This is a genomic window from Promicromonospora sp. NPDC110617 (assembly GCF_055598465.1).
In genome coordinates, this window is sequence record NZ_JBVKBM010000003.1 from 506626 (window position 1) to 562630 (window position 56005).

At 73.3% G+C, this 56005-nt stretch carries 56 protein-coding genes and 1 riboswitch (2 of these 57 running past the window's edge); of the genes, 45 read left to right on the forward strand and 11 right to left on the reverse strand.

Going from position 1 to position 56005, the window contains the following annotated elements; all coding sequences use genetic code 11:
• The 21 genes from ACZ7LE_RS19990 to ACZ7LE_RS20090 form a co-directional block, all read left to right on the forward strand.
• Positions 1 to 455 carry the 3' portion of a hypothetical protein gene (locus ACZ7LE_RS19990; protein ID WP_470404997.1) on the forward strand. It extends 298 nt beyond the left edge of the window, so the window shows 455 of its 753 coding nt (coding positions 299-753); its start codon lies off the left edge, out of view; it ends in the stop codon at positions 453 to 455.
• A 103-nt stretch (positions 456 to 558) separates the two neighbouring features.
• Entirely contained in the window at positions 559 to 1173 is a 615-nt protein-coding gene (locus ACZ7LE_RS19995) for a hypothetical protein (protein ID WP_470404998.1), read from the forward strand.
• 114 nt (positions 1174 to 1287) lie between these two features.
• Entirely contained in the window at positions 1288 to 1851 is a 564-nt protein-coding gene (gene efp / locus ACZ7LE_RS20000) for an elongation factor P (RefSeq protein ID WP_285104671.1), read from the forward strand.
• Between the two features lie 140 nt (positions 1852 to 1991).
• Positions 1992 to 2408: a transcription antitermination factor NusB gene (nusB, locus tag ACZ7LE_RS20005; RefSeq protein ID WP_285104672.1), complete on the forward strand. Its 417-nt coding sequence runs from the start codon at positions 1992 to 1994 to the stop codon at positions 2406 to 2408.
• A gap of 61 nt (positions 2409 to 2469) precedes the next feature.
• Positions 2470 to 3786, forward strand: coding sequence for an MFS transporter (locus tag ACZ7LE_RS20010; protein WP_470404999.1), 1317 nt, complete (start codon positions 2470 to 2472; stop codon positions 3784 to 3786).
• 120 nt (positions 3787 to 3906) lie between these two features.
• Positions 3907 to 4380 (forward strand): SRPBCC domain-containing protein, encoded by a 474-nt coding sequence (locus ACZ7LE_RS20015; RefSeq protein WP_470405000.1) that lies wholly within the window; start codon positions 3907 to 3909, stop codon positions 4378 to 4380.
• Positions 4374 to 4868: an ArsR/SmtB family transcription factor gene (locus ACZ7LE_RS20020; RefSeq protein ID WP_470405001.1), complete on the forward strand. Its 495-nt coding sequence runs from the start codon at positions 4374 to 4376 to the stop codon at positions 4866 to 4868. The genes ACZ7LE_RS20015 and ACZ7LE_RS20020 overlap by 7 nt, the downstream gene beginning before the upstream one ends.
• A gap of 150 nt (positions 4869 to 5018) precedes the next feature.
• Complete coding sequence (gene pyrR, locus ACZ7LE_RS20025) at positions 5019 to 5699, forward strand: bifunctional pyr operon transcriptional regulator/uracil phosphoribosyltransferase PyrR (protein ID WP_470405002.1); 681 nt, start codon at positions 5019 to 5021, stop codon at positions 5697 to 5699.
• Positions 5696 to 6763, forward strand: a complete 1068-nt coding sequence (locus ACZ7LE_RS20030; RefSeq protein WP_470405003.1) for an aspartate carbamoyltransferase catalytic subunit — start codon at positions 5696 to 5698, stop codon at positions 6761 to 6763. The genes pyrR and ACZ7LE_RS20030 overlap by 4 nt, the downstream gene beginning before the upstream one ends.
• Entirely contained in the window at positions 6760 to 8115 is a 1356-nt protein-coding gene (locus tag ACZ7LE_RS20035) for a dihydroorotase (protein WP_470405004.1), read from the forward strand. The genes ACZ7LE_RS20030 and ACZ7LE_RS20035 overlap by 4 nt, the downstream gene beginning before the upstream one ends.
• Positions 8112 to 8795, forward strand: a complete 684-nt coding sequence (locus ACZ7LE_RS20040; protein WP_470405005.1) for a PH-like domain-containing protein — start codon at positions 8112 to 8114, stop codon at positions 8793 to 8795. The genes ACZ7LE_RS20035 and ACZ7LE_RS20040 overlap by 4 nt, the downstream gene beginning before the upstream one ends.
• Positions 8796 to 8818: 23 nt before the next feature.
• Positions 8819 to 10171: a glutamine-hydrolyzing carbamoyl-phosphate synthase small subunit gene (carA, locus tag ACZ7LE_RS20045; protein ID WP_470405321.1), complete on the forward strand. Its 1353-nt coding sequence runs from the start codon at positions 8819 to 8821 to the stop codon at positions 10169 to 10171.
• Positions 10171 to 13569, forward strand: coding sequence for a carbamoyl-phosphate synthase large subunit (gene carB, locus ACZ7LE_RS20050; protein WP_470405006.1), 3399 nt, complete (start codon positions 10171 to 10173; stop codon positions 13567 to 13569). Before carA ends, carB begins: the two co-directional genes overlap by 1 nt.
• Positions 13566 to 14501: an orotidine-5'-phosphate decarboxylase gene (gene pyrF, locus ACZ7LE_RS20055; RefSeq protein WP_470405007.1), complete on the forward strand. Its 936-nt coding sequence runs from the start codon at positions 13566 to 13568 to the stop codon at positions 14499 to 14501. Before carB ends, pyrF begins: the two co-directional genes overlap by 4 nt.
• Before the next feature lie 277 nt (positions 14502 to 14778).
• Entirely contained in the window at positions 14779 to 15090 is a 312-nt protein-coding gene (gene mihF / locus ACZ7LE_RS20060) for an integration host factor, actinobacterial type (RefSeq protein WP_020015403.1), read from the forward strand.
• A 31-nt stretch (positions 15091 to 15121) separates the two neighbouring features.
• Complete coding sequence (gene gmk, locus ACZ7LE_RS20065; RefSeq protein WP_470405008.1) at positions 15122 to 15688, forward strand: guanylate kinase; 567 nt, start codon at positions 15122 to 15124, stop codon at positions 15686 to 15688.
• Positions 15689 to 15780: 92 nt separating this feature from the next.
• Complete coding sequence (gene rpoZ, locus ACZ7LE_RS20070; RefSeq protein WP_020015401.1) at positions 15781 to 16116, forward strand: DNA-directed RNA polymerase subunit omega; 336 nt, start codon at positions 15781 to 15783, stop codon at positions 16114 to 16116.
• An 88-nt stretch (positions 16117 to 16204) separates the two neighbouring features.
• Positions 16205 to 17485: a bifunctional phosphopantothenoylcysteine decarboxylase/phosphopantothenate synthase gene (locus ACZ7LE_RS20075; RefSeq protein WP_470405009.1), complete on the forward strand. Its 1281-nt coding sequence runs from the start codon at positions 16205 to 16207 to the stop codon at positions 17483 to 17485.
• A 58-nt stretch (positions 17486 to 17543) separates the two neighbouring features.
• Positions 17544 to 18734 carry a methionine adenosyltransferase gene (gene metK, locus ACZ7LE_RS20080; RefSeq protein WP_397395147.1) on the forward strand — a complete coding sequence of 397 codons (1191 nt, stop codon included), beginning with the start codon at positions 17544 to 17546 and terminating at the stop codon, positions 18732 to 18734.
• A 215-nt stretch (positions 18735 to 18949) separates the two neighbouring features.
• Entirely contained in the window at positions 18950 to 21268 is a 2319-nt protein-coding gene (locus tag ACZ7LE_RS20085) for a primosomal protein N' (RefSeq protein WP_470405010.1), read from the forward strand.
• Positions 21265 to 21948 carry an HAD family hydrolase gene (locus ACZ7LE_RS20090; protein ID WP_470405011.1) on the forward strand — a complete coding sequence of 228 codons (684 nt, stop codon included), beginning with the start codon at positions 21265 to 21267 and terminating at the stop codon, positions 21946 to 21948. The genes ACZ7LE_RS20085 and ACZ7LE_RS20090 overlap by 4 nt, the downstream gene beginning before the upstream one ends.
• A 26-nt stretch (positions 21949 to 21974) precedes the next feature.
• Here ACZ7LE_RS20090 and ACZ7LE_RS20095 read toward each other — a convergent pair whose 3' ends face one another.
• Positions 21975 to 22709, reverse strand: a complete 735-nt coding sequence (locus ACZ7LE_RS20095) for a hypothetical protein (protein WP_470405012.1) — start codon at positions 22707 to 22709, stop codon at positions 21975 to 21977.
• 158 nt (positions 22710 to 22867) lie between these two features.
• On the opposite strand from ACZ7LE_RS20095, the gene ACZ7LE_RS20100 reads away from it, so the two are divergent.
• From ACZ7LE_RS20100 to ACZ7LE_RS20110, 3 genes are read left to right on the forward strand one after another with little or no spacing between them, the layout of a single operon-like run.
• Positions 22868 to 23899: a hypothetical protein gene (locus ACZ7LE_RS20100; protein WP_470405013.1), complete on the forward strand. Its 1032-nt coding sequence runs from the start codon at positions 22868 to 22870 to the stop codon at positions 23897 to 23899.
• A gap of 4 nt (positions 23900 to 23903) precedes the next feature.
• On the forward strand, positions 23904 to 24908 hold the full coding sequence (fmt, locus tag ACZ7LE_RS20105; RefSeq protein WP_470405014.1) for a methionyl-tRNA formyltransferase: 1005 nt from the start codon (positions 23904 to 23906) through the stop codon (positions 24906 to 24908).
• On the forward strand, positions 24905 to 26449 hold the full coding sequence (locus ACZ7LE_RS20110) for an RsmB/NOP family class I SAM-dependent RNA methyltransferase (protein ID WP_470405015.1): 1545 nt from the start codon (positions 24905 to 24907) through the stop codon (positions 26447 to 26449). The genes fmt and ACZ7LE_RS20110 overlap by 4 nt, the downstream gene beginning before the upstream one ends.
• 99 nt (positions 26450 to 26548) lie before the next feature.
• On the opposite strand, the gene ACZ7LE_RS20115 is transcribed toward ACZ7LE_RS20110, so the two are convergent.
• Both ACZ7LE_RS20115 and ACZ7LE_RS20120 read right to left on the reverse strand, forming a co-directional pair.
• Positions 26549 to 27556, reverse strand: coding sequence for a hypothetical protein (locus ACZ7LE_RS20115; RefSeq protein WP_470405016.1), 1008 nt, complete (start codon positions 27554 to 27556; stop codon positions 26549 to 26551).
• 118 nt (positions 27557 to 27674) lie between these two features.
• Positions 27675 to 28103, reverse strand: a complete 429-nt coding sequence (locus ACZ7LE_RS20120) for a DUF1761 domain-containing protein (RefSeq protein WP_470405017.1) — start codon at positions 28101 to 28103, stop codon at positions 27675 to 27677.
• A gap of 36 nt (positions 28104 to 28139) precedes the next feature.
• Here ACZ7LE_RS20120 and rpe point away from each other — a divergent pair, with 36 nt between their 5' ends.
• The 12 genes from rpe to ACZ7LE_RS20180 all read left to right on the forward strand — a co-directional run bounded on the left by rpe (position 28140) and on the right by ACZ7LE_RS20180 (position 38585).
• Positions 28140 to 28802 carry a ribulose-phosphate 3-epimerase gene (rpe, locus tag ACZ7LE_RS20125; RefSeq protein ID WP_470405018.1) on the forward strand — a complete coding sequence of 221 codons (663 nt, stop codon included), beginning with the start codon at positions 28140 to 28142 and terminating at the stop codon, positions 28800 to 28802.
• 231 nt (positions 28803 to 29033) lie between these two features.
• On the forward strand, positions 29034 to 30221 hold the full coding sequence (locus ACZ7LE_RS20130; RefSeq protein WP_470405019.1) for a sensor histidine kinase: 1188 nt from the start codon (positions 29034 to 29036) through the stop codon (positions 30219 to 30221).
• Entirely contained in the window at positions 30218 to 31015 is a 798-nt protein-coding gene (locus tag ACZ7LE_RS20135) for a response regulator (RefSeq protein ID WP_470405020.1), read from the forward strand. The genes ACZ7LE_RS20130 and ACZ7LE_RS20135 overlap by 4 nt, the downstream gene beginning before the upstream one ends.
• A gap of 85 nt (positions 31016 to 31100) precedes the next feature.
• Complete coding sequence (locus ACZ7LE_RS20140) at positions 31101 to 31793, forward strand: DUF2306 domain-containing protein (RefSeq protein WP_470405021.1); 693 nt, start codon at positions 31101 to 31103, stop codon at positions 31791 to 31793.
• A gap of 85 nt (positions 31794 to 31878) precedes the next feature.
• A riboswitch (FMN riboswitch) is annotated at positions 31879 to 32015 on the forward strand.
• A gap of 232 nt (positions 32016 to 32247) precedes the next feature.
• Complete coding sequence (gene ribD, locus ACZ7LE_RS20145; protein WP_470405322.1) at positions 32248 to 33360, forward strand: bifunctional diaminohydroxyphosphoribosylaminopyrimidine deaminase/5-amino-6-(5-phosphoribosylamino)uracil reductase RibD; 1113 nt, start codon at positions 32248 to 32250, stop codon at positions 33358 to 33360.
• Positions 33360 to 33977, forward strand: coding sequence for a riboflavin synthase (locus tag ACZ7LE_RS20150; protein ID WP_470405022.1), 618 nt, complete (start codon positions 33360 to 33362; stop codon positions 33975 to 33977). Before ribD ends, ACZ7LE_RS20150 begins: the two co-directional genes overlap by 1 nt.
• Positions 33974 to 35401, forward strand: coding sequence for a 3,4-dihydroxy-2-butanone-4-phosphate synthase (gene ribB / locus ACZ7LE_RS20155; RefSeq protein WP_470405023.1), 1428 nt, complete (start codon positions 33974 to 33976; stop codon positions 35399 to 35401). The genes ACZ7LE_RS20150 and ribB overlap by 4 nt, the downstream gene beginning before the upstream one ends.
• Complete coding sequence (gene ribH, locus ACZ7LE_RS20160; protein ID WP_470405024.1) at positions 35398 to 35901, forward strand: 6,7-dimethyl-8-ribityllumazine synthase; 504 nt, start codon at positions 35398 to 35400, stop codon at positions 35899 to 35901. Before ribB ends, ribH begins: the two co-directional genes overlap by 4 nt.
• 187 nt (positions 35902 to 36088) lie before the next feature.
• Entirely contained in the window at positions 36089 to 36766 is a 678-nt protein-coding gene (locus ACZ7LE_RS20165; protein WP_470405025.1) for a hypothetical protein, read from the forward strand.
• Between the two features lie 92 nt (positions 36767 to 36858).
• Positions 36859 to 37122: a phosphoribosyl-ATP diphosphatase gene (locus tag ACZ7LE_RS20170; RefSeq protein ID WP_108494143.1), complete on the forward strand. Its 264-nt coding sequence runs from the start codon at positions 36859 to 36861 to the stop codon at positions 37120 to 37122.
• A 105-nt stretch (positions 37123 to 37227) separates the two neighbouring features.
• The gene (gene hisG, locus ACZ7LE_RS20175; RefSeq protein WP_470405026.1) at positions 37228 to 38091 is read left to right on the forward strand and encodes an ATP phosphoribosyltransferase; all 864 of its coding nucleotides are present in this window, start codon (positions 37228 to 37230) and stop codon (positions 38089 to 38091) included.
• A 5-nt stretch (positions 38092 to 38096) separates the two neighbouring features.
• Positions 38097 to 38585, forward strand: a complete 489-nt coding sequence (locus ACZ7LE_RS20180) for a PH domain-containing protein (protein WP_470405027.1) — start codon at positions 38097 to 38099, stop codon at positions 38583 to 38585.
• 84 nt (positions 38586 to 38669) lie between these two features.
• Here the strand turns inward: ACZ7LE_RS20180 and ACZ7LE_RS20185 are convergent, their stop codons facing one another.
• Positions 38670 to 40631, reverse strand: a complete 1962-nt coding sequence (locus tag ACZ7LE_RS20185; protein WP_470405028.1) for a DEAD/DEAH box helicase — start codon at positions 40629 to 40631, stop codon at positions 38670 to 38672.
• A 457-nt stretch (positions 40632 to 41088) separates the two neighbouring features.
• Between ACZ7LE_RS20185 and ACZ7LE_RS20190 the strand changes: the two genes are divergently transcribed.
• The 9 genes from ACZ7LE_RS20190 to ACZ7LE_RS20230 all read left to right on the forward strand — a co-directional run bounded on the left by ACZ7LE_RS20190 (position 41089) and on the right by ACZ7LE_RS20230 (position 47529).
• On the forward strand, positions 41089 to 41661 hold the full coding sequence (locus ACZ7LE_RS20190) for a CDP-alcohol phosphatidyltransferase family protein (RefSeq protein WP_377229421.1): 573 nt from the start codon (positions 41089 to 41091) through the stop codon (positions 41659 to 41661).
• Between the two features lie 170 nt (positions 41662 to 41831).
• Entirely contained in the window at positions 41832 to 42644 is an 813-nt protein-coding gene (locus tag ACZ7LE_RS20195; protein WP_470405029.1) for a DUF881 domain-containing protein, read from the forward strand.
• Positions 42641 to 42973, forward strand: coding sequence for a small basic family protein (locus tag ACZ7LE_RS20200; RefSeq protein ID WP_470405030.1), 333 nt, complete (start codon positions 42641 to 42643; stop codon positions 42971 to 42973). Before ACZ7LE_RS20195 ends, ACZ7LE_RS20200 begins: the two co-directional genes overlap by 4 nt.
• A 2-nt stretch (positions 42974 to 42975) precedes the next feature.
• A complete protein-coding gene (locus tag ACZ7LE_RS20205) occupies positions 42976 to 43914 on the forward strand; it encodes a DUF881 domain-containing protein (RefSeq protein ID WP_470405323.1) in 939 nt (312 codons plus the stop codon).
• Positions 43915 to 44137: 223 nt separating this feature from the next.
• Positions 44138 to 44611, forward strand: coding sequence for an FHA domain-containing protein (locus ACZ7LE_RS20210; protein WP_020015374.1), 474 nt, complete (start codon positions 44138 to 44140; stop codon positions 44609 to 44611).
• Positions 44584 to 45360 carry a transcriptional regulator FtsR gene (ftsR, locus tag ACZ7LE_RS20215; protein ID WP_470405031.1) on the forward strand — a complete coding sequence of 259 codons (777 nt, stop codon included), beginning with the start codon at positions 44584 to 44586 and terminating at the stop codon, positions 45358 to 45360. Before ACZ7LE_RS20210 ends, ftsR begins: the two co-directional genes overlap by 28 nt.
• Positions 45361 to 45488: 128 nt before the next feature.
• Positions 45489 to 45995, forward strand: coding sequence for a bifunctional nuclease family protein (locus tag ACZ7LE_RS20220; RefSeq protein ID WP_377229424.1), 507 nt, complete (start codon positions 45489 to 45491; stop codon positions 45993 to 45995).
• 100 nt (positions 45996 to 46095) lie between these two features.
• On the forward strand, positions 46096 to 46686 hold the full coding sequence (locus ACZ7LE_RS20225; RefSeq protein WP_377229417.1) for a MerR family transcriptional regulator: 591 nt from the start codon (positions 46096 to 46098) through the stop codon (positions 46684 to 46686).
• Between the two features lie 153 nt (positions 46687 to 46839).
• Positions 46840 to 47529, forward strand: a complete 690-nt coding sequence (locus ACZ7LE_RS20230; RefSeq protein WP_470405032.1) for an MBL fold metallo-hydrolase — start codon at positions 46840 to 46842, stop codon at positions 47527 to 47529.
• A 16-nt stretch (positions 47530 to 47545) separates the two neighbouring features.
• Here the strand turns inward: ACZ7LE_RS20230 and ACZ7LE_RS20235 are convergent, their stop codons facing one another.
• The 7 genes from ACZ7LE_RS20235 to ACZ7LE_RS20265 all read right to left on the reverse strand — a co-directional run.
• A complete protein-coding gene (locus ACZ7LE_RS20235) occupies positions 47546 to 47887 on the reverse strand; it encodes a hypothetical protein (protein WP_470405033.1) in 342 nt (113 codons plus the stop codon).
• On the reverse strand, positions 47884 to 50256 hold the full coding sequence (locus ACZ7LE_RS20240) for a hypothetical protein (RefSeq protein ID WP_470405034.1): 2373 nt from the start codon (positions 50254 to 50256) through the stop codon (positions 47884 to 47886). Before ACZ7LE_RS20240 ends, ACZ7LE_RS20235 begins: the two co-directional genes overlap by 4 nt.
• Positions 50257 to 50424: 168 nt before the next feature.
• Positions 50425 to 51675, reverse strand: a complete 1251-nt coding sequence (locus ACZ7LE_RS20245) for a phospholipase D-like domain-containing protein (RefSeq protein ID WP_470405324.1) — start codon at positions 51673 to 51675, stop codon at positions 50425 to 50427.
• A gap of 118 nt (positions 51676 to 51793) precedes the next feature.
• Complete coding sequence (locus ACZ7LE_RS20250; protein ID WP_470405035.1) at positions 51794 to 52336, reverse strand: hypothetical protein; 543 nt, start codon at positions 52334 to 52336, stop codon at positions 51794 to 51796.
• Positions 52333 to 52899 (reverse strand): pyruvoyl-dependent arginine decarboxylase, encoded by a 567-nt coding sequence (locus tag ACZ7LE_RS20255; RefSeq protein WP_470405036.1) that lies wholly within the window; start codon positions 52897 to 52899, stop codon positions 52333 to 52335. The genes ACZ7LE_RS20250 and ACZ7LE_RS20255 overlap by 4 nt, the downstream gene beginning before the upstream one ends.
• Complete coding sequence (locus ACZ7LE_RS20260) at positions 52896 to 55787, reverse strand: response regulator (protein ID WP_470405037.1); 2892 nt, start codon at positions 55785 to 55787, stop codon at positions 52896 to 52898. The genes ACZ7LE_RS20255 and ACZ7LE_RS20260 overlap by 4 nt, the downstream gene beginning before the upstream one ends.
• 37 nt (positions 55788 to 55824) lie before the next feature.
• Positions 55825 to 56005 carry the final stretch of a response regulator gene (locus ACZ7LE_RS20265; protein ID WP_470405038.1) on the reverse strand. It continues 197 nt past the right edge of the window, so 181 of the gene's 378 nt are visible here — the last part of the coding sequence; the start codon falls outside the window, past its right edge; the stop codon is at positions 55825 to 55827.

The following is a 56005-nucleotide window of genomic DNA, read 5'->3' on the forward strand; positions in this document are numbered from 1 at the left end:
ACCGCGCCCGCGACGCCGTCGAGCGGGCCAAGACGCGCGGCAGGGGCACGTCGGTCGCGGTGGAGGGTCCGCCGCCGGGTGCGCCGGACCTGAGGACCGTTGTCCGGGGCGGAGCCGACCCGGGTGCGGACCGCGACCCGGCGCAGCCCGACCTCGCAGGCGAGGTCGAGGCGCTGCTCCGCCTTCTCGCGGCGATTCGCGCGCGCCGTACACCCCACGGCTGGGAGGTCGCCGATACGCTCGCCTCGCTGCCGGACAAACCGGGACGACAGAGGATTGTCGCCCAGTCCTTGCACGTCAGTGAACAGGCGGTGAGTCAGCGCGTCCGAGCGGCGCTCTGGCAGGAGGAAGAGGCGGTGCGGCCGGTCGTGGTGCGGCTGCTCGCCGAGCTGAGTGGCTCGGTGGGCCCGGACCTGGTTCCCGGTCCGGACCCTGTTCCTGAGCGGGACCAGTAGCCGACCGGGAGCAGAAGCCGACCGGGGCCGGCTGAGAACGAGCCGTAGCCAAGAGGTGCCGCGTCAAGAGCTGGCGCGAGGAGCTGAAGGGGAACGTCACGCCGTGACCTGGGAGATGCTGGACTACATCGACGGATGGCAGTGGGTCGCTGCCGTCGCGACCTGGCTGGTCACGTTGGCGCTGAGCGTCATCGTGGGCTCCTGGGTGGTGCCCTGGGTGCTGCGCCGCGCGGGCCGCGGAGACCTGCCCTGGGCGCGCTACAAGCCGCCCGTCTACCCGCAGGCCCTGGAGCCGGGCGAGGGCGGCGAAGGCGAAGGCACTGCTGGTGAAGGCGCCGCCGGCGAGGGGGCAGCCGGCGAGGCAGGGGCGACCGAGAAGGGATCCGGCTCGGGCGCCGACGGCGGTTCGGGTTCGGCGAAGGGGTCCACCGGCGAGGAGTCGCCCACCGGCACGATGCACCCGGACGCCGTCGCGATCCTCCGGGGCGGCGCGTGGCTCGGCGTGCTGGAGCGCCTCGCGATCACGGGTTCCCTGCTGGCCGGCTACCCGTACGGCATCGCGATCGTCGTCGCGATCAAGGGCCTCGGGCGGTACGCGGAGCTGCGCGACCAGCCCGTCGCGTCGGAGCGGTTCGTCGTGGGTACGCTCGCCTCGTTGATCTGGTCGGTCGCCACCGGACTCCTGGGACTTGTCGTGCTGAATGCGCTCGTCCTCTGACCCGTCCGGTAGACTTGACCGCTGCTGCTTGACACCTCGCTTGATCACCCCAGCCGCCGGCCTCTCGTCGGCGTGCCCCGGGGTACACCCTTCACCCGACACAGGAAGACGAACGTGGCTACCTCCAACGACATCAAGAACGGCACCGTGCTCCGCATCGACGGCAACCTCTGGTCCGTCATCGAGTTCCAGCATGTCAAGCCGGGCAAGGGTGGAGCGTTCGTCCGCACGAAGATGAAGAACGTGCTGTCCGGCAAGGTCGTCGACAAGACGTTCAACGCGGGCATCAAGGTCGAGACGGCCAACGTGGACCGCCGAGACTTCCAGTACCTGTACATGGACGGCGAGGACTTCGTCTTCATGGACAACGACACGTACGACCAGATCAACGTGTCGGCCGCGACCGTCGGCGACGCGAAGGACTACATGCTCGAGGGCATGAGCGTCATGCTCGCCTCGAACGACGGCACCCCGCTGTACATCGAGCTGCCGGCGTCCGTCGTGCTGGAGATCACCTACACCGAGCCGGGCCTGCAGGGCGACCGTTCCACCGGTGGCACCAAGCCGGCGACGCTCGAGACGGGTGCCGAGATCCAGGTCCCGCTGTTCCTCGAGCAGGGCGTCAAGGTCAAGGTCGACACCCGCACGGGCGACTACCTCGGTCGCGTCACCGAGTGATCATCGGCGGCGGGCCCGTACCGGGCCCGCCGCGGTTCGTGTCACGGCTCGTCGCCGAGCCGACCTGACCGACCCGAGCCGACTTCCAGCCGAGCTCGTAGCCGGCTATCGCAACTGAGCTTCCGCGACAGAGAGAGACCATGGGCGCACGCACCAAGGCGCGCAAGCGCGCCGCCGACATCCTCTTCGAGGCGGAGCAGCGCGGCATCGACCCGCTGACGCTCCTCGCCGACCGTGTGGCCGTGCCGCACACCGAGGCGGCCGTGCCGCAGTACGCCGTCGACATCGTGGAGGGCGTGGTCGCGCACCGCGACCGCATCGACGAGGTGCTGGAGACCTACTCGCAGGGCTGGACCCTCGACCGGATGCCGGCCGTCGACCGCGCGCTGCTGCGGATCGGCTCGTGGGAGGTCCTCTTCAACGACGACGTGCCCGACGCCGTCGCGCTGGACGAGGCGGTCGACCTCGCCGGCGACCTGTCCACGGACGACTCCCCGGCCTTCGTGAACGGCCTGCTCGGCCGGGTCAAGGACCTGAAGCCGACGCTGCTGGCGTGACCTGCCCCGCACGCCGGCAAACTGGCCGGTACGCAAGCCGGTACGCCGGCGGGCGAGCACTGTGAGCACCGGTCCCGGCGCTGGACGGTTCGACGAGCGACGTCTGCTCGTCGCCCTGTTCGGCGCCGGGACCGCTGCGTTCGCCCAGCTCTACGCCCCGCAGTCCGTCCTGCCGGACGCCGCCCGCGAGCTTGCGACGTCGGCCTCCGCGACGTCGCTCCTCGTCTCCGCCGCGACCCTCGGCCTGGCCGTGGGTGTGCTGCCCTGGGCGTCGGTGGCCGACCGCGTCGGGCGGGTCCGAGCGATGACCGTCGCGATGCTCGGCGCCACCGCGATCGGGCTCGTGGTCCCGTTCGCGCCGTCGTTCGAGCTGCTCGTCGCCGGTCGCGCGGTGCAGGGGCTGTTCGTCGCGGGCGTGCCCGCCGTCGCGATGGCCTACCTGACGGAGATGCTGATCGAGTCGGGGGCGGCGGCCGCGGTCCCGCGCGCCGCCGGGACGTACGTGGCGGGCACGTCGGTGGGCGGCCTGCTGGGGCGGATCGTGTCCGGCGGCGTGGCCGAGCTGTTCGGCTGGCGCGCGGGCGTGGGCGCCGTCGCCGTGACGTGCCTGGTCGCGACGGGTGCGTTCATCTGGCTCGCCCCACGGGACCGGGGGCCGCGGGCGGCGCCGGGGGCGGGGACGGCGGGAGCGGGGTGGGGTGACGGCGCTGCTCCCGACAGCCCAGCCCTCGACAGCCCAGCTCCCGACAGCCCAGCTCCCGACCCCGCCTTCCCCGAGCGAAGTGCTCCTCGCGGTCGGCTCGGGTGGTTCCGTGCGCTGCTGAACCCGCGCCTGCTCGTGCTGGACGCGCAGGGCTTGCTGCTCATGGGCGGGTTCGTCGCCGTCTACAACTACCTGGGCTTCCGCCTCGCCGCCCCACCCTTCGACCTCTCGCCCGGGGTGGTGAGCCTCGTGTTCCTCGCCTACCTGGCCGGGACCTGGTCGTCGGCGCGGACGGGCCGGCTCGTGCTACGGCACGGGCGGCGCCGGGTGCTGATCGTGTCGACCGGAGTGATGGCGCTGGGGGTGGTGGTCACGCTGTCGGGCTGGCTGCCGCTCGTGCTGGCCGGGCTGGTCGTGCTGACCGCCGGGTTCTTCGGCGCGCACGCCGTGGCCAGCGGGTGGACGCCGGTCGCGGCACCTCAGGCCCGGACCCAGGCCGCCGCCGTCTACAACCTGGCCTACTACGCGGGGTCCAGCCTGTTCGGCTGGCTCGGCGGGATCGGATTCGCGCTGGCGGGCTGGCCCGGGACGGTGGGGATGGTGCTCGCACTGGTCGCGGTCGCGGCAGGCCTGGCGGCGGTGGTGCTCCGGGACGAGGCAGGCAGCGCGCCGTAGGTAGGGCGGCACAGGCAACGCAACCAAAGGGTTGCGCATCGGCGAGCGAGGGTGCATCGTAGAAGTGCAATCAAATGGTTGCGCTATCCTCGATCGATCGAGCCGTTCCCGGAGGACCCCATGACCACCACCCAGCCCCGCGCCAGCATCGACCTCGCCGCACGTTCCGTCACCCGCACCGTCCGGGTCGCCGCCGGACCCGACGAGGTCTGGCGGGCGATCTCCGAGCCCGAGCACGTCGCCGGCTGGTTCGGCGACGGCTGCGAGACCGACGACGGCGGCCCGCTCGCCGCCGGCACCCGCGGCCGGCTGCACTTCGAGGGCTACGGCTGGTTCGCCTTCGAGGTCACCCGGTCCGAGGCCGGCCGCGTGCTCGCCTACCGCTGGGGTCAGTCGGCGGACGAGCCCGAGCGCATGACCGAGGCCACGTTCACCCTGGAGCCCGACGGCGCCGGCACCAACCTCACCGTCCACGAGACCGGCTTCACCGGCGACACCGACGACGCGGTGCGCTCCGCGCTGGACGGTAACCGCGAGGGCTGGGACGTCGAGCTGGACGAGCTCGTCGAGTACGTCGAGTCGCGGTCGTGGTGACGTCGGGGGCGGCGGCTGCACCGTCCGGAGCATCGGCACCGTCGCCGGTCGCCGCGTTCGCGGCGCTCGGCGACGAGACTCGCTGGGCCGTGCTCCAGGCCCTGTCGGGCGGGGAGCCGGCCGGGGCGCTGAGTGGGCAGCCGGGCGGGGAGCCGGCCGGGGAGCCGAGTGGGCACCCGGGCGGGCAGCCAGGCGGGGAGCCGAGCACGGAGCCGGCCCGCGCAGGCACCGTCGACGCCGCCTCCGGTCTGACCGCCTCCGTCCTCGCCGCGCGCCTCCCGGTGACGCGGCAGGCGATCGCGAAGCACCTCGCAGTGCTGGAGGCCGCCGGGCTGGTCGAGTCCTGGGTCGTCGGGCGCGAGCGCCGGTATCGCGCGCTCGGCGCGGAGCTGACGGCGCTGGGCCGTCGGCTCGAGCGCATCGGGGACGCGTGGGAGGCGCGGCTGGGTCGCATCGCCGGTATCGCGGAGCGTCTGGAGCGCGGCTGACGCCCCGTGCGCCGTCGGTGCCCGGGATGTGAGCAACGCCCCTCCCGGCGGGCGCCGACGTCGGCATCCGGCACAGGGACGGCGCGTTATGGTGGTGGCTGTCAGACTCCCTTTAATCCCGTCCGGTGAGGCGGAGAAGGAGGTCGCCAGATGAACCCTGGCACCCGCATGCCCGAATCCAGCGAGACCCCGAGCGCCGCCGCCGAGAGGACGGTGCTCGGCGAGGCCGACATCGCCCGGGCGCTCACCCGCATCGCCCACGAGATCGTGGAGCGCAACAAGGGCGCCGCCGACCTGCTGCTGCTCGGCATCCCGACCCGCGGCGTGCAGCTCGCCCGCCGGCTGGCCGAGCGGCTCGCGCAGATCGAGCCCACCTTCAGCGGTGAGCACGGCACGCTGGACGTGACCATGTACCGCGACGACCTGCGTCGTCAGCCCACGCGCGCCGTCGGACAGACGGTCCTGCCGGGCAGCCTGGACGGCACGATCGACGACAAGGTGGTCGTCCTCGTGGACGACGTGCTCTTCTCCGGCCGCACCATCCGCGCCGCGCTCGACGCCCTGAACGACCTCGGCCGCCCCCGCGTGGTGCAGCTCGCCGCCCTCGTGGACCGCGGGCACCGCGAGCTCCCGATCCGCGCGGACTACGTGGGCAAGAACCTGCCCACCTCGCGCAGCGAGCGCGTCCGGGTCCGCCTGGCCGACGTCGACGGGGGAGCGGACGCCGTCGTGATCAGCGAGGCCGCGCCGACCGCCAGCCCTACGACGGCGAGCCCCACCAGCACGAGCACCAGCCCCGCCCCCGCGAGCACCGAGAGGGGCGCCCGATGAAGCACCTCCTGACCACCCAGGACATGTCCAAGGACGACGCGATCCTGCTCCTGGACACCTCCGCGCAGATGGCCGCGACCCAGTCGCGCGAGAACAAGAAGCTGCCGACGCTGCGCGGCCGCACCGTCGTGAACCTGTTCTACGAGGACTCCACGCGCACCCGGATCTCGTTCGAGACGGCGGCCAAGCGCCTGTCGGCCGACGTCATCAACTTCTCGGCCAAGGGGTCGAGCGTCTCCAAGGGCGAGTCGCTCAAGGACACCGCGCTGACCCTGCACGCCATGGGGGCGGACGCCGTGGTCGTGCGCCACTCGGCCTCGGGCGCGGCGCACCAGCTCGCGCACGCGGGCTGGCTCGACGCGGGCGTGCTCAACGCCGGCGACGGCATGCACCAGCACCCCACGCAGGCGCTGCTGGACGCGTTCACGATCCGCCGCCACCTCGTGGGCCGCGTGGGTGATGACGGCCGCGGCGTCGACACCTCGGTCGGCGCGGACCTCGCCGGCCTGCGCATCGCGATCGTCGGCGACGTGCTGCACTCCCGGGTCGCGCGGTCCAACGTCTACCTGCTGCACACCCTGGGCGCCGAGGTCACGCTGGTCGCACCGCCCACGCTCGTGCCGGTGGGCGTGGAGACCTGGCCGTGCCGGGTGTCGTACCACCTGGACGAGACGCTCGAGCAGTGGCAGCCGGATGCGGTCATGATGCTGCGGGTGCAGCGTGAGCGGATGTCGGGCGGTTCGGGGTCGTTCTTCCCGAGCCCGATGGAGTACAGCCGCAAGTTCGGGTTCGACGCCCGCCGGCTCGCGGTCCTGCCGGACCACGCGATCGTGATGCACCCCGGGCCGATGAACCGCGGCCTGGAGATCTCGGCGGCCGCCGCCGACCACCCCCGCTCCGTGATCGTGGAGCAGGTGGCCAACGGCGTCGCCGTGCGCATGGCCGCCCTGTACCTGCTGCTGTCCGGCACCGGCAGCACGAGCACCGACAGCAGCGGTACCGGCAGCACGAGCACCGACAGCACGAGCACAGTTTCCAGCACCGACGAGAGGAACGTCCTGTGAGCACCGCGAGACCGCAGACCTATGTCCTGCGAGGGGTCCGTCCCTACGGTACGGACCCGGTCGACGTCGTGCTGGCGGACGGCGTGATCGCCGCCCTCGGGGCGCCCGGCACGGTCGAGGTGCCCGACGGCGCGCACGAGATCCCGGCGGAGGAGCATGTGCTCCTGCCCGGCCTCGTCGACCTGCACACCCACCTGCGCGAGCCGGGCCGGGAGGACGCCGAGACGGTGTTCTCCGGCACCCGCGCCGCCGCCGCGGGCGGCTTCACGGCGGTGCACGCCATGGCCAACACGACGCCGACGCAGGACACCGCGGGCGTCGTCGAGCAGGTCCACCGGCTGGGCGAGCAGGCCGGCTGGGTGGACGTGCACCCCGTGGGCGCGGTCACCGTGGGCCTGGGCGGCGAGAAGCTCGCCGAGCTGGGCGCCATGGCCGACTCCGCCGCCCGCGTGCGCGTCTTCTCCGACGACGGCAAGTGCGTGCACGACCCGGTCCTGATGCGCCGCGCGCTGGAGTACGTCAAGGCGTTCGACGGCGTCGTCGCGCAGCACGCGCAGGAGCCGCGCCTGACCGAGGGCGCGCAGATGAACGAGGGCGTCGTCTCCGCGCAGATCGGCCTGACGGGCTGGCCCGCCGTGGCCGAGGAGTCGATCATCGCCCGCGACGTGCTGCTGGCCGAGCACGTGGGCTCGCGCCTGCACGTGTGCCACCTGTCGACCGCCGGCTCGGTGGAGATCGTCCGCTGGGCCAAGGGCCGCGGCATCGACGTCACCGCCGAGGTGACGCCGCACCACCTGGTGCTCACGGACGAGCTGGCCCGCGACTACGACCCGGTGTTCAAGGTGAACCCGCCGCTGCGCACGGCCAAGGATGTCGAGGCGGTCCGCGAGGGCCTGGCCGACGGCACCATCGACATCGTCGCCACCGACCACGCGCCGCACCCGGTCGAGGACAAGGACTGCGAGTGGGCCTCGGCGGCCTTCGGCATGACCGGCCTGGAGACGGCGCTGTCCGTGGTCCAGCAGACCATGGTCGACACCGGTCGCCTGACCTGGGCCGACGTCGCCCGCGTGCTGTCGGAGAACCCCGCCCGCATCGGCCGGATCGGCGCGACCCAGGGCCGCCCGATCGCCGTCGGCGAGCCCGCCAACCTGGTCCTCGTCGACCCGGCCGCGACCCGCGCGATCGACGGCCGCAGCCAGGTCACCGCGAGCGACAACACCCCGTTCCAGGGCATGGAGCTCCCCGGCCGCGTGGTCGCCACGTTCCTCCGGGGCCGCGCGACGGTCCTGGACGGCGCGCCCGTCGACGGCACGGTCGCCGACGGCGCTCTCGAAGGAGCCGCCCGATGACCACCCTGGCCGTAGTCCTGCTGGCCGTCCTCGCGGTCTTCCTCGTCCTGTACGTGACGCTCATCGGACGCCGCCGGCTCGCGCAGCGCACCACCACGGTCGTGCCCGTGCCGCCGGCGCCGCCCGCGGACGGCGCCGCGGATGGCCCCGCGGACGGCCCTGGCGAAGTGCGCTCCGGACCCGTGGAGGCGATCTACGTCTCGACCACCCTGCACGGCGACTGGCTCGCCCGGGTGGGCGCCCACGGCCTGGGCGACCGTTCGCACGCGGTCGTCACGGTGCACCAGCACGGCGTCCTCATCGAACGTGACGGCACCGACGACCTGTGGCTCCCCGTGAGCACCATCCGCAGCGCGGGCCTCGCCCCGGGCATGGCGGGCAAGTACGTCGGCGCGGACGGGCTCGTGGTCCTGACCTGGGCCGTCCCGGAGGCCGACGGCGTCCCGGCGGCCCTGGTCGACACCGGGCTGCGCCCGCGGCGCGCGGAGGACCGCGGCGGCCTGGTGGACGCCGTCCGCCACCTGCTCGCGGCCCAGCAGAGCCCGCACGGCCCGCAGAGCCCGCACGGCCAGCAGGGCCCGCAGAGCCAGCAGCACCCCGAACAGCAGTACCCGCACCAGCAGTACCCGCACCAGCAGTACCCGCACCAGCAGTACCCGCACCAGCAGGAGGCCCGGTGACCATCCCGACGACGTCCGCAGAGATGTCCGCAGAGGCGGCAGCACAGCCGTCCGTAACTACCGCAGCGCTGGTCCTCGAGGACGGCACCACCTACCGCGGCCGCGCCTACGGCGCCACCGGCACGACGTTCGGCGAGATCGTCTTCTCCACCGGCATGACCGGTTACCAGGAGACGTTGACCGACCCGTCCTACCACCGGCAGATCGTCGTCATGACGGCGCCGCACGTCGGCAACACCGGCGTGAACGACGAGGACCCCGAGTCGGGCCGCATCTGGGTCTCCGGCTACGTGGTGCGCGACCCCGCGCGCCGGGTCTCGAACTGGCGCGCGCAGCGCTCGCTCGGCGAGGAGCTCGCCGCGCAGGGCGTCGTCGGCATCTCCGACATCGACACCCGCGCGCTGACCCGCCGTCTGCGCGAGGAGGGCGTGATGCGCGCCGGGATCTTCTCCGGCGACGACCTGGTGCGCGGCGGCTACCCGCGCCCCGTCGAGGAGCTCGTGGCCGAGGTGCAGGCCTCGCCCCAGATGGCGGGCGCGAACCTTGCCGGGGAGGTCTCCACGAAGGAGGCCTACACGGTGGAGCCGGCCGGCGAGTGGCTGGAGAACAACCCCGGGCGCACCCCCGTCGCGACCGTCGTCGCCGTCGACCTGGGCATCAAGTCCATGACGCCGGCGCGGCTGGCCGAGCGCGGCGTGCGCGTCGTCGTCGTGCCGCAGTCCTCGACGATCGACGACGTCCTGGGCGCCTTCGCGGGCCTTCCCGACGACGCGCCCCGCGGCGTGTTCTTCTCGAACGGCCCCGGCGACCCCGGCGCCGCCGACCACGAGGTCGAGCTGCTGCGCGCGGTCCTGGACCGCCGCATCCCGTTCTTCGGCATCTGCTTCGGCAACCAGCTCCTGGGCCGCGCGCTCGGCTACGGTACGTACAAGCTCGGCTACGGCCACCGGGGCATCAACCAGCCCGTGCTCGACCGCACGACCGGCAAGGTCGAGGTCACCGCGCACAACCACGGCTTCGCGGTCGACGCGCCCGTGGTGGACGACGCCGGCGCCCCCGCCGTCTCGCAGGCTCCCTACGACGCCAGCAGGAACGACGCCAGCAGGAACGACGACAGCAGGGCCGACGGCGGCCGCTACGGCCGCGTCGTCGTCTCCCACGTGGGCCTCAACGACCAGGTCGTGGAGGGGCTGACCTGCCTCGACCTGCCCGCCTTCTCGGTGCAGTACCACCCCGAGGCGGCCGCCGGCCCGCACGACGCCGCGTACCTGTTCGACCGGTTCGTCGGCCTGCTGACGAACCCGGCGGCGTGGCCGCCGGCCCTCAAGACCCAACCCACCGCAGCAGCACAGCTCAACACCGAGGAGAACCACTGATGCCTCGCCGTAACGACCTCTCCTCGGTCCTGGTCATCGGGTCCGGCCCGATCGTCATCGGCCAGGCCTGCGAGTTCGACTACTCCGGGACCCAGGCCTGCCGGGTGCTGAAGGAGGAGGGCCTGCGGGTCATCCTGGTCAACTCGAACCCGGCCACGATCATGACGGACCCCGAGTTCGCGGACGCGACCTACGTGGAGCCGATCACCACCGAGGTGCTGACCACCATCATCGCCAAGGAGCGCCCCGACGCCCTGCTGCCCACCCTGGGCGGGCAGACGGCGCTGAACGCCGCCATCGCGCTGGACGAGGCCGGCGTGCTGGAGAAGTACGGCGTCGAGCTGATCGGCGCCAACATCCCCGCCATCCAGAAGGGCGAGGACCGCCAGCAGTTCAAGGACGTCGTCGAGAAGTGCGGCGGCGAGTCGGCCCGCTCGGAGATCGTGCACACGATCGACGAGGCCCTCAAGGCGGCCGAGATCCTGGGCTACCCGATGGTCGTGCGCCCGTCGTTCACCATGGGCGGCCTCGGCTCCGGCCTGGCCTACGACGAGGCGGACCTGCACCGCATCGTCGGGCAGGGCCTGCACTACTCGCCCACCACGGAGGTGCTCCTGGAGGAGTCCATCCTGGGGTGGAAGGAGTACGAGCTGGAGCTCATGCGCGACAAGGACGACAACGTCGTGGTCGTCTGCTCCATCGAGAACGTGGACCCCGTGGGCGTGCACACCGGCGACTCGGTGACCGTGGCGCCCGCGCTGACGCTCACCGACCGCGAGTACCAGAAGCTGCGCGACATCGGCATCGCCGTGATCCGCGAGGTCGGCGTCGACACCGGTGGCTGCAACATCCAGTTCGCCATCGACCCCGCCGACGGGCGCATCATCGTCATCGAGATGAACCCCCGCGTCTCCCGCTCCTCGGCGCTGGCCTCCAAGGCGACCGGCTTCCCGATCGCGAAGATCGCGGCCAAGCTCGCCGTCGGCTACACGCTCGACGAGATCCCGAACGACATCACCAAGGTGACCCCCGCGAGCTTCGAGCCCACGCTCGACTACGTCGTGGTCAAGGTCCCGCGGTTCGCGTTCGAGAAGTTCCCCGCCGCCGACGACACCCTGACCACCACCATGAAGTCGGTGGGCGAGGCCATGGCGCTGGGCCGCAACTTCACGGAGGCGCTCGGCAAGGCCCTGCGCTCCATCGACAAGGGCGGCGTGCAGTTCCACTGGGACGGCGACGCCCCGACGGGCGACGAGCTCGCCACCCTGCTCAAGGAGATCGAGCGGCCCACCGAGCAGCGCCTCGTGCAGGTCCAGCAGGCCCTGCGCTCGGTCGGCACGCCCGGCGGCACCACGCTCGAGCAGGTCTTCGACGCGACCAAGATCGACCCCTGGTTCCTCGACCAGATCCAGCTCGTCAACGAGGTCGCGGCCGAGGTCGCGGCGTCGCCCACGGTCACCGAGGACCTGCTGCGCCACGCCAAGCGGCACGGCCTGTCCGACGCCCAGGTCGCGCGCCTGCGCGGCATGGGTGCCTCCGGCGAGTCCACGGTGCGCGAGATCCGGCACGCCCTGGGCGTCCGCCCGGTCTACAAGACCGTGGACACCTGCGCGGCCGAGTTCGCGGCCAAGACCCCGTACCACTACTCGAGCTACGACTCCGAGACCGAGGTCGCGCCCCGCGAGCGGGAGGCCGTGATCATCCTCGGCTCCGGGCCCAACCGCATCGGCCAGGGCATCGAGTTCGACTACTCGTGCGTGCACGCCACCCTGGCGCTGGCGGAGAAGTACGAGACCGTCATGGTCAACTGCAACCCCGAGACGGTGTCCACGGACTACGACACGTCCGACCGCCTGTACTTCGAGCCGCTGACCTTCGAGGACGTCCTGGAGGTCTACCAGGCCGAGCTCGCGGCCGGACCGGTCAAGGGCATCATCGTCCAGCTCGGCGGGCAGACGCCGCTGAGCCTCGCGCGGCGTCTCGCCGAGGCCGGGCTGCCGATCCTCGGCACCAGCCCCGAGGCGATCGACGCCGCGGAGGACCGCGGCATCTTCGGCCAGGTGCTGCTCGACGCCGGCCTCCCGGCCCCCGCGTTCGGCACGGCCCGCTCGCTGGCCCAGGCGCGCGACGTCGCCGAGGGCATCGGCTACCCGGTGCTCGTGCGCCCGTCGTACGTGCTGGGCGGGCGCGGTATGGAGATCGTCTACAGCGAGGACCAGCTCACCGGCTACGTCGAGCGCGCGCTGACCGAGAGCGCGGCCGCGGCCGCGCTGAACGGGGCGCCCGGCACCCTGGCCGCGCCGCTCCTGATCGACCGCTTCCTGGACGACGCGATGGAGATCGACGTCGACGCCCTGTACGACGGCGAGGAGCTGTTCCTCGGCGGCGTCATGGAGCACATCGAGGAGGCCGGCATCCACTCCGGCGACTCGGCCTGCGTGCTGCCCCCGGTCTCGCTCAGCGAGGCCGAGATCGCGCGCATCCGGCGCTCCACCGAGGCCATCGCCAAGGGCGTGGGCGTGCGCGGCCTGCTCAACGTCCAGTACGCGCTCGTCAGCGACGTCCTGTACGTCCTGGAGGCCAACCCCCGCGCGTCGCGCACCGTGCCGTTCGTCTCCAAGGCGACGGGCACGCCGCTGGCCAAGGCCGCGGCCCGCGTCATGGTCGGCGAGTCCATCGCCGACCTGCGCGCGGCGGGCGTGCTCCCGGAGCACGACGGCGCCACGCTCGACCTGGGCGCGCCGCTGGCCGTCAAGGAGGCCGTGCTGCCGTTCAAGCGGTTCCGCACCCGCGAGGGCCTGGTCGTCGACTCCGTGCTCGGCCCGGAGATGCGCTCCACGGGCGAGGTCATGGGCTTCGACAAGGACTTCCCGCACGCGTTCGCCAAGTCGCAGGCGGCGGCGTTCGGCGGGCTGCCGACGTCGGGCACGGTGTTCGTCTCCGTGGCCGACAGCGACAAGCGGCACGTCGTCTTCCCGGTCAAGCGCCTGGTGGAGCTCGGCTTCAAGGTGCTCGCCACGGCCGGCACCGCGAACGTGCTGCGCCGCAACGGCATCGAGGCCACCGAGGTGCGCAAGCACACCGAGGGCCGCGGGCCGGACGGCGAGCTCACCGTCGTCGGGCTCATCACCGAGGGGCAGATCGACCTCGTGGTGAACTCGCCGTCGGGCCAGGGCGCCCGTGCGGACGGCTACGAGATCCGCGCGGCGACGACGGCGGCCGACAAGCCGATCGCGACCACGGTGGACCAGCTCGCGGCGGCGGTGCAGGGCATCGAGGCGGTGCTGGCGGGCCCGTTCGAGGTGGCGAGCCTCCAGGAGCACACGGCCGCCACCACCGCACGCCGTGCGGCCGCGCAGGTGGGCGTCGTGGCGCCGACGGCGGGGGCGCACGCGTGAGCGCCGGTTCCGGAGGCATCACGCCGTTCGGCGCCCGCCTGGCCGCCGCCATGGACGAGCACGGGCCGCTCTGCGTGGGCATCGACCCGCACGCGTCGCTCCTGCACGCCTGGGGCCTGTCCGACGACGTCGCCGGCTTGCGGGAGTTCTCCCTGCGCGTCGTGGACGCGCTCGGGGGCCAGGTCGCGGCGTTCAAGCCGCAGGCGGCGTTCTTCGAGCGGCACGGCTCGCGCGGCCTCGCGGTGCTGGAGGAGGTGCTCGCGGCTGCTCGCTCCACGGGTTCGGGCAGCGGTTCGGGCAGCACAGGCACGCTGACGATCGTCGACGCCAAGCGCGGCGACATCGGCTCGACCATGGGCGCCTACGCCGACGCGTTCCTGGCGGACGGCTCGCCCCTGGCCGGCGACGCCCTGACGGTCTCGCCGTACCTCGGCTTCGGCTCGCTGGAGCCCGCGGTCGAGCTCGCCGCGGCCACGGGCCGCGGCCTGTTCGTGCTGTGCCTCACCTCCAACAAGGAGGGCTTCGAGGTGCAGCACGCGGTGCGCCGCAGCGCGGGAGCGGGCGCCGAGGGCGAGGGCACCGGCGAGGAACACGGTACGTCGGTCGCCGCCCTCATGGCGGCGCACGCCGCGGTGCTCAACGCGGGCGCCGAGCCCATGGGCTCGGTGGGCCTGGTGGTGGGCGCCACGATCGGCGACGCGGTGGCCGCGACGGGCACCGACCTGGTGGCCGTCAACGGCCCGCTGCTGGCTCCCGGCGTCGGCGCGCAGGGGGCGGGGGAGCGCGAGCTCGCCACGACGTTCGGCGGCGCCCGGCGGAACGTGCTGGCGTCGTCGTCCCGCGGGGTGCTCGCGGCAGGACCGGACCCTCAGGCGCTGGTGAGCGCCGCGCGCGCGGCCGCGCGGGAGGCGACGGAGGCGTTGCGAGGCTGATTCTCGCGTTGAACCGCGTGTTGGACAAAGCGCCCTCGATCCCTACGGATCGGGGGCGCTTTGTTGTGAAATGTACTAATTGCCTAAAAGCGCATGTGCATGAGTTTTCACGAAGTGGCGTTCTGCGATTGCCGACCTCTGAGGCGATGGCTACTTTCGATGCAGCAGTTCACACCAGACCGGTTGCGGGCCAGGTCACGGACTTGGGCATCGGGCCCGAGCGAGGACCGGACGTCCCGAGTCAGAAGACCGGTCGAGACACGAGTAGGTGACTTGCGTGGCACTACCACCCCTCACACCCGAGCAGCGTGCGGCAGCACTCGAGAAGGCAGCCGAGGCGCGACGCGCGCGGGCAGAGATCAAGAACAAGCTCAAGTACTCGCAAGGTTCCCTGAGGGAGGTCATCGAGCAGGGCCAGAAGGACGACGTCGTCGGCAAGCTCAAGGTCGTCTCGTTGCTCGAGTCGCTGCCCGGGGTCGGTAAGGTTAAGGCCAGGGCGATCATGGAAGAGATCGGGATCGCCGAGACCCGCCGCGTCCGAGGCCTCGGACCGCACCAGTCGGCGGCGCTCATCGAGAGGTTTGGCTGAGATCAGTACGACACAACCCGCACGGCTGACCGTGCTCGCAGGTCCCACCGCGGTGGGCAAGGGCACGGTCTCCGCCGACGTGCGGGACCGTTATCCGCAGGTCTGGCTCTCCGTGTCGGCGACCACCCGGTCGCCGCGCCCGGGCGAGGTGGACGGAGTGCACTACCTGTTCGTGTCTCCGGAGGAGTTCGACCGCATGGTCGCCTCCGACGAGATGCTCGAGTGGGCGGTGGTGCACGGTCGTAACCGGTACGGGACGCCACGGCGACCGGTCGAGCAGAAGCTCGCCGCCGGGGTCCCCGTGCTCCTGGAGATCGACCTCCAGGGCGCGCGCCAGGTGCGCGACGCGGTCACGGCCTCGGGCCTCGAGGCCCGGTTCGTCTTCCTCGCCCCGCCGAGCTTCGACGAGCTCGTCCGACGGCTCGTCGGTCGCGGCACCGAGGACTCGGAGGAGCGGGAGCGGCGGCTCGCCACGGCGCGCGTCGAGCTCGCCGCCGAGGAGGAGTTCGACGTCACCATCGTGAACGACGACGTCCATCGCGCCACGGACGCGCTCGTCGCCTTCATGGGTGTGGGTTCCACCACACCGGTCGGCTGACCCGGCGTGCTGCCTGCCACCTCCGGGTGACAGAGCAGGTAGACTCGTTCCTCGGACTTTCCCCCGTCACCCAAGACTTCTGGAGCTTCACCATGGCCGGAACCGTCGCCGCCCCTGAGGGCATCACCGACCCGCCGATCGACGAGCTGCTCGAGCGCATCGACTCGAAGTACGGCCTCGTGCTGTACGCGTCTATGCGCGCCCGTCAGATCAACGCGTACTACTCGCAGCTCAACGAGGGCCTCCTGGAGAACGTGGGCCCGCTCGTCGAGACCCGCAACCAGGAGAAGCCCCTCTCCATCGCGATGCGCGAGATCACCCAGGGCCTCCTCACCATCGAGGAGGTCGACCCGGCCGAGGTGCAGGCGCAGGCGGACGCCGCTGCCGCCGCGAAGGCCGAGCAGTCGCTGCCCGAGTTCCCGGCCTGACCGGACGTGACCGGCAGGCCGCTGGTCCTTCGGTCCACGGGCATCTCAGGTCGACGTACATGCTGACGGACGTGGAGGGCGACCACCGATGAGGATCCTCCTCGGCGTCTCCGGTGGGATCGCCGCGTACAAGGCGGTGCTCCTGCTGCGGCTCCTGCGCGAGCAGGGGCACGCCGTGCGCGTGATCCCCACGCGCGCGGCGCTGGAGTTCGTGGGCGCCCCGACGTTCGAGGCGCTGTCGGGCGAGCCCGTCAGCACCGAGGTGTTCGACGACGTCCCCGGCGTGCAGCACGTGTCACTGGGGCAGCACGCCGACCTCGTGATCGTCGCGCCGGCCACCGCAGACCTCATGGCGCGTGCCGCCACGGGGCTCGCGGACGACCTGCTCACCACCACGCTCCTCGCCGCGCGCTGCCTGGTGGTGCTCGCCCCGGCGATGCACACCGAGATGTGGGAGCACGCAGCCACCCGGGCGAACGTGGCGACCCTGCGCGAGCGGGGCGTCCACGTGATCGAGCCCGCCTCGGGCCGCCTGACCGGCACCGACACCGGCCCGGGGCGGCTGCCCGACCCCGAGGACATCGCGCGCGAGGCGCTCTCGCTGGTCGACCCCTCGCTGGTCGACCCGCCGGTGGTTGAGCCTGCCGAGACCGCCCCGGCGGGCGTGCCCGTCGAGAACCTCGACCTCGCCGGCCGTCGCGTCGTCGTGTCCGCGGGCGGCACGCGTGAGGCCATCGACCCGGTGCGGTTCATCGGCAACCGGTCCAGCGGTCGGCAGGGCGTGGCGCTGGCGCAGGCAGCCGCCGCGCGCGGTGCCGACGTGACGCTCGTGGCCGCGAACCTCGCGCAGGACGTCACCGACCAGGTCCTGGCCGGCCCGCGGGCCTGCTCCGTCGTGCAGGTGGAGTCCACGGTGGAGCTGCGCGACGCGGTCCGGGCCGTGGGCGCGGAGGCGGACGTCGTGGTGATGGCCGCCGCCGTGGCGGACTTCCGCCCGGCCGTCACGCCCGACGCCAAGATCAAGAAGGTGCCGGGGCAGGGTCCCGCGCCCATCGAGCTGGTCGAGAACCCCGACATCCTCGCGGAGATCGCGCACGACCGGCTGCGTCCCGGCCAGGTGGTCGTGGGCTTCGCCGCGGAGACGGGTGACGCGTCGGGCAGCGTGCTGGAGCACGGCCGGGCCAAGGCCCGGCGCAAGGGCGCCGACCTGATCGCGGTGAACGCGGTCGGTGCGGGGCGCGGTTTCGGCACCGAGAGCAACGAGGTCACGATCCTGGACGGGGCCGGCGACGTCGTCGGACTGGCCTCGGGGAGCAAGCGCGAGGTGGCGGACGCCCTGTGGGACGCCGTCGCCAAGCTGCTGCCGTGACCCCCGTCTCACCTGCCAGGATCGACTTCTCGCTGTGCGAGACCGTAGGCTGGTGCCCATGAGCGAGCTGCGCCTTTTCACGTCCGAGTCCGTGACCGAGGGTCATCCGGACAAGGTCTGTGATCAGATCAGCGACGCCATCCTCGACGCCCTGCTGGAGCAGGACCCCACGTCGCGCGTCGCGGTGGAGACCATGGTCACCACCGGGCTGGTGCACGTCGCGGGCGAGGTCACCACCGAGGCGTACGTCGAGATCCCGCAGATCGTCCGGGACGTGGTGCGCGGCATCGGCTACACGTCGTCCGCCATCGGGTTCGACGGCGACTCGTGCGGCGTGTCCGTCTCCATCGGGCAGCAGTCGCCCGACATCGCGCAGGGCGTCGACAAGGCCCTTGAGATGCGCGACGACACGAGCGACCTCGACCCGCTCGACGCCCAGGGCGCCGGCGACCAGGGCCTGATGTTCGGCTACGCGTCCGACGAGACGCCCGCCTACATGCCCGTGGCCGGCTGGCTGGCGCACCGGCTGTCGGAGCGGCTGGCCGCCGTGCGCAAGTCCGGCGAGCTGCTGGGCCTGCGCCCGGACGGCAAGACCCAGGTGACCATCGGGTACGACGGCGACCGGCCCGTCGCCGTCGACACGGTGGTGCTCTCCACCCAGCACGACGCCGACGTGCTGCAGGAGAAGCTGCACGTCGAGGTGGCCGAGATCGTCATCGCCCCCGTGCTGGAGTCGGCGGGGCTCGACTGGGCCGGCGCACGGCAGTTCGTGAACCCGACCGGCAAGTTCGTCATCGGCGGCCCGCAGGGCGACGCCGGCCTGACGGGCCGCAAGATCATCGTCGACACCTACGGCGGCATGGCGCGGCACGGCGGCGGCGCCTTCTCGGGCAAGGACCCGTCCAAGGTGGACCGGTCGGGTGCGTACGCCATGCGCTGGGTGGCCAAGAACGTCGTGGCCGCCGGGCTCGCGCGGCGCTGCGAGGTGCAGGTCGCCTACGCCATCGGCAAGGCACACCCCGTGGGCCTCTACGTCGAGACCTTCGGCACCGAGACCGTGCCGGTCTCGAAGATCACGGCGGCGATCCACGAGGTGTTCGACCTGCGTCCCGCGGCGATCGTGCGCGACCTGGACCTGCTGCGGCCGATCTACCGGGCCACCTCCACGTACGGGCACTTCGGCCGCGACCTGCCCGACTTCACGTGGGAGCGCACCGATCGGGTCGAGGACCTGCTGAGCCTGTTCTGACGGCATCTGTACCCGAAGGGTCCTGAGGTCGGCAGCCCGCTGTTCGGGTGCTTCGAGGTCGGCACAGGCCTGGACCGACCTCGAAGCAGAGTGCCGACCTCGCCGCGTCGTGTTCAGCGCCATGCGTGGTGCCGGCCTCGCCATCGGACTGACCGGCACCTGTGCCCGCCCTCGTGCCGCCGCCGAGTGTGGGTGGCGCATGGTGGGATAGGGAGGTGAACGGGGACGTGGACGAGGCGCTGCTCGGGCTGGACGAGGTGGGCGGTGTGCCCGCACGCGGCGGGAGCAAAGGCGTCGGCAAGGCCAAGTCTCCGGGCCCGCTCGACCATGCCGAGACCAACGGCATCCCGATCGCGGAGAACCTGCCGGTCGCGCGCGTCGTGCTGGACCTGCAGCCGGCGCACCTCGACCAGCCGTACGACTACCTCGTCCCCGCCGCGATGGCCGACGACGCCCAGCCTGGCGTGCGGATCAAGGCGCGGTTCGGGCGGCAGGACGTCGCGGGGTACGTCGTCGCGCGCCAGGAGACGTCGGACCACGACGGCCGGCTCGTGCCGCTGCGCAGGGTGGTGTCGGGCGAGCAGGTGCTGACGCCACAGGTGCTCGAGCTGTGTCGGGCCGTGGCCGACCGGTACGCGGGCACGCTCGCCGACGTCCTGCGCCTGGCCCTGCCGCCGCGGCACGCGCGCGTGGAGAAGGAGCCGGAGAAGGAGCATGCGCCGGAGGCTGCCGACGTCCCTGCAGCTGACGTCCCGGCCGACCCTGCCGTCGCGCCGTCGTCGTCCGCGTGGGTCCCGTACCGGGGCGGCGAGGCGTACCTGCGCCGGATCCAGGCGGGCGAGGCGCCCCGGGCCGTGTGGTCCGCGCTGCCCGGCGTCGGAACCGGGGCGGCCTCCGGCCCCAACCCCAGCTCCGGCTCCGACACGGACACACGTACCCCGCACTGGGCCGCCGCCGTCGCGCAGGCCGTGCGGGCGTGTGCGGCGGGCGGGCGCGGGGTGCTCGTCGTCGTGCCGGACGCGCGGGACGTGGCGCGTGTGACCGCAGCCCTGGAGGGCGCCGGGGTCGCCGACGACGACGTGGTGCGGCTGCTGGCCGACGACGGCCCCGCGCCCCGGTACCGGGCGTTCCTGCGGGCGTTGCGGGGCGACGCGCGGGTGGTGGTGGGGACCCGGGCCGCGATGTTCGCGCCGGTCGCCGACCTCGGCCTGGTGGTCCTGTGGGGCGACGGCGAGGAGACGCTGGCCGAGCCGCACGCCCCGTACCCCCACGCGCGTGACGTGCTGGCGCTGCGGGCCGAGCGGGAGAACGCGGCGTTCCTGCTGGGCTCGCCGGGTCGCACCGTCCAGGCGCAGGCGCTGCTCGCCTCCGGCTGGGCGCGGGAGCTCGCCGCGCCCCGGGACGTGGTGCGGGCCCGGGCGCCCCGGGTGCGCGCGCTGACGTCCGTCGAGCTGGCGCGGGAGGGCGCCGCCGCCGCGGCCCGGCTCCCGTCCACCGCATGGCGTGCCGCGCGCGAGGCCCTGGACCGCGGTCCGGTCCTGGTGCAGGTGCCCCGCTCCGGCTACCTGCCGGTCGTGGCGTGCTCCCGGTGCCGCGTCGCCGCCCGCTGCGCGCACTGTCACGGGCCCCTGGGCCTGCCGCACGCCGACGGCGCCCCGCAGTGCACCTGGTGCGGTCGCCTGGCCGGGGGCTGGCGGTGCGAGGAGTGCGGGTGGACGGGCCTGCGGTCGGTCCGCGTCGGCTCGGCCCGCACCGCGGAGGAGCTCGGCCGGGCGTTCACGGGCGTGCCGGTGCGGCTGTCGGCGGCGTCCGCCCCGGGGGGCGTGATCGACGCCGTCCCGGCCACCCCCGCGCTCGTCGTGGCCACCCCCGGCGCCGAGCCCGTCGCGGACGGCGGCTACGCCATCGCACTCCTGCTCGACGCCGCCGTGATGACCGGCGGCACCGGTCTCGCCGCGGGCACGGAGGCCCTGCACCGCTGGCTCGCGGCGTCGTCGCTGGTCCGCCCTGGACCGGAGGGACAGGTGCTGCTCGTGGGCGACGGCGCGCCCGGACCCACCCAGGCCCTGGTGCGCTGGGACCCGGCCGGCTTCGCGGGGCGGGAGCTCGACGAGCGCGCCGAGCTGCACCTGCCGCCCGCCGTCCGGGTCGCTGCCGTCACCGGGGACCGGACGGCGGTGGACGCGGTCGTCGGCCGGGTCGGGCTGCGCGAGGACCTGGGCGCGGGCTCGGGGGCGCTGGGCCCCGTCGAGATCGACCCGGAGACCCCCGGGCGGGGACCGGGCGGCCGGGGCACGGGCGCGCCGTCGGGCCGCCGGGGCGTGGGCAGCCGGGGCGGCCCGGGAAGCAACAACGGCCCGGGTGGCGGCGCAGGCTTCCAGGCGCTCGACCTGCCCGTGCGGACCGTGCTGCGGGTCCCGCTCGCCCAGGGCGACGAGCTCGCCCGTAGGCTCAAGGCCAGCCTCGCCGTGCGCTCCGCGCGCCGCGAGGGTGGGACCGTCCGTGTACAGCTCGACCCGAAGGAGATGCTGTGACCTCAGCCGACCCCGTGACCGGTGTCCCCGCGACCGACGCCCCTGTGACCGACGTTCCCGTGCCGGGCGCGCCCGTCATCGACACCGTCGTCTACGACTTCGGCAACGTCCTCATCGGGTGGGACCCCTTCGGGCCGTACGCGGGGCGTCCGCGGGCGGAGATCGAGGCGTTTTTCGAGGCCGTCGATTTCGGGTCGATCAACCACGCCGCGGACGCCGGGACGTCGTACGCCGTGCTGCTGGAGCGCGTGGGCCGGACCCACCCCGAGCAGGTCGAGGACCTGCGCCGGTACGTGGAGCACTACGAGCTGTCGCTGACCGGGCCCGTCGAGGGGTCGGCCGAGCTGGTGGCGGAGCTGAAGGGGCTCGGGCTGCGCCTGTACGGGCTGACCAACTGGCAGGCCGAGACGTTCCACAGCGCCGAGCCCGCCGCGCCCGCGATCGGGCTGATGGAGGACGTCATCGTGTCCGGCCGCGAGGGCATGGCCAAGCCGGACCGGCGCATCTTCGAGCTGGTGGTCGAGCGCTTCGGGGTGGACCCGTCCCGCGCCGTCTTCATCGACGACAAGCAGGTGAACGTGGACGCCGCACGCGGCGTCGGCTTCCACGGCGTCGTGTTCACCGGCACCGACGCCCTGCGCCACGACCTGCGCGCCCTGGGGCTCCCGGTCGCTGTGTAGCGCGCGGTCTCGCCCGTCGCGGTCGATCATCCGTCGAGGAAGACCTCGATCGTGCGCTCCTGCCCCGCCGCCGCCCGGAGCTCGTCGAGCGTGGTCGCGTCGATCTCCGGGTGGGAGTCGGCTGGGTTGTTCGCGGCGATCGCCTCCGCCACGGGCCAGGTGACCGCCCCACGGTCGTGCACGTCGCCCAGGAATGCGTCGTCGAACACGACGACCCACTCCGGCGGCGGCCAGGACTCAGGCCCCACGTGGTCCAGGAAGAGCACGACGTCGTCCAGCGCGAGCAGCTCGTCGGCCACCCGGTCACGGTCGGCCGAATCGTCGATGCTGATGTGCACCGTGACTGTCCTGCCCTCGAGCGCTGTCCCGTCCTGGTGCACAGTCAGGCCACCGAGCGAGTCGATGACCTCGTCGACCTCGAACGTCAGGTCGATCATCTCCAGGCTCGGATGCGCCGGTTCGCCTGCCTCCCAGCTGGTGAACCGGCCGAGCGCGGCCAGCTCGGAGGCGTACGCCTCACCCCCGTCGAGGTACCGGACCGACGGCAGGGCCTCGGTGACCGACCCCGGGTACCAGGCGTAGTCGGCGGACGCCGCAGGCAGGGCGAGCACCTCGGCGAATCCCGCACCGACGTCGTCGGTCCCCGGGCCCGGCCCGCCCGCCGTGCACCCGGCGCACCCTGCCAGCGCGACGGCACAGAAGAGCGCGCATGTCGCCCGGGGGACGGACGTCACCGGTCCGAGAAGCTTGAGACTGCGCATCGCGGTCCTCCAGGCGGTCCGGTCTGATACCACCCCTGTGTGCCGAGGGACGCGAACCTTGCGGGACAAGCCCGCCACGCTGCCCGCCGCGTCACGGTGCCCTTCGGCGACGGGCGAATCACCTCCCCGCCGCCGCCGGGCGGTGCCAGGCTCGCGCCATGACCTCGCCCGCCTCGAAGACCCCGGCGTCCTCGCGGACCTCCCCGGCCGCGCTGCTCACGCGCGCCGTCCGCACCAACCCGCCGCTGGCCCTCACCACCCTGCTGACGGCCGTCGTGCTGCTGGTGTGCCTCGTCGGCCTGGCCGCCGACCCGCGTCAGGTGCTCGGCGAGCCCACCTGGCTCAAGCCCGCGAAGTTCGCCGTCTCGATCTGCGTGTACAGCCTCACGCTGCTCTGGTTCCTCACCTACGTCCGGGGCCGACGGCGCCTCGTGGTGACCGTCTCCTGGATCGTCGCGGCCGCGCTGCTGATCGAACAGGCACTGATCGTGCTCCAGTCGGCGCGGGGGCTGCGCAGCCACTTCAACGTGAGCACCCCGCTCGACCAGACGGTGTACTTCACCATGGCGGGCGCCATCGCCACGCTGTGGGCCACCAACGTCGTCGTCGCCGTCGTGCTGCTCGCCCAGCGGCTGCACGACCCCGTGCTCGCCTGGGGCCTGCGCGGCGGCCTCGTCGTCGCCGTCGTCGGCATGGCCGTCGCCTTCCTCATGACCGACCCGACCCCCGCCCAGCTCGACGCCCTGCGCGACGGCGGGGACCGCGTGCTGATCGGTGCCCATACCGTGGGCCCGGCGGACGGCGGGCCTGGCCTGCCCGTGCTCGGCTGGTCCACCGTCGCCGGCGACCTGCGGGCCGCGCACTTCGTCGGCATCCACGCCATGCAGGCCCTGCCGCTCGTGGCCTGGCTGCTCGCCGTCGTGCCCGCCACCTGGCTCACGGTCCGCGACCGCACCTGGCTCGTGATCGTCACCGGCGGGACGGCGCTCGCGGTGGTCCTGCTGCTGGCCTGGCAGGCCCTGCGCGGGCAGCCGCTCACGGGCCCGGACACGCTGACCCTCGCCGTGGCCGCCGCGATCGCGCTCGGGGCCCTCGCCACCGCGGGGAGTGTGGTGCTCGTCGCCCGACGTCGCGCCGTGCCGAGCGAACCGGCCCGGCAGGGCCCCACACCTGGTGCACACCTAGACTGACCCGGTGCGTCTTCTCTTCGCCGGAACCCCCGAACCAGCCGTCGCCTCCCTGGAGGCCCTGCTCGCCTCGCGTCACGAGGTCGTCGCCGTCCTGACCCGCGCCGACGCGCCGTCGGGCCGCGGCCGCAAGCTCACGCCCAGCCCGGTGCGCGCCCGGGCCGAGGAGGCCGGGATCCGCGTCATCACCGACGTCCCGCGCGGGGACGAGTTCGTCGCCCTGCTCGAAGAGCTCCAGATCGACGCCGCCCCCGTCGTCGCCTACGGCCACATCCTGCGCCCCGCCGTGCTCGCCGTACCCCGCCTCGGCTGGATCAACCTGCACTTCTCCGTGCTGCCCGCCTGGCGCGGCGCCGCCCCCGTGCAGCGCGCCCTCATCGCGGGCGACGAGGTCACCGGCGCCACCACCTTCCTGCTCGACGAGGGCATGGACACCGGACCCGTGCTCGGCACGGCCACCGAGACCATCCGCCCCACCGACACCTCCGGCGACCTCCTCGGCCGCCTCGCCGTCTCCGGCGCCGAATTGCTCGTCGCCACCCTCGACGCCCTCGAGGACGGCACCCTCCAGCCCCAGCCCCAGCCCGCCGACGGCGTCTCCGTCGCCGCCAAGCTCACCACCGACGACGCCCGCGTCGCCTGGACGGACCCGGCGCTCGCAGTCGATCGCCTCGTGCGCGGCTGCACGCCCGCGCCGGGCGCGTGGACCGTGCTGCCGGACGGCTCCCGTCTGGGCCTCGGGCCTGTCTCGCCGCGCCCCGACGTCACCGACCTGCGGGCGGGGGAGGTGCGCGCGCTCAAGCACGAGGTGCTGGTCGGGACGGCGACGCACGCCGTGGCGCTGGGGGAGGTGCGGCCGTTCGGCAAGAAGGCCATGCCCGCGCCCGACTGGGCCCGCGGCGGCGGCCGCGCGCTCGTCGAGGCCGGGCTGGTGCTGGGCGGGACGACGCAGGACGGGTCGGCGGACGCCGGCACGGCGTCGGCCACGAACACGACGGGGGCCTCCGCATGAGCGGCTACGACGGCGATCGCGGAGGCCGCAGCGATCGCGGCGGCCGGGGCTTCGGCGACGAGCGCCGCACCTCCGCGGGACGGCAGCGCTCCGCGTCGCGGTCCCGGGGCGACCGGTCCCGCACGTCGCAGGCGCCCTCGGAGCGCCGCAAGGGCACCGACCCGGCGCGCATGGCTGCCTTCGACGTGCTGCGTGAGGTCGACGAGTCCGACGCGTACGCGAACCTGGTGCTGCCCCCGCTGCTGCGGGAGCGGCGCATCCGTGGCCGCGACGCAGGCTTCGCCACCGAGCTCACCTACGGCACGCTGCGGATGCGCGGCCGGTACGACGCGATCCTGGCGACGTGTGTCGATCGCCCGCTGTCGGGCCTGGACCCGGCGCTGCTGGACGTGCTGCGGCTCGGCGCCCACCAGCTCCTCGGCATGCGGGTGCCCGGGCACGCCGCGGTCTCGGAGACGGTCGGGCTCGCGCGCAACCGGGTGGGCGCCGGGCCCGCGCAGATGGTGAACGCCGTGCTGCGCCGGGTCTCGGAGCGGCCCCTCGACGAGTGGCTGTCGATCCTGGAGAAGGAGGCGCCGGACGCCCTGAGCGGCCTCGCGACCACCGAGTCGCACCCGCTGTGGATCGCCCGCGCGCTGCGCGAGGCGCTGGCGGGCAACGGCCGCGGCGCCGACGAGCTCGGCGACCTCCTGGCCGCCGACAACGCCGCCCCGCGCGTCACCCTCGTGGCACGGCCGGGCCTGGTGGAGGCCTCCGACGAGGACGCCTGGGGCGACGTCGACCTGGTCGCCGGCCGCTGGGCGCCCACGGCGCTGCGCCTGGAGGGTTCGGACCCGTCGGGCATCCCCGCGATCCGGGAGGGTCTCGCGGGTGTCCAGGACGAGGGATCGCAGCTGGTCACCCTTGCGCTGGCCGGCGTGCCGCTGGACGGCGCCGACCGTCGCTGGCTGGACCTGTGCGCCGGCCCGGGCGGCAAGGCCGCCCTGCTCGGCGCCCTCGCCGCCGAGCGGGGCGCGACCCTGGTCGCCAACGAGGTGGCGCCGCACCGCGCGCGCCTGGTCGCGGGGGCCCTGGCCGCGCTGCCCGACGGCGTGGTCGAGGAGGTGCGCACCAGCGACGGGCGCGAGGTCGGTACAGAGGAGCCCGGGGCCTACGACCGTGTGCTGGTCGACGCGCCGTGCACCGGCCTGGGCGCGCTGCGCCGCCGGCCCGAGAGCCGGTGGCGGCGCACGCCGTCGGACCTCGCCGCGCTCACCGGGCTGCAGCGCGAGCTGCTCGCCTCCGCGCTGGACGCCGTCCGGCCCGGGGGAGTGGTCGCGTACGTGACGTGCTCGCCGCACCTGGCCGAGACGCAGCTCGTGGTCGCCGACGTGCTGAAGAGGCGCGCCGACGTCGAGCGGCTGGACACCCCGGCCGCGGTGCGGTCCGCGGTGCGCCCCGGCGCGGACATCCCGCTGTCCGACCGTGACGACGTGCAGCTCTGGCCGCACGTCCACGGGACGGACGCGATGCACCTGACGCTGCTGCGGCGCACGGCGTAGCAGCAGCGGCTCGTCCGGGGCCGAGGGGGCGGGCCTCCGCGCAGGGGTCAGGTTGCGGAGAGTGGACAGCGTCTACTCTCCGCAACACAGTCCGCAGCGCTACTTGCTCTGCGGGCGCGCATCGACAGTTCGCCTATGGGTGAGCCTGTCGGGTCGGGGCCGCCGGACGAGGGCGACAACAGCCATCGGGACCGTCAGCACCGCCGTCGCCGCGAACACGCCGAAGAAGGCAACGGGAATCCAGGTGTCAGCCGGAAGGGCTTCCTGGTCGGCAAGCCGGGCGATATGTGGCGCGGTCTGCGCATAGATGATGCTGACGGACTCACCCTCGTAGTGCACACGGCCTTGGGCGTGGACAGAGGCGCCGGACTCCCTTCCGTCAGGGAGCCTGAACGTCACGTCGAGCCATCCGCCGTCGTCGGCCGCCCAGGTGCTCTCCTCGACGATCGCCTGGGTGGCGACTCCGGAGGTCTCGAGCGCATCCGCCCTCTTGATGGCATCCGCGGCGAACAGCCCTGAGATCACGGTGCCGGCGACAGGCGCGACGATCAGGAGCAGCAGGATCTGAGGGGGCTCCATGCCGGCGAGGAGTCGGCGGCGCGGCTTCGCGGACAGTTCAGCTTCCGGTGGCCGCCGAGCCGGCGCGGGAACGCCGCGGTAACGCGCCCAGGCGCGGCGGCAGAGTTCGCCGAGCGGCAGGAGCAGACCGAGCAGGGCCAGGAGACACGCCAGGTCGATGGCGACGAAAACGAGGTCGCTGCTCGCGATCAGTGGCTGGTCGACAACGGCGATTCGTCCTGGAGCGAGGGGGTCGACGACCACGTCGACCCGGTCGCCGACGGAGAAGCCCTGCCCGGGGTCGAGGACCGACTCGAAGTACGGCGGGTCAACGGGTCGGACGTCGGCCGTGTCGGCGGAGCGGCGCATCCGGTTGACCTCGGTGACCTGTGCCTCGACCTGTACCCCGCGGTCCGCGAGGATCTGCCGGTCCCTGAGGTGTTCGTACGTGAGATAGGCAGGGAGCGTCGTGGCGAGGACCACGAGGACGACGGCACCCACCAGCCCGCGGGTGCTGGCTCTTCTGAGTCCGGTGAGGTCGATCCTCACCGGAGAGGTGCCTGATGCTCGGTCACGCAGCGGAGGCTAGCGCCTCACGTGTCGGTTTCGGGGTGATCGTCCGGACGACGCGCGGGTGAACCTTCGCACCCGGCCTCTGGTGGTAGGGCTACACGCCCGCCGGCGGCCACACCCCGATGATCACGGCCATGACCAGGATCGTGACCAGCTCGTGCGCCAGGTTCAGCGTGGTGAGCTGCGGCGGGCGGCCCTCGAAGGCGTCGTGCGTGATCATCCGGGCCGCGGTGAAGCCGATCCAGAGCAGCACGCCGGTCACGACCGCCGCGCTGAAGAAGCTGCCCTCGTAGAACCGCCAGGCGATGAAGACGGCGCCGGCGAGCACCCACGCGGTCAGGAAGCTGACGATCACCGTCACGACGATCGGCCAGACGCCGCGGGCCTCGGCGGCCTCCCGGTCCACGTGAGCCAGCCGCATCCAGCGGGTGCCGAACACCTTCGGCGTGTACCAGACGGAGCCCACCACGAGCGTGGAGAGCGTGGCCACGATCACGGCCCAGTAGTTCACGTCGGGGATCATCGTCGCTCCCTGTCGGTCGGCCTCTAGGCTGGCATCATGGCAGCACTCATCGCCCCCAGCATCCTGTCCGCCGACTTCGCGAACCTCGAGCGTGACCTCGGCCGGATCGCCGACGCCGACTACGCGCACGTCGACGTCATGGACAACCACTTCGTGCCGAACCTGACGCTGGGGCTGCCGATCTTCGAGCGCCTCGCCAAGGTGTCGCCGATCCCGCTCGACGCCCACCTCATGATCGAGAACCCGGACCGGTGGGCGCCGGCGTTCGCGGAGGCGGGGGCGGCGTCCGTCACCTTCCACGCGGAGGCCGCGCAGGCGCCCGTCCGCCTGGCCCGCGAGCTGCACCGGCTCGGCGCGCGCGCGGGCGTGGCGCTGCGCCCGGCCACGCCCGTGGAGCCGTTCCTCGACCTGCTGGCCGAGATCGACATGATCCTCGTGATGACGGTCGAGCCGGGCTTCGGCGGGCAGTCGTTCATCGAGGGCACGCTGCCCAAGATCCGGCGCGCGCGCCAGGCCGTGAGCGAGTCCGGGCTGGACGTGTGGATCCAGGTCGACGGGGGAGTGTCGCGGGACACGATCGAGCGTGCGGCCGACGCCGGCGCGAACGTCTTCGTGGCGGGCTCGGCGGTGTACGGGGCCGAGGACATCCCGGCGGAGATCGCGACGCTCCGCGAGCTGGCGGACAAGCACACCCACTGACAGTCCCGGTCACCCCCTCCCGCTGAGTGCTGGGTATTCGCGTTCTTTCGTGTGCCAGAAAGGCAGATACCCAGCACTCAACTTTGGCCCTCCCGGGCAGAAATAGTGTGCCAAGCGCGTCGCGCAACGCAGTCGGGTTCGCGGCGGCCGCACCAGGCAGCCCCGGCAGGGGAGGGCGGCTCGTACTTCTGGCTGATCCCGCGCGGCGGCCGGCGCTCGTAGCATGAGGCCGTGTCCGCCATCCGTCCGGTCTGGGACGAGCCGCAGCCCGCCGACGTTCCCGCGCGGGCGTGGTGGGACTGGGCGCTGGTCGGCACGTTCGTCGCCGCGGCGCTGATCGAGGGGATCGCGCGCCCCGACGTGCCGGGGCGCTGGCTGCAGGTCGCCACCGTCGTGGTGCTGGCGCCGACCCTGCTCTGGCGCCGTGCCTACCCGCTTCTGACGGTCGCGATCGCGTTCGTCGGGTCCGGGATCCCGGCCGTGCTCCTGGGCCGCGAGCTGGACCTCGCCGCCGGCGTCTTCCAGCTCGTGCTCGCGTACGCCCTGTTCCGCTGGGGGAGCGGGCGCGCGGTGGTGCTCGGCGGCGCGCTGATCCTGGCCAAGGTGGGCGTCAACGCCGCCCTCGGCTTCCTGAGCTGGACCGACGTCGCGGCCGGCCTGCTGATCCTCGCCGCAGCCTTCGCGCTCGGCCTCGCGTTCCGCTATCGCGCCGGCGCCCGCCGCCGGGAGCGCGAGCAGGTCGCCCTCCTGGAGCGCGAGCGCCTCGCGCGCGATCTGCACGACGTCGTCGGACACCACGTCTCGGCCGTCGCGGTCCGGGCGCAGGCCGGCATCGCGGTGTCGCGCACCGACCCCGCCGCCGCGGTCGAGGCCCTGCGGGTCATCGACGGCGAGGCCACGCGCGCCCTCGCCGAGATGCGCACGCTCGTCCGCACGCTCCGCTCGGACGAGGCACCCGCCGCGGGCCCGGGCCTGCCCGCCGAGCGCGCGCCGGGTCCCACGCTGGCGGACGTCGAACGGCTCGCCGACACGGCGCCACCGCCCGTCGAGGTGGCTCTGGAGGTGGCCGCGGAGGGCGACGCCGGCCGGGTGCCCGCAGCCGTCGCCGCCGCGGTGCACCGCATCGCGCAGGAGTCGGTGACCAACGCCCGCCGGCACGCCCGCGGCGCCACGCGCATCGCCGTCCTGGTCACGGTCGGCGAGCGGTCCGTGCGGCTCCACGTGTCCGACGACGGGGCCGCGCCGGCCCGGCCTCCCCGCGACGGGTTCGGGCTGGCGGGGATGCGCGAGCGTGCGGCGCTGCTCGGCGGCGCGCTGTCGGCCGGGCCGGACGACAGCGGCGGGTGGACTGTCGAGGCTGAGCTGCCGCTGTCCGGCAGCGCCCGTCGGCAGGCGCCCCGGCCGGGTGGAACCGCATGACCGCCGACGACGCGGCCGCTGGGCCCGCCGCTGCGCCCGGCACTGAGCCCGTTACTGCGCCCATCACCGTGCTCGTCGCCGACGACCAGGAGATCGTCCGCACCGGGCTGGCGATGATCCTGGACGCGGAGCACGACATCCAGGTGGTCGCCCAGGCGGCCGACGGGCGGACGGCGGTCGAGCTGGCGCGCCGGCTGCGGCCCGACGTCAGCCTGCTCGACATCCGGATGCCGGGGCTGGACGGGATCGAGGCCACGGTGCTGCTCGCCGGGCACGAGGTCGCCGACCCCCTTGCCGTCGTCGTCATCACGACCTTCGACCTCGACGAGTACGTCTACGCCGCCCTGCGCGCCGGGGCGCGCGGGTTCCTGCTCAAGGACGCCGGCGCCGCGCTGCTGGCCCAGGCCGTCCGGGCCGCCGCGGCGGGCGACGCGCTGATCGCGCCGAGCGTCACCACGCGGTTGCTGCGGGCCTTCGCCGACGCCGCCCCGCCCGACGGCGCAGGAAGGGCCGGCTCAGGGCGGAGCGGCACGGGAGAAGCCGGCACGGGCACGACCGACGCGACCGGCGGCGTCCCGCAGCCGCTGGACCCGCTCACCGCCCGCGAGGAGGAGGTGCTCCTGGCCGTGGCCCGCGGCCGGACCAACACCGAGATCGCACGCGAGCTGTTCGTCACGCTCAGCACGGTGAAGTCCCACGTCGCCAACCTGATGACCAAGGTGGGCGCCCGCAACCGGGTCGAGGTGGCGCTCTGGGCCTACGACACGGGACGCATGCGCCCGCGCCGGCCCTGACGGGGCGCGTCTCGTACTTTCGGCCGGTCCGAAGACTGTTCCGCGGACCGATGACCCGGCCCCGCCGGGCCGCGACGCTCGGTACATGACCACACCTGAAGCGGCACCCGAGGCGGCAGCACTATCCAGGACCGCACCCGTCCCGGCACGCCGAGCCGGCCGCCACACCTGGCTCGTTCCTGCGGGCCTGCTCCTGCTGTCGGTGATCCCGGCGCTCGGCGGCTCCGCGCGACTCGCCGAGCTCGCCTCCGACCCGGTGCTCACCGAGGAGAACGCACGGTTCGTGAGTCAGCCGCTGCCCGTCGTCGTGCACATCGTGTGCGTGACGGTCTACAGCATGCTGGGCGCCTTCCAGTTCGTGCCGGGCCTGCGCCGCCGCCGCTGGCACCGGTGGGCCGGGCGGGTCCTCGCCCTGGCGGGGGTCGGCGTCGCGGTGACCGGGCTCTGGATGACGGCGTTCTACGACCTGCCGGTCAAGGACACGGCCGTGGTCAACGGCATGCGCTACCTGGTGGGCACCACCATGCTGGTGGCGATCGTGCTGGGGGTCCGGGCGGCCCTGCGCCGGGACTACGCCACCCACTCCGCGTGGATGACGCGCGCGTACGCGCTGGCGATGGGCGCCGGGACGCAGGGGCTGCTGCTCGGGCCCCTCGTGCTGGTCACCGGGAGCCTCGACCCGGTGACCAACTCGATCGGGCTGACCGCGGGGTGGGTGGTCAACATCGCGGTGGCCGAGTGGGTGATCCACCGCCGTCGGCTGCGGGAGCGCGGGTAGTCCGAACGGCCCGGCCCCGTATGTGACGCAAGCCATGGCTCCGCCGCCGGCGACGTGTGGCATGCTGACGAGCAGCAGTACGCACACACGTGCTCCGGGGTCGGTGTAATTCCGAGCCGGCGGTGACAGTCCGCGACCCGCGTCCGTCCGCAAGGACGGGCCGGTTGACCTGGTGGAATTCCAGGACCGACGGTGAAAGTCCGGATGGGAGGAAGCACGTGCGGCGGCGCCGTCCCCTGGGGCGTGCGACGCCGTGACGTCGTGCGCGCGGTCCGGGCCTTCGTGGCCCCCGGTCCGTGTACCCGTCGTCCACCCCGGAGCACCGACGCTCGGGGAGGACGGCATGAACCAGGCACCCACGGATCAGGCAGGCACGGGCCGCAGGACCGCTGATCAGACAGCACCGCACGGTCTCGAGCCCGCGGGTCTCGAGCCCGCTGGTCTCGACGCGGTGATGCGCCGCGCCCTCGCGCTCGCCGCGCTGGGCCCCGCCCACGGCCCCAACCCGCGCGTCGGCTGCGTGCTCCTGGACCCGGGCGGCCGCACTGTCGCCGAGGGGTACCACCGTGGCGCCGGCACTCCGCACGCCGAGGCCGCCGCCCTGGCGGACGCCCGGTCGCGCGGCGTGGACCCGCGCGGCACGACGGCGGTCGTGACCCTGGAGCCCTGCGCGCACCACGGCCGCACCGGCCCCTGCGCCGACGCCCTGACCGACGCCGGCGTGGCCGCCGTGTACGTCGGTGTCGGCGACCCGAACCCCGTCGCGACAGGCGGCGCGGACCGGCTGCGGGCGGCCGGGATCCCGGTGACCGTCGGCCTGCTCGCCGACGAGGGCGAGAAGCTGCTGCGCACCTGGCTGCACGCCGTCCGCACCGGCCGCCCCTACGTGACCCTGAAGCTCGCCACCAGCCTCGACGGCCGCGTCGCGGCAGCGGACGGCACGAGCCGCTGGATCACCGGCGCCCAGGCCCGCGCGCACGCCCACACGGTCCGCGCGCAGGTCGATGCGATCGCCGTCGGCTCCGGGACCGCGCTCGCCGACGACCCGTCCCTGACCGCACGCCGTGCCGACGGCGGCCTCTTCGAGCACCAGCCGCTCCGCGTGGTCCTCGGCCGCCGCGAGGTGCCCGACGACGCCCGCCTGCGCGGGCTCGGCGGGCCGCTGCTGCACCTGCAGACCCACGACCTCGACGCCGCCCTGCGCGCGCTCGGCGACCGCGAGGTGCGGCACCTGCTCGTGGAGGGCGGCCCGACGCTGGCGACCGCCCTGCTGGCCGCGGACGCCGTCGACGAGCTGCACGCGTACGTCGCGCCGGTGCTGCTCGGCGCGGGCGCCACCGCCGTCGGCGACCTCGGCGTGACCACCATCGGCGAGGCCGCGCGGTTCGCCACCGGCGACGTGACGCGGCTGGGCGACGACGTCCTGCTGGTCGCGCGTCGGCTCAAACCTGCTGCGGACCAGTTCGCTGAAGACGAGTCAGCGGCAGGCCAGTCAGCAGCAGACCAGTCAGCAGCCCTTTCCGCACAGGACGGCCGCCCCGGCCGGCGCACCCAGGAGGAGATCTGATGTTCACCGGAATCGTCGAGGAGCTCGGCTCCGTCGTCGCGCTCGTCCGTCCCGACGGCACGGACGGCGCCGCGCCCGACGCCGTCCTGACCGTCGCCGGGCCGCTCGCCACGTCCGACGCGCGTCCCGGCGACTCTATCGCCGTCGACGGCGTGTGCCTCACCGTCACCTCGGTGGCCGACGGCGCGTTCGTGGCCGAGGTGATGCCCGAGACCCTGCGGCGCACGTCGCTCGGCGGGCTGGTGCCTGGCGCCCGGGTCAACCTGGAGCGGGCGCTGCCCGCGAACGGCCGGCTGGGCGGGCACGTGGTCCAGGGGCACGTCGACGGCGTGGCGACGCTCGTGCGGCGCACGCCCGGCCCGCGCTGGGACGACCTGGAGTTCTCCGCCCCCGCCGCCCTGACCCGGTACGTCGCGGAGAAGGGCTCCGTGGCGCTGTCCGGGGTCTCGCTCACGGTGACGTGGGTGTCGGACGACGGATTCGGCGTGTCGCTCATCCCGACGACGCTCGCCGCCACGACGCTGGGCGGGCTGGCCCCGGGGGACGCGGTCAACGTGGAGGTCGACGTGCTCGCGAAGTACGTCGAACGGCTCATGGCGAGCGGGGTCGCCCGATGACCGGCGTGCGGGCGGCGGACCGCACGGGCACGGACACGCGGGGCGCGGACAAGCGGGGCACCGGTCTCGTGGAGCGCGCCCTCGTCGAGCTCGCCGCCGGGCGTCCCGTGCTGGTGGCCGACGACGCCGGCCGGGAGAACGAGGTGGACGCCGTCCTGGCCGCCGGCGTCGCGACGGCGGAGTGGGTGGCGTGGACGGTACGGCACTCGTCCGGGTACCTGTGCGCGCCGATGCCGGCGCACCGGGCCGACGCCCTGGAGCTCCCGCTCATGGTGGAGCGCAGCGAGGACCCGCGAGGCACGGCGTACACGGTGTCGGTGGACGCCGTGGGCGTGTCGACGGGCATCTCGGCCGCCGACCGGGCGCTGACCCTGCGGGTCCTCGGTGACCCGGGCTCGGGCGCGCGCGACCTGATCCGGCCCGGACATGTGCTGCCGCTGCGGGCCCGCCCCGGTGGCGTGCTGGAGCGGGCGGGGCACACGGAGGCGGCGGTGGACCTGGTGCGGCTGGCCGGCGGTACGGCCGCGGCCCACGACCTCGGCGAGGTGGGCGCCATCGCCGAGCTCGTCCGGGACGACGGCGCCATGATGCGCCTGCCGGAGGCGCAGGCCCTGGCCCGGGAGTACGGGCTCGTGGTCCTGACGGTCGCCGACCTGGTCGCGTGGCGGCGGGCGCACGACGAGGCTCCCGTCGGCGCGGCCGAGGAGCACGAGGGCGGGACCGCGCAGGCGCAGCCGGCGGACCCCTGGGTCGAGCGGGTCGCGGAGGCCGCCCTGCCGACGCAGTACGGCGACTTCCGGGTGGTGGCGTACCGCGACCTGCGGTCGGGCGCGGAGCACCTGGCCCTGACGCCCGTGGACCCGGGCCGGTCGCCGGCGTCAGGGTCAGGGTCAGGGGCGCAGCACGCGCCGGACGGCCGGCCGGCCCCGCTGGTGCGGGTGCACTCCGAGTGCCTCACGGGCGACGGCCTGGGCTCGCTGCGCTGCGACTGCGGCCCGCAGCTCGAGGCCTCGCTGCGGGCGGTGGCCGCCGAGGGCGGCGCCGTCGTGTACCTGCGCGGGCACGAGGGCCGCGGGATCGGCCTGGCGGCCAAGATCCAGGCGTACGCGCTGCAGGACGCCGGGCTGGACACCGTGGAGGCCAACGTCGAGCTGGGGCTGCCGGTGGACGCGCGCGAGTACGGCGCGGCGTCGGCGATCCTGGCGGACCTCGGCCTGGACGGCGTGACCCTCCTGACGAACAACCCGGAGAAGGTGACGGGCCTGCGCGCGGCGGGCACGGACGTCGTCGGGCGGCGCGGGCTGGTGGTGGGGCACGGGGTGCACAACCACCGCTACCTGGAGACCAAGCGGCTGGTGATGGGGCACTACACGAACGAGCACGAGCACGGGTACCAGGACGAGCACGAAGGAGCATGCGCATGAGCGGGGCAGGAGCACCCAAGGTGACGGTCGACGGCACGGGGCTGCGGGTGGTGGTGATCGCGGCGAGCTGGCACGAGCAGGTGATGGACGGCCTGCTGGCCGGTGCGCGGCGGGCCCTGGCGGCGTCGGGCGCGGAATGGACGGAGCTGCGGGTCCCGGGCTCGTTCGAGCTGCCGGTGGCCGCGGCGCGGGCGGCCGGCATCGGCGGGGGACCGGCGGCGGACGCCGTCGTCGCGCTGGGTGTCGTGATCCGCGGGGGCACCCCGCACTTCGAGTACGTGTGCTCGGCGGCGACGTCCGGCCTGACGGACGTGAGCGTGCGCACCGGGGTGCCGGTCGGCTTCGGTGTGCTGACGTGCGACACCGAGCAGCAGGCGCTGGACCGGGCCGGGCTGGAGGGGTCCAGCGAGGACAAGGGCGCGGAGGCCGTGGAGGCGGCGATCGCGACGGCGGTGACGCTCAAGGGCCTCGCAGCGACGGCGGGTCTGCAGGGTCGATGATCGGCTGCTGGGCGGCGGCGGGTGCCACGTGCCGCCGCCCGGGCCGGGAGGTCTGAGTTTCTCCTGGTCCTGATCCCCGTCTCCTCCTGGATAAATAGTGTGCCAAGCGTCTTCACACTCCCCCCAGCCAGGTACACACCGCACCAAGCAGCCGCAAGAAAGAGCCTGGTCGGCACACTGGCTGGGCATGAGAACCTCACGCGCCCGGCGGGCGGCAGCGGTACTGGTGACGACAGCTCTGGTGGGAGCTCTGGCGGGCTGTGCCTCCGAGGCTCCGGCCGGCGGGTCGCCGGGCACAGCCGGAGGAGCAGCAGGGGGAGCAGCAGGGGAGACGTCGGAGGGGGCGACCGAGGAGGCCGACCTGGTCGACGGGCTGCCCCAGGACGGCGTCGCGTGCGTCGACTGGATGCGTTTCCTCACCCCGACCGAGGCGGCGTCCGACGCGGGCGCCGTCCTCCTGGGGAAGGTCGTGCGGCACGACGGGACGGCACGGCTGTACGGCGTCGAGGCGAACCGCTGGCTGTTCGACGTCGAGGAGGTCCTGGAGCGCCCCGACCCCGAGGATGCCCGCGCGAACCCGGCCGCCGAACCGCCACCGGAGCTCGAGGTCTCCGTCGGCGATCGGGTCACGGTCGTCTCCACTCCCGAGACCTGCGGGGGAGCGGACGCCGCGTACCCCGGTGGCGACCCGCTCGACCCGGACGTGGGACAGGGCTCGGGGCCCGTGATCGTGCTGTTGTCCGGCTCGACGGACGACGGGTCCACGGACGAGCCCGTCGGGTTCCACCTGATCACGCCGTACCAGGGCGTGGTGATTCCGACGGACGACGGCGGGCTGCCGGCGGAGTGGCCGGAAGCCTCCTGAGCGACCACGGGAGCCGATGCGCCGAACGAGAGTCTGGCCACAACGTGGGACGGCAAGCGGTGGTGCCCCCCTCGCCCGACTAGGCTGAGCAGGTGAAGACCTTCGAGACCCTGTTCGCCGAGCTGACCGAGAAGGCCGAGACCCGTCCCGCGGGTTCGGGCACCGTGGCCCAGCTGGATGCGGGAGTCCATGCGATCGGCAAGAAGGTCGTGGAGGAGGCCGCCGAGGTCTGGATGGCGGCCGAGTACCAGTCGGACAGCGAGACCGCGGAAGAGATCTCGCAGCTCCTGTACCACCTGCAGGTCCTGATGGTCGCCAAGGGACTGACCCTCGAGGACGTGTACACGCATCTGTAGCGAGGCTTCCGGGTCTCGACGGGCTCGACCCCCGCTGGTCGAGCCCGTCGAGACCCCGGACCTCGCACCCAGACCCGTCGTACACCCCAGAGAGGAACCAACCACATGCTGCGCATCGCCGTCCCCAACAAGGGTGCCCTGTCCGGCCCCGCCTCCGAGATGTTGAGCGAGGCGGGCTACCGCCAGCGCCGGGACACCCGCGAGCTCGTGCTCGCCGACCCCGAGAACGACGTCGAGTTCTTCTTCCTGCGCCCGCGCGACGTCGCGGTGTACGTGGGGACCGGAACGGTCGACGTCGGCATCACCGGCCGCGACCTCATGCTCGACTCGGGCGCGGACGCCGTCGAGCACCTGGGCCTCGGGTTCGCCCGGTCCACCTTCCGCTACGCCGCCCCCGCGGGGCCCGGCGCGACCGACCCGGTGACCGAGATCGCGGACATCGCCGGGCGCCGGGTGGCGTCGTCGTACACCACGCTCGTGGCCCAGCACCTGGCGAAGCAGGGCGTCGAGCCAGCCGCGATCGTGCACCTGGACGGCGCCGTGGAGTCGAGCGTGCGGCTCGGCGTCGCGGACGTCATCGCGGACGTCGTGGAGACCGGCACCACCCTGCGGGCCGCGGGTCTGGAGGTCTTCGGCGACCCGATCCTGCGCTCCGAGGCCGTGCTGATCCGGCAGTCCGACGCCGAGCCGCCGGCCGGCCTGGACGTGCTGACCCGCCGCCTCGAGGGCGTGATCACCGCCCGGGAGTACGTGCTGATGGACTACGTGGTCCCCGAGTCCCGGCTGGAGCAGGCCGTGGCGATCACGCCCGGCAAGGAGTCGCCGACGGTCTCGGCGCAGCACCACAGCGACGCCCGTGCGGTGCGCGTCATGGTGCCGCGCAGCGAGACCAACCGGATCATGGACGCGCTGTACGACGTCGGGGCGCGCGCCATCATCGTGACCTCGATCCACGCCTCGCGGCTGTAGGACCGATGGCCGCCGGGTCGGGGAGCAGCGCGATCGGCCGCGGCCGGCGCGACGACCACTTCCGCACCTTTCGCGGCCGGTTCGGCACGCCCACGGCGTACGGCATCGCGCTGCTGTTCGCCGGCGGGTGCACGTTCGTCGCGCTGGCGGCGAGCGGCCCCGGGGCGGACGCCGCCAACCGCATCGCGATCATCGTGTTCGGGCTGCTGGGCGCCCTGGTCGCCTGGCGGTTCGGCGCCGTGCGCGCCGTCCCCGACCCATCCGGGCTCACCGTGGTCAACTACGCGACCAGCCGGCGGCTCGCCTGGCCCGAGATCGTGACGGTCCGGTTCGGGCCCAACGACCCGTGGGTGCACCTCGATCTGGCGGACGGCGACGTGCTCGCCGTCATGGGGATCCAGCGGGCCGACGGCGAGCACGGGATGGCCGAGGCGCGTCGCCTGGTGGCCCTGATCGCGGAGCTGGGCGAGGCCGCGGAGCCGGACCAGCGGTAGCAGAAGCGGGAACTGAAGCGGAAGAGAACAAAGCAGAGCGCCTGCCCCACTCGGGGCAGGCGCTCTGCTTGTCGGTCACGAGCGTCAGCGGCTGCTGCGCGCCTCGTAGTGGGCCGGGCCGCGGCCGCGGGGGCCACGCTCGCCGTCCGGACGGCGGTGGTCGCCACCGCTGCGGGGGCCACGCTCGCCGCCGCGCGGGGCGCCGCGGTCCAGGGTGATGCGCAGCGGCTTGCCGGCGACACGGGCGCGGGCCAGGCGGTCGAGCGCCTCGTTGTCCAGCGGCGCGATGATGTCCACCAGCGAGAAGTTGCCGAAGATGTCGATCTTGCCGACGTCGGCGCCGGTGATGCCACCCTCGCCCGTCAGGGCGCCGACGATCCCGCCCGGCTGCACGCCGTGCGTGTGGCCCACGGCGATGCGGTAGCGGGTGCCCCGGGCCGGACGGCGGATGCCGCGGTCGCCCTCGGAGCGGCCGCGCGTGGGCCGGTCGCCCGACCGGTCGTGGCGGTCGCCCTCGCGGGTGTTGCGCCGGGCGGCGGCGGCCTTGGCCTCGGCCCGCTCGCGCTCGTACTCCTCCTGCTCCGCACGGGCACGCGGGCCGTCGTCGCCCACCGCGAGCGCCGCCATGGCGGCTGCGACGTCGATGGGGTCGGTGCCGGTCTCGTCGGCGTAGGCGCGGATCATCTCGGTGTACATCTCGAGGCGGCCGGCCTCGCGGCGGGCGGCGACCTTGCCGAGGGTGCGCTTGACCTGGTGGGCGGAGACGTCCCGGGGGGAGGGGATCTCGACCTCTTCGAGCTGGGCGCGGATGGTGCGCTCGATGGAGCGGAGCTTGCCGCGCTCGTGGGGGGTGACGAAGGTCAGGGCCTCGCCGGTGCGTCCGGCGCGGCCGGTGCGGCCGATGCGGTGGACGTAGGCCTCGGGCTCGCCGGGGACGTCGAAGTTGACGACGAGTCCGATGCGGTCGACGTCGAGGCCGCGGGCGGCGACGTCGGTGGCGACGAGCACGTCGAGGGCGCCGGAGCGGAGGCGCTCGACGATCTTCTCGCGCTCCTTCTGGGCGACGTCGCCGGAGATGGTGGCGGCGGAGATGCCCTTCTCGATGAGGGCGGAGCCCACGTCCTCGGCGGCGCCGCGGGTGCGGGTGAAGACGATGGCGGCGTCGGCGTCGGAGGTGGCCAGGACGCGGGCCAGCGAGCCGACCTTGTGGCGGAAGGGTACGACGGCGTAGGTCTGGCGCACCGCGGTGACGGTGGAGGACTGCCGGGCGACGGCGATCTGGACCGGGTCGGTGAGGTGCTGGTCGGCGACCTTGCGGATGGCCGGGGGCATGGTCGCGGAGAAGAGGGCGACCTGGCGCTCGGCGGGTGCCTGGCCGAAGATCTCCTCGACGTCCTCGGCGAAGCCCATGCGGAGCATCTCGTCGGCCTCGTCGAGGACGAGGAAGCGGATGTCCTCCAGGCGCAGGGCGCCGCGCTCGAGGTGGTCCTTGATGCGGCCGGGGGTGCCGACGACGACGTGGACGCCGTCGCGCAGGGCGCGCTGCTGGGGCACGTAGGGGGAGCCGCCGTAGACGGGCAGGACGCGGACGTCGTCCATCTTGCTGGCGAACGACTCGATGGCGTCGGCGACCTGCATGGCGAGCTCGCGCGTCGGGGTCAGGACGAGGGCCTGGACCTTGCGCAGGGCGGGGTCGACGGCGGCGAGGAGCGGGAGGCCGAACGCGGCGGTCTTGCCGGTTCCGGTCTGGGCGACGCCGGTGATGTCGCGGCCGGCGAGGAGCTCGGGGATGGCGCGGGCCTGGATGGCCGAGGGCGTCACGAAGCCGAGCTCGGCGATGGCGGCCATGAGGGGCGCGGGCAGGTCGAGGCTCGCGAAGGTGGGGCCGGTGGGCTCGGCCGGGGCCTGCTCGGTCGGGGTCTCAGTGCTGGTGGAAGTCGCGGAGCTGGTGGCGGCCGCGGGGGCCGTCCGGTCGCCGGAGTCGGCGGTGACCTGGTCGGTCTCCTGCTCGGCAGGCGCGATCAGGTCAGGGGTGTCGATAGACATGCAGTGCTGCACCGTTCGTCGTCGGGTGGGAGTCAGGGCCGAGGTGAGGGCCCTCGCGTCGCTCGCTCCCGACACACCTTCCCCGCAGCCGAGGCTGCGGGCCTGTCTCGCACGTTGCGTGCACACACGGGAAGACGACGAACTCCAAGGGGATGTGCCACCACTGTATCGGTTGCGGGCGCCCTGAGCACAGAGGCTGGGGGCGTGACGTGCAGCACCCGGGTGATGTCGTCCGTGGTGAGGGCGTTGTGGGCGGGGTCAGGGGAGTGGCTGGTGGGGTGTGTCGTCGGCTTCGTGCCGGGCGTGTCCCGGGCGTGTCCCGGGTGGTGCGAAGGTGGTGTGCAGGGTGGTGTGCGGGGTGGTCCTGCCCGTGCGGACGGCGTGCCCGTGCGTATACGCAACGGTCGCGCCGTAGGATGGCGGCCGAGACGAACCGGCGTGAGCAAGGGCGGTGTGCGTGTCCACTGGGGCGGAGATGAGCTCCCGGGTGCTGACCGTGCCCAACGTGATCAGTATGGTGCGGCTGGCCCTCGTGCCCGTCTTCGCCGTGCTGATCGTCGTGGGCGAGGACGGTTGGGCGCTGGTGGTGCTCGCCGTCTCGGGTGCGTCGGACTGGCTCGACGGAGTGCTGGCCCGTCGCCTGAACCAGGTCACGCGGCTGGGGCAGATGCTGGACCCCTTCGCGGACCGGCTCTTCATCTTCGTGACCCTGATCGGCCTGGCCTGGCGTGAGGTGGTGCCGCTGTGGCTGGTGCTGGCGATCGTGGCGCGTGACGTGCTGCTGGCACTGACGGTGCCGGTCCTGGCCCGCCTCGGGTACGGGACGTTGAACGTGACGACCGTCGGCAAGGTCGCGACCTTCGCCCTGCTGTACGCGTTCCCGTTGCTGCTGCTCGCGGAGGTGCCGGGCTGGGTGGGCGCCGGTGCGCACGTGGTGGGCTGGGCGTTCACCTGGTGGGGTGTGGGCCTGTACTGGCTGGCGGGTCTGCAGTACGTGGCGCAGGTGCGCCGGCTGGTGGCGCAGGGATGACGGCCCCCGCGGCGGGCGGCCCTGCCGACCGTACGGCGCCGCGTCGTCCGGACGAGTCGATGACGCTCCTGCGGGAGGTCACCGAGCGTCCGCTGGACCCGGGGTACGCGGAGATGGCGCGGCGGCGAGCGGAGGCTGGCCAGGCGTCCGGCCCGGTGGCGGGGCGCCGCGTGTCGAGCGTGGTGACGATGCTGCTGGTGGCGATCGTGCTCGGTGCGGTGACGGCGGTGGCGGTGCGTGACCTGCGAGCGCCGCAGCCGACGGTCACGAAGGGGCGGTCGGTGCTGATCGAGCAGATCCAGGACCGTAGTGCGCAGGTGGAGGCGTTGTCGGCGCGGGCGACGGCGCTGGACGCGCAGGTGGACGGGTTGCAGAGCGGTGGGTTGCTGCCTTCGGCGCTGCAGGAGGTCAACGAGCTGGACCGGTTGGTCAGCGGCGCTGTGCCGGTCGAGGGGCCGGGCATGGTGGTGTCGCTGACCGACGGTTCCGGTGGTGGGCTGGTGGAGCCGGGTGACGCGCCGGCGGAGTCGCGGGTGCGGGACGCGGACGTGCAGTTCGTGGTCAACGAGCTGTGGGCGGCGGGGGCGGAGGCGGTGGCGGTCAACGACGAGCGGCTGACGTCGCTGTCGGCGATCCGGAACGCGGGGGACGCGATCCTGGTGGACCTGCAGCCGTTGAACGGTCCCACGTACCGGATCGAGGCGATCGGCGACCCGGAGGACATGCAGGTGGAGTTCGCGCGGTCGGCGGGGCTGGGCTTCCTGCAGCTGTTGAGCGCGGAGTACGACATCAAGAACGACGTGAGCACGAGCGAGGGGATGTACCTGCCGGGTGCGGGCTCGCCGACGCTGCGGTTCGCGCGGGTGCCTTCGGGCACGGCACCGGGCGGCACGGCAGGCAGTACCGATGGCAGTACGGCAGGCAGTTCGGCAGGCAGTTCGGCAGGCACGGAGCAGGACCGACCCGAGGAGGACAACGGATGATCGCGATCATCGGGCTGGTGATCGGGGTGGTTGCGGGGCTGGTGCTGCAGCCGACCGTTCCCCTGTTCCTGCAGCCTTACCTGCCGATCGCGGTGGTGGCCGCGCTGGACGCCCTGTTCGGCGGGCTGCGCGCGATGCTCGACGGGCTGTTCGACGACAAGGTGTTCCTGGTGTCGTTCCTGTCGAACGTGGTGGTGGCCGCGTTCATCGTGTTCCTCGGTGACCAGCTCGGTGTGGGCAGCCAGCTGTCCACGGCGGTGGTGGTGGTGCTCGGGATCCGGATCTTCTCGAACGCCGCCTCGATCCGCCGGCACATCTTCAAGGCGTGAGCATGGGCCGGGACAAGAACGGGGCGGGCGCGAAGCCCGACAAGAGCGGGTCGAACAAGCCCGGGCCGAAGCCTGTCGCGGACGTGCCGGACGCCGCCGCCGCCGACACCTCGGACGTCCCTGCGGGGGATGCACCCGACAAGGCTCCGGACGCGACCCCGGACACGACCCCAGCCCCCGCCCCTACTTCGGAGCCGGAGCCGGAGCCGGAACCGGCGTCCGGCTGGAAGCGGGTGGTGCAGCTGCTGCGCCCGCGCGGTACCCGTTCGGAGCTGCTGACGGGTCTGCTGTGCCTGGCGCTCGGGTTCGCCCTGGCGGTGCAGGTGGGGCAGTCGACGGGGGACCAGCTCAGCAGTTTGCGGCAGGACGAGCTGGTGCGGCTCCTGGACGAGGTCACGCAGCGCGCCGACCAGCTCGACGCCGAGGTCTCGGACCTGGAGGAGATCCGGGACGACCTGCAGTCGGAGGACGGGCGCGACCAGGCGGCGCGGGATCTCGCGCAGCAGCGTGCCGAGCAGGAGGGCATCCTGTCGGGCCGGCTCCCGGCCCAGGGACCGGGCGTGCAGATCCACGTGGCCGACGGCGCCAAGCCGCTGGAGGCGCAGGCGCTGTTCAACCTCCTGGAGGAGCTGCGCAACGCCGGCGCCGAGGCGATCGAGGTCAACGGTGTCCGGCTGGTCACCACCAGCTACTTCGTGGACTCCGGCGGCGGCGTCGTGCTCGACGGCGCCGCGATCGCCTCCCCGTACGAGTGGACGGCGATCGGGGACCCCGACACGATCGACCGCGCCCTGGAGATCCCCGGGGGCGCGCTGCCCCGGATCCGCGAGGAGGGCGGCGAGGCGACCACCACCACCTCGGACGAGGTGCTGGTCGACGCCGTCCGCATCCCGGGTCAGCCCGAGCACGCCGAACCCGTCGCGCCGGGCGACGAAAAGTGACCCCCGCCACGTTCCTGACCTGCTCGGACACCGGTTGCGGACCAACCTGCTGAACCGGCATGCGGAACCGCCCGGAGGTAGGTAGTTTTATCCGGGTTGGTTCCCGACATTGGTTTTCGCCGCTACCCCGATCGGGGTAGGTTGAGTGGAACCCGGACGATGCCCCGGCCGTTGTCCCAACGTAGTCACCCCGTTCCATCAACATCGCACCCGAGGAGACCTGATGACGGACCCCAGCGCCCATCCGGTCGGGCCCGATACCACGGCCAACCTGGGTCGCATCGCGTTCCCGACCTCCGACGAGCAGGCGCCTCGTACCGCTCTGAGCCCGGAGGAGGCGGCCGCGGTCGCCGCTCTGCCCCGGCACTCCGCACTGCTCATCGTGCAGCGCGGCCCCGGGTTCGGCGCCCGGTTCCTGCTGGACACCGGCCGTTCGGTCGCCGGCCGCAGCGAGCAGGCGGACATCTTCCTCGACGACGTCACCGTGTCGCGCAAGCACGCCGAGTTCGTCCGCGAGGGCGACTCGTTCGTGGTGCGCGACATCGGCTCCCTGAACGGGACCTACGTCAACCGGGGCCGGATCGACGCCGCGACGCTCGTGACGGGCGACGAGGTGCAGATCGGCAAGTTCCGCCTGACCTTCCACGCCAGCCCGCAGTCGCCGGCTCAGTGGGGCCCGGGAACGCCCGCCCCGTGACCGGCGGCGCCGCACGCGACCATGACCGTGACCGTGCGCACGGTCATGACGCGGACCTCGACGCGCCCTGGCCCCGGGGTATCTCCCGGCAGGCCACGATGCGGATCAGCGACGTCCTGCGTGCCCTGGGCCAGGAGTTCCCCTCCGTCTCGCACTCCAAGCTCCGCTTCCTGGAGGAGCAGGGCCTGATCGAGCCCGTGCGGACGCCGTCCGGCTACCGCCAGTACAGCCAGGCCGACGTCGAACGCCTCCGGTTCGTCCTGACCGAGCAGCGCGACAGCTACATGCCGCTGAAGGTCATCAAGGAACGCCTGGCGGCGATGGACGCCGACCCCGACTCGGCCGAGCACCCCGCGCCACGGCTCGCCGCGAACGGGTCACCGGCTCGCCGCCGCTGGACCGCCCCCGCGGTGGCCGAGGCGGCGGGCGTCACCGAGGAGTTCGTGCAGAGCCTGGCCCAGGCCGGGCTGCTGCCCGCGTCCGGCAGCACGTTCGGGCCCGGAGCGGTCGAGGTCGCCCGCATCGCCGGAGCGCTCGCCGAGTTCGGCGTCGAGCCCCGGCACCTGCGCACCTTCCGTACCGCGGCCGACCGGCAGGTCACCCTCGTGGACCAGGTCGTCGCCCCGCTGCGCAGCCAGCAGGCCAGCGCCGGCCGTGGCCGCGCCGCCAGCATGGCCGGTGAGATGGGCGAGCTCTTCACCCGCCTGCACACCGCGTGGGTCAGGCAGGGCATCGAAGACCTCGGGTAGTCCTCAGCCGGCCCGACCGTAAGTTTTGCCGTCGGCGCACCCGGCCGTGACCAGGAATTTGACCCGAGCGCGCGACGAGTGGTGGCAGGACGCCGTACGGTGAAAGCGTGAGGCCGGACGACGTGCCGATGGTCCCCGTGGAGATCCTCGGCGTTCGACAGCAGCAACGCGATCAGGAGATCGTCGTGCTGCTGCTCGACAGTGCCGCGGACCTGGCGATCCCGATCGTCATCGGGGCGCGCGAGGCCAGCGCCATCGCCATGGCGCAGGCGGGTCTCGCCACGCCCCGGCCCATGACCCATGACCTGCTGCGCGACGTGCTGGGCGCCGTCGGCGTGGCGCTCGAACGGGTCGAGATCGTCGCCCTGGAGGGCGGCATCTACTTCGCCGAGCTCGTCCTGAGCAACGGCGTCCACCTCGACTCGCGCGCCTCCGACGCGATAGCGCTGGCCGTGCGCACCGGCAGCCCCGTCCTGTGCTCCGCGGAGATCGTCGCCCTGGCCGGCGTCGAGATCGTCGACGTCGACCAGCAGGCCGAGGTCGAACGGTTCCGTGACTTCCTCGACCACGTCACCCCCGAGGACTTCTCCGGCCCACCCGGCGGAGGGTCCCAGGGAGGTGGGCGGACCGGCTGAAAGGCGGCTGAACCGCGACACGCCGAGACGTTTCACGGCGCGCATCTTTGAAATCACCTTCGACGCGCCATAGCGTGGTCACGACACCCCAGGAGGCACAGTGAACACCAGCGGTGAGAGAGCCACACGCGCTACGGTCCCGCACGGCGCGCAGGGTCTCCTCTTCGGTGAGGACCTGACGGAACAGGACGCCACGACCGGCTACCGAGGCACCACGGCGTGCCACATCGCCGGCATCACCTACCGGCAGCTCGACTACTGGGCACGCACCGGACTCGTCGAGCCGAGCATCAAGCCCGCCACCGGGTCCGGCACCCACCGGCTGTACAGCTTCCGCGACATCCTCGTGCTCAAGGTGGTCAAGCGCCTCCTCGACACCGGCGTCTCCCTCCAGCAGATCCGCACCGCCGTCACGGCCCTCCGGGAACGCGGCGTCGAGGACCTCGCCCAGATCACCCTGATGTCCGACGGCGCCAGCGTCTACGAGTGCACCTCACCGGACGAGGTCGTCGACCTGGTCGCCGGCGGCCAAGGCGTCTTCGGCATCGCCGTCGGGCGCGTCTGGCGCGAGATCGAGGGCACCCTGGCCGAGATGCCCACCGAGACCCTCGACCCGGGCGAGACCGGCGAGGTCCCCGAGGTCGAGGGCGACGAGCTCGCCCAGCGCAGGGCCGCCCGGTCCGCCGTCTGACGGCCCGGAACCACACCTGACCCACCACCCGACCCGCTCCTGACCCTGCCGTCTGGCACGGGGTAGCCACCGCACCCCGACCAGACGGCTCGCTGTTGTCCTCCCTGACTCCCGTGGCCTGCTCACCCTCGCGCACGGGCGTAGCCTGCGAGCATGCAGCTCACCTTCCACGGACACGCGTGCGTCACCCTCGGCCTGCCCGGCGCTCAGCCGGGCGACACCGGCACGATCGTGATCGACCCCGGCACCTTCGCCGACACCACCACCGCCCTGACCGGCGCCCGGGCGGTCCTGATCACGCACGACCACTTCGACCACGTCGACGCGCCCGCCGTCGTCGCCCACCTCACCGCCGCCCCCGACACCCAGGTGTGGGCCACGGGCCCGGCCGCGAGCGCCCTGCGTGAGGCGGGCGCGCCGGCGGACCGGGTGCACGAGGTGACGCCCGGGCAGGTGCTGGACGTGGAGGGCGCGCGGGTGACGGTGGGTGGTGGCGAGCATGCGCTGATCCACCGGGAGATCCCGCGTGCGGTGAACGTGACCTACCTGGTGGAGGTGGACGGCGGGAGCGTGTACCACCCGGGTGACTCGTTCGACGCGCCGGCGGGGCTGCCGGAGGGCGGTCTGGACGTGCTGCTGGTGCCCGTGTCGGCGCCGTGGCTGAAGACGGGGGAGTTCATCGACTTCGCGCGGTCGGTGCCGGCGCGTGTGGCCGTCCCGATCCATGACGTGTTCCTGTCGGAGATCGGGCACGGTGCCGTGGGTCGGTGGCTGGACACGGCGCGGCTCGGCGGCGACTACACGTACACGCGGCTGGCGGTGGGGGAGTCGCTGACGGTGTGACCGAGCGGGGAAGGGCTCAGTCGAAGCGGAGCGTGTCCGGGCTCGGCCACTCGTCCGGTGGCGTCTCCGTGAACCAGGGGCGTTCGACGCCGGTCAGGCGTCCGTCGGTCACCCAGATCAGGAGCTCGCCCACGAGGTCTCCGTGCTCGTCGTACAGCGCGGGGACGGGTTCGATCGGGCCGTCGGGAAGCGACAGGAGCGTGGGAGGTGACACGACCTGGACGTTGAGCATCCGTCCTGGCACCTCGTCGACGACTGTGGCCCGTTCCGCCTGCTGGACGAGAGCTGCCGCGTCGTCCTGCTTGAGCTGAGCCGCGACCGCGCGGACAAGAGTGAGGACGTTCGAGGACAACGTCATGGTGTGAAGGCCGTTCCTATGCGTGGGACGCCGTCGATGACGATCCCGCGGATGATGACTTTCTGTCCCGCGACTGTACGGGTTACCGCAAATCTTCCTTCGGCTGGAAGCCCTGGCCCCTGCACAGCGCGAATCAGGTGTTCCATTGCGTTCTCGCGCGTCCCGTAGCGCGCGACAAGCGGCTCGAACTTGTGCTTGGGAACGAAGACGTGGTCCAGCTTCGCTGGTCGAAGCGCGTCTGACAGTGCAAGGTGCTCGGCACGTGAGAGGGGGCGCGCGACGTCGTCGACCGATGTGACGTGGCTCGGGCCTGTGGTTGTGACAGACCCTTGACTGACCGTGCTCGTTCCCGGTCTCGTGAGGGTCCTGCGGCGGGTGGCCAACCACGCTGCGGGGTCGGCGACGAGGTCGTCGGTCGTGGTGCGCAGGATGCGGCCCGTTGCCGCGCCTGCGAAGTTGCCCGGGAGGAAGGTCAGGGCGACGCCGGCGGTGTCGGCGGCGAGCTGGGCGGGAGTAGCGGTGGCGAAGTAGTCGCGGGTGGCCATGTCGGGGTCGCGGACGAAGGTCGCGATCCCCGCGGACTTGTCCAGGCCCCAGGTCAGGACGCCGGAGACGCCGAGGGCGAGGCCGAGCGACCCACCCGACAGGACGACAAGGGCGGCGATGCCTGCGCCGATCGCTAGCTGGGTGAGCAGGGGCTGGTCGTGCCACCAACCGGCGAGGGAGTCGAGCACGCCGGCGAGCCACGGTACGGTGCCGGGTTCGGTCGGTGCTCCGGTGTGGTTGTCGAGACTGGGGAACTCGAAGTCCGGGTCCAGGGACGGGAAGTCCTCCGGGTCGAACGTCGGGAGGTCGCTGGGCAGGCCCGTGGGCAGATCAGTTGGTAGACCGACAGGTGGCTCTGTCGGCAGGTTGGCAGGCGGGCCCGACGGGAGGGTCGGGAGGTCTTCGAGGCCGGGGCCGAGGTCGAAGACGTCGTTGGTCGTGGTCCCGATCTCGCCGGCGGCTGCGGGCGCGGCGGCGAACACCAGCCAGCCCAGTCCGGCCAGGACCGCGACGGCGGCAAGGCGGCGCGCCCAGGGATGGATCCGCGTGGCGGCGTGCTCGAAGGCCAGCTCACGCAGAGCTCGTTGACCGGAGACGAGCGCCGCGCCCCGGGCGGCCGCGTCCCGGCGTGGCTCCGCTGCGCGCAGCACGCCCGGCGCGCCCGACGCACCCGGCACACCGACTGAGGACTGGACGGGGCCCTGCGCAGGCTGCCGCGCGAAGCCCGCGAGCGCCTGTCCGACGTCGCGCACCACGATCCAGACCAGTGCCGTGACGGCGCCGAGCACCGCCTGGACGGCCGTGGGCGCCGTCGGCGCGGGCTGGGTGACCCAGCCCGGCGCGGGACGTTCGGTGAGGTTGGCGGCGGAGCGGGTGGCCAGTCGGGCGGCGTCCACCAGGAGGCACACCACGACCAGGGTGAGGAAGACCGCGACCCGGCCGTGTCCGTGGCCCAGGAGGGACCAGGGTACGCGGAGCCACCAGGGGATGGTCGTGGTGTCGGGGTCGAGCCAGGCGGGGGTGCCGTCGTCGCCGGGCAGGGCGCTGAACAGGTCCAGGCCCGCGTTGTACATCGCGTGGTCGGCGATCGCTGACCAGAGGGCCGCGACCGGCAGGACGGCCAGGGCGAGCCCGGTGAGGCGGCGTCGGGCCTGCCAGGCCGCGAGGGCCAGCCCGAACAGCGCGGTGATGAGGGCGGTGATCAGGGCGTGGCCGCCGAACTCGGCGGCGGTCGTGGGTGCCAGGAGGGCGCCGTCGGCGCTCATCGGGGTGGGGACCGGGACGAGGCCGAAGGTGACGTAGCCGGGCGGGAGGACGACGTCGGTGGGTGACGTGAGGAAGCCGCCGAGGCCGGCGTTGCCGGTGGCGAGCGCGGTGCGGCGCAGGCCTTCCTCGACGGCGAGGAACGCGGTGCCGGACGCGAGGCCGAGCAGGAGCCAGTCGATGGTGGTGAGCCGGGCGGCGCGGCGTGGCGCGAGCAGGGTCAGGACGACGACGGGGACGAGCTTGCCGACCTCTTCGACGATGCCCGCGACGGCGATCTCGGCGCCGGCCTCGGACACCCCGAGCGCGTCGTGCGGGCCGGCCTGGGTGGCGAGCGTGGTGGTCAGGACGCCGATACCGACGGACCAGGGTACGCAGGCGGTGAAGAAGCCCAGGTATCCGGTCCAGGTCAGGGTCTTGGTGCGGGCCAGGGCGAACCAGGCGACGACGACCCAGAGGCAGCCGAGGTAGGCGCGCAGGCCCAGGCGCAGCTCGGGCAGGAACAGCCACAGTCCGGCGAGCCACACCAGGGACAGGGCCAGGACGACGGTGCGGGTCACTGCCCAGGTGCGGGCGATACGGGGGTGCGTCGTCAGCCAGCGGGCGCGGTGTGCGGCCAGGCGCTGCCACCACCCGCCCCGTGCACGTCGGGAGCGCGCTATCGGTGCCACGCGTTCCGGGCGAGGGCTGGCGGGTGTCGCGGTGGGTTACAACGTCACAGCAGGGCGTTACAGCAGGGGCCGCAGCGGGATGAGCAGGTACTCGCCGATCTTGGCCAGTGCGCCGCGTTCCTCCCACTGGGCGAGGGTCAGCTCCTGCGCGTTGGACAGGTCCATCGCGAAGACGTCCTCCATGCGGGAGGCCAGGCCGGGGTCGACGATCTCGAGGTTGACCTCGTAGTTGCCGGTGAGGCTGAGGCGGTCGATGTTGGCGGTGCCGATGGTGGTCCAGCGGGCGTCGATGGTGGCGGTCTTGGCGTGGACCATGGCGCCCTGGTACAGGAAGATCCGTACGCCGCCGCGCAGCAGGGAGGCGTACTGGCCGCGGGCGAGCCAGTCGGCCACGACGTGGTTGGAGCGGTGGGGCACCAGGACGCGGACGTCGACGCCGCGGGCGGCCGCCGCGAGGAGCGCGGCGTGGATGTCGTGGTCCGGGATGAAGTAGGCCTGGGTGATGTAGACGTGGTGCGTGGCGCGGTCGATCGCGTCGAGGTAGATGCCGCGGATCGGGAACACGAGCTCGGACGGCGCGTTGCGGGCGGCCTTCAGGTGTGGCAGCCAGGTCCCGGAGCCGACGTCGGCCAGGATGGGGTGGCGCGGCTTGCGGTGCCGGTTCCAGAAGTCGACGAACGCGTTGCGCAGCTCCCACACCGACGGGCCCTCCAGCCGTACGTGGGTGTCGCGCCACTGCGTGGCGTACAGGGAGCCGATGTTGTAGCCGCCGACGAACCCGATCTCGTCGTCGACCACGAGGATCTTGCGGTGGTCCCGCCCGGACTTGCGGACGTTGAGGTAGGCCATGCCGGGGCGCAGCGCGGGGAAGCGCAGCATGTGCACGCTGGGCGGGAAGCGGAAGAACGAGTAGGGCACCACGAGGTTGGCGAAGCCGTCGACGATGACGTAGACGTCGACGCCGCGGGCGGCGGCGTCGATCAGCTCCTGCTTGAACTGCTGCCCCACCTCGTCGTTCTTCCAGATGTACGACTCCAGCATCACGGACTTGCGGGCTCCGCGGACGGCGTCGAGCATCGCCTCGTACAGGTCGGCCCCGTAGGTGTAGACCGTGGTGGCCGTCTCGTCGATGTTCTCGGTGAGCGGCTTCTCCGTGGGGAACTTCGCCGTGAGCGGGTGGATGCGGCGGCGGACCATGTCGGTGACGGTCAGCGCGAGGGCTGCACCGACGGGGACGGCGGCCGCGACGATCGCCGCGCGGGTCGCGAGCGAGCGGGCACGCTGCAGGAAGTCGGACGGGATGTCCAGCGTGAGCTTCGGAAAGTTGCCGGGGATCTTACGTGAGGCCACCCGCTCACGGTACCCGGTCTCACGTGCTCGGACCTGGGATATCGAACGGGGCGCCCCCGCACGGTCGCGGTGCGGGTCAGTGGAACGTCGTCGCGTAGTACGACTGGCGGTCCACGGTCTCGACGGTGACGTCCTGCGTGCGCTCCAGGTGGCGGCGCAGGTTGTCGGCGAACCGCAGCGAGTCGTCGTTGAACCGCGACACGTCGTAGGCGCACACGACCCGGTGCTCGGCGAGGTGCCCGACGAGGGCGTCGATCATGTCCATGAACGTGCGGGTGGCGCGCCGGCCGGGGTGCGCGAGCGTGAACCCGATGTACCACAGCGCCCCGCGCGCGGCGTGCTCCGGGTAGCGGGCGGCGAAGAACTCGGGGCTGACCCACGGGACGGCGGCGAGGTCCGTCGCGAGCGTCGTCAGCCCGACGGCGTCCCCCTGGTCGTCGCGCACGAGGAGCTTGGTGACGCGGGGGTCGGCCATCTCCGCGTCGAACTCCTCCCGGTACAGCACGTGGCGGGCGGCGGCCCGGGTGCGCAGCGGTTCGAAGGCGTCGAGGTAGAGGGCCCAGAACCGTTCGGCGTCGTCGCCGTCCACGACCCGTTCGAACGCGACGTCGGCGCTCACCGGCGCTCTCCTGCCACGCCGGTCTCCTGCCCAGCGGGTTCCTGCCACCCGGTGCGCCGGAAGGTCGCGACGACGACGGCGCACACGGGCAGCGTGACGCAGGTGATGCCCGTGACGCGGTGGCCCTCGGCCCGGTACCGGCCGCCCCGCGTCGCCGACAGGTCCTCGAGGCTGTGCGTGAGGTCGGCCAGGACCTGCTCGTGGGAGGGGCCCTCGTGCTCGACGAACAGGCCCGCACCGGTGCCGTCGTCGCGCCGCGACCACGCGACCCCGGCCCAGGCCTCGTGCCCCGGCAGGGAGGTGTGCGCCCTCGCGTACACGCAGTACAGGAGGTCGCCGTGGTCGCCGCGCAGCTGTGCGGGACCCTCGACCTCCACGACCCGGCTGCCCGCCGGCACGATCGAGCTGAGCCGCACGAGGTTGAAGTCGCTCACCCCCGCGGCCGCCAGGGCGGCGTCGAACGCCGCCAGAGGCGTGCGCCCCGAGCCGCTGCCCGCGCTCACCCGGATCGTCAGGGGCTGCGCAGAAGATTCCGTCAGGGGTCGCGCAAGGGGTCGCGTCATGGGTTCCTCACCGTGGGGTTCTGTCCGGGCCGGCCGGCGTCGCCGGCCCGGCCCGCCGCGACGTCCAGGAGGTCGAGCACCGAGCGCAGCACGGCGTCGGGTGCCGCACGGCCCTTGGTCAGGAAGACGGTGCGGCCCAGGCGGAGGCCCGCCCGGTCGGAACGGCTGACCTCCGCGCCCGTGTACACCACCAGCGGCACGCGCCGCAGCCGGCCGTCCCGGCGCAGGTCGGCCACGAGCTCCCGCCCGCTGCCGTCGGGCAGGGTGAGATCGAGGACGACGAGGTCCGGGTCGGCGCCCCGGGCCAGGGCCTCGCGTGCGGCGCCCACGGAGCTCGCGGTCGTCACCACCAGGCCGGCGTTGCGCAGGACGGTTGCCACGACGGTCCGCAGCTCCTCGTGGTCCTCGACCAGCAGGACCCGGCCGTGGTGGGGCTGACGCCGGATGACGTCCCGGACGGTATCCACGATCCGGTCGGGGTCGACGGGCTTGACGAGCCAGTCGTCCGCGAGCGCCGCGGTCTCCAGTGCGTCGTGGGGGCGGGTGCCGGACAGGACGACGACGGGGACGTCGGAGGTGGCGGCGGACTGGCGCAGCCGGCTGAGGACCTCGGCGCCGCTGGTGCCGGGCATCGCGAGGTCGAGCACGATCGCGGCGGGGTGCTCGTCCTCGACGGCGGCGAGCGCGGCGCGTCCGTCGGTGAGGCCGATGACGTCGTACCCGCGTTCCTCGAGGACGGTGCGCAGGACGTCGACGACGTACTGGTCGTCGTCGACGACGACGACGCGGGTGGCGGCGTCGTCGGACCGTTCGGGGGGCGGGTGGGGGGTGGCGCGCCACAGGGTGAAGCGGAAGCTGGATCCGGTGCCCTCGCCCTCGCTGACGGCCCAGAGGCGGCCGCCGTGGCGTTCGACGATGCTGCGGGCGATGGTCAGGCCGAGCCCGGAGCCGCCGCGTTCGCGGGTGTCGGAGGCGTCGACCTGTTCGAAGCGCCGGAAGACGGTCTCGAGCTTGTCGGGCGGGATGCCGCGGCCTTCGTCGTCGACGCGGATCTCCACGAGGTCGCCGACGGGGGCGGCGGTGACGCGGACGGTGCTGCCGGGCGGGGAGAACCGGACGGCGTTGCCGAGGAGGTTGGTCAGGGTCTGCACGACGCGTTCGGCGTCGGCGCGGACGATCTCGGTGGTGCTGGTGGGTTCGAGCGTGATCCCGGCGTCGTCGGCCAGGACGGCGACCTGGTCGACGGCTGCGGCGACGAGGTCGTCGACGGGGTGCTCGACCAGCTCGAGCTGGGTGGTGCCGGCTGCGAGGCGTTCGGTGTCCAGGATGTCGTCGACGAGGCGGCCGAGGCGTTCGCTGCTGGTCAGGGCGACGCGGACCATGCGCGCGGCCTGCTCGGGCGAGTCGTCCAGGGCGTCGCTGTCCAGCAGGGAGAGCGCTCCGCGGATGGCGGTCAGCGGGGTGCGCAGCTCGTGGCTGACGACGGACACGAACTCGTCCTTGATCCGTTCGACCTCGCGGCGTTCGGTGACGTCGCGGAAGACGACGACGGCGCCGCGGATGACTCCGTCGTCGCGCAGGGGGCTGGCGGTGACCTCGACGGGGACCTCCTTGCCGTCGAGGCGGAGGTAGACGTCCTGCTCGGCGGTCACGGTGACGCCGTCGCGCAGGGCCTCGGCGATGTAGCAGCCGTCGGCGGGCAGCGGGGTGCCGTCGGCGGCGGGGGCGTGGAACGTGGCGTGGGCGTCGCGGCCGACGAGGTCGCTCGCGGGGGCGCCGAGGGTGGAGGCGGCGGCGGTGTTGACGAAGGTGACGTGGCCGTCCGGGTCGACGCCGTAGATGCCGTCGGCGACCGACTCGAGGGTGCGTTCCCGTTCGCTGGCGAGGGAGCGCAGCTGGGCGGTGCGTTCCTGGACGCGGCGTTCGAGGCCGTGGCGCAGCGACTCGTTGTCCACGACGACGAGGATCTGGCGGGCGACGACCGCGACGAGGACGGCGACCCAGAGCGCGTTGGCGACCGTGGGGAGGGTGTGGTTGCCGGACTGGGCGACGCGGACGAGGGCCGCGGCGAGGAACAGGCCGAACGTCACGACGGTGCCGAGCACGGGTGTGCCGTGCTCGGCACGGTCGACGAGGGGGCTGCCGGACGCGGCGGGGTGGCGGGCCGCGAGCGCGATGGCGATGTAGCCGCCGGCCCAGGCGGCGTCGACGGGGCTGCCGAAGGTGAAGCCGCCCGCGGCGGACAGCAGCGCGAACGCGACGTCGGCGACGGCGTAGAGCACGAACCCGCCGCCGACGAGCACGAGCGGTACGCGTTCCGCGGCGTTCGAGCGGGTCATGACCTGGACGGCGAGGGTGGCGAGCAGGGCGTCGACGACGGGCAGGGCGTAGGCGGTCAGTGCGGGCTCCGCCTGCGGGGTGTCGGCGCGCAGGGCGACGGCGAACAGCGCGATGTAGAGCACGGAGCCGCCGACCACGACGCTGTCCAGCAGCATGCGTACGAGCTCCTGGCCGCGCGGGCGGACGGCGGGGAAGTGGGAGAGGCCGACGACGCCGAGCAGGAGGGCCGCGATGTAGGCGACGTCGCCGGTCTCGGGATCGCCGACGAGCCCCGAGTAGATGTTGCCGGCCAGGCCGACGACCCCGCCGAGGGAGAGCAGGGACCAGGCTCGTCGTCGCCGGCCCGTGGACCGGGCGGCACGGTGCGCGCAGCTGACGGCGGCAGCGACCCCGGCGGCGGCGATCGCCGTCATCGAGATCTGCTCGCGCGTGGTCTGGTCCAGGGGGCTCAGGAGCGCCAGGACGAGCAGCACCACTGCGGTGCCGGAGACCCAGCACCAGCGCAGAAACCTGTCTCGTGACTGCGCAGCACCGCGCTGCGACACCATGTGCCCGACAGTAATTCACCCGTGCCGGGGCCGCAGGTCAGCGGCGCCAGCCGAGGAGCCCGGCGATCTGGTCGGGCAGCGTGAGCGGGTCGAACGGCTTGGCGAGCACACCGGCGACGCCGAGGTCCTCGTACTGCCGCCGCTCCACGGGCTGCACCTTCGCGGTCAGCAGGATCACGGGCACACTGCGGGTGCGGGGGTCGGCCTGGAGCCGCGCG

What these genes read in the sequence shown, in the direction of transcription:
- nusB (WP_285104672.1), top strand. Translation starts at nt 1,992, where the DNA reads ATGGGCGCACGCACCAAGGCGCGCAAGCGCGCCGCCGACATCCTCTTC.
- ACZ7LE_RS20015 (WP_470405000.1), top strand. Translation starts at nt 3,907, where the DNA reads ATGACCACCACCCAGCCCCGCGCCAGCATCGACCTCGCCGCACGTTCC.
- pyrR (WP_470405002.1), top strand. Translation starts at nt 5,019, where the DNA reads ATGAACCCTGGCACCCGCATGCCCGAATCCAGCGAGACCCCGAGCGCC.
- ACZ7LE_RS20030 (WP_470405003.1), top strand. Translation starts at nt 5,696, where the DNA reads ATGAAGCACCTCCTGACCACCCAGGACATGTCCAAGGACGACGCGATC.
- ACZ7LE_RS20040 (WP_470405005.1), top strand. Translation starts at nt 8,112, where the DNA reads ATGACCACCCTGGCCGTAGTCCTGCTGGCCGTCCTCGCGGTCTTCCTC.
- carA (WP_470405321.1), top strand. Translation starts at nt 8,819, where the DNA reads ATGTCCGCAGAGGCGGCAGCACAGCCGTCCGTAACTACCGCAGCGCTG.
- carB (WP_470405006.1), top strand. Translation starts at nt 10,171, where the DNA reads ATGCCTCGCCGTAACGACCTCTCCTCGGTCCTGGTCATCGGGTCCGGC.
- rpoZ (WP_020015401.1), top strand. Translation starts at nt 15,781, where the DNA reads ATGGCCGGAACCGTCGCCGCCCCTGAGGGCATCACCGACCCGCCGATC.
- ACZ7LE_RS20075 (WP_470405009.1), top strand. Translation starts at nt 16,205, where the DNA reads ATGAGGATCCTCCTCGGCGTCTCCGGTGGGATCGCCGCGTACAAGGCG.
- metK (WP_397395147.1), top strand. Translation starts at nt 17,544, where the DNA reads ATGAGCGAGCTGCGCCTTTTCACGTCCGAGTCCGTGACCGAGGGTCAT.
- ACZ7LE_RS20095 (WP_470405012.1), bottom strand. Translation starts at nt 22,709, where the DNA reads ATGCGCAGTCTCAAGCTTCTCGGACCGGTGACGTCCGTCCCCCGGGCG.
- ACZ7LE_RS20100 (WP_470405013.1), top strand. Translation starts at nt 22,868, where the DNA reads ATGACCTCGCCCGCCTCGAAGACCCCGGCGTCCTCGCGGACCTCCCCG.
- ACZ7LE_RS20110 (WP_470405015.1), top strand. Translation starts at nt 24,905, where the DNA reads ATGAGCGGCTACGACGGCGATCGCGGAGGCCGCAGCGATCGCGGCGGC.
- ACZ7LE_RS20120 (WP_470405017.1), bottom strand. Translation starts at nt 28,103, where the DNA reads ATGATCCCCGACGTGAACTACTGGGCCGTGATCGTGGCCACGCTCTCC.
- rpe (WP_470405018.1), top strand. Translation starts at nt 28,140, where the DNA reads ATGGCAGCACTCATCGCCCCCAGCATCCTGTCCGCCGACTTCGCGAAC.
- ACZ7LE_RS20135 (WP_470405020.1), top strand. Translation starts at nt 30,218, where the DNA reads ATGACCGCCGACGACGCGGCCGCTGGGCCCGCCGCTGCGCCCGGCACT.
- ACZ7LE_RS20140 (WP_470405021.1), top strand. Translation starts at nt 31,101, where the DNA reads ATGACCACACCTGAAGCGGCACCCGAGGCGGCAGCACTATCCAGGACC.
- ribD (WP_470405322.1), top strand. Translation starts at nt 32,248, where the DNA reads ATGCGCCGCGCCCTCGCGCTCGCCGCGCTGGGCCCCGCCCACGGCCCC.
- ACZ7LE_RS20150 (WP_470405022.1), top strand. Translation starts at nt 33,360, where the DNA reads ATGTTCACCGGAATCGTCGAGGAGCTCGGCTCCGTCGTCGCGCTCGTC.
- ribB (WP_470405023.1), top strand. Translation starts at nt 33,974, where the DNA reads ATGACCGGCGTGCGGGCGGCGGACCGCACGGGCACGGACACGCGGGGC.
- ribH (WP_470405024.1), top strand. Translation starts at nt 35,398, where the DNA reads ATGAGCGGGGCAGGAGCACCCAAGGTGACGGTCGACGGCACGGGGCTG.
- ACZ7LE_RS20165 (WP_470405025.1), top strand. Translation starts at nt 36,089, where the DNA reads ATGAGAACCTCACGCGCCCGGCGGGCGGCAGCGGTACTGGTGACGACA.
- hisG (WP_470405026.1), top strand. Translation starts at nt 37,228, where the DNA reads ATGCTGCGCATCGCCGTCCCCAACAAGGGTGCCCTGTCCGGCCCCGCC.
- ACZ7LE_RS20180 (WP_470405027.1), top strand. Translation starts at nt 38,097, where the DNA reads ATGGCCGCCGGGTCGGGGAGCAGCGCGATCGGCCGCGGCCGGCGCGAC.
- ACZ7LE_RS20185 (WP_470405028.1), bottom strand. Translation starts at nt 40,631, where the DNA reads ATGTCTATCGACACCCCTGACCTGATCGCGCCTGCCGAGCAGGAGACC.
- ACZ7LE_RS20200 (WP_470405030.1), top strand. Translation starts at nt 42,641, where the DNA reads ATGATCGCGATCATCGGGCTGGTGATCGGGGTGGTTGCGGGGCTGGTG.
- ACZ7LE_RS20205 (WP_470405323.1), top strand. Translation starts at nt 42,976, where the DNA reads ATGGGCCGGGACAAGAACGGGGCGGGCGCGAAGCCCGACAAGAGCGGG.
- ACZ7LE_RS20210 (WP_020015374.1), top strand. Translation starts at nt 44,138, where the DNA reads ATGACGGACCCCAGCGCCCATCCGGTCGGGCCCGATACCACGGCCAAC.
- ACZ7LE_RS20220 (WP_377229424.1), top strand. Translation starts at nt 45,489, where the DNA reads ATGGTCCCCGTGGAGATCCTCGGCGTTCGACAGCAGCAACGCGATCAG.
- ACZ7LE_RS20230 (WP_470405032.1), top strand. Translation starts at nt 46,840, where the DNA reads ATGCAGCTCACCTTCCACGGACACGCGTGCGTCACCCTCGGCCTGCCC.
- ACZ7LE_RS20235 (WP_470405033.1), bottom strand. Translation starts at nt 47,887, where the DNA reads ATGACGTTGTCCTCGAACGTCCTCACTCTTGTCCGCGCGGTCGCGGCT.
- ACZ7LE_RS20255 (WP_470405036.1), bottom strand. Translation starts at nt 52,899, where the DNA reads ATGACGCGACCCCTTGCGCGACCCCTGACGGAATCTTCTGCGCAGCCC.
- ACZ7LE_RS20260 (WP_470405037.1), bottom strand. Translation starts at nt 55,787, where the DNA reads ATGGTGTCGCAGCGCGGTGCTGCGCAGTCACGAGACAGGTTTCTGCGC.